We start from the raw sequence: 55,799 nt of genomic DNA on the forward strand, positions 1-55,799 counted from the left end.
TCGCGGGTTGGGGGTGTTGTGCTGTTTGTGTTTTGGGTGACCCCGCCCCCCCCCCCCCCCCCCCCCCCCGCCCCCCCCCCCCCGCCCGCCCGGGGGGGGGGGGGGCACCCCCCCCCCGCCCCCCCACACGTACGGGAGGACTACAGGGCCACGCCCAGGAGGGCGTCCACGGCACGGGAGACGACGCCGGGGGCGCCCTCGTCCGTGCCGCCCGTCTCGTGCTGGAGCGCCGCCCAGCGGTCGACGGCGGCGAGCGCGGCCGGTGCGTCCAGGTCGTTCGCGAGGGCCTCGCGGATCTCCTCGACCAGCGCCTCGGCGGACGGCCCGTCGGGACGCGACACCGCCGCCCGCCAGTTCTCCAGACGGGCGACCGCGTCCGCGAGGACGGTGTCCGTCCACTCCCAGTCGGCGCGGTAGTGGTGCGCGAGGAGGGCGAGGCGGATGGCGGCCGGGTCGACGCCGTCGCGCCGGAGCTTCGACACGAAGACGAGGTTGCCCTTGGACTTCGACATCTTCTCGCCGTCGAGGGCGACCATGCCGGCGTGCACGTACGCCTTGGCCATCGGGAACTCGCCGGTGAGCACCTGGGCGTGCGAGGCGCCCATCTCGTGGTGCGGGAAGGCGAGGTCGGAGCCGCCGCCCTGGACGTCGAAGCCCATCCCGAGGTGGTCGAGGGCGATGGCGACGCACTCGATGTGCCAGCCGGGCCGGCCGTGGCCGAGCGAGCCGCCGTCCCAGCTGGGCTCCCCCTCCCGCGCCGCCATCCAGAGCATCGGGTCGAGCGGGTTCTTCTTGCCCGGACGGTCCGGGTCGCCGCCCCGCTCGGCGGAGAGCAGGCGCATGGCGGCGGCGTCCAGGTTGGACACCTTGCCGAAGTGGGGGTCGGACTCGACGGAGAAGTAGACGTCCCCTTCGAGTTCGTACGCCGCGCCCGCGTCCCGCAGCCGCTCGACGAGCGGCACGATGCCGGGTATCGCCTCGACGGCGCCTATGTAGTGCCGCGGCGGCAGCATCCGCAGGGCGGTCATGTCCTCACGGAAGAGGGCGGTCTCCTTCTCGGCGAGTCCTACCCAGTCGACGCCGTCGCGCTCCGCCCGCTCCAGGAGCGGGTCGTCGACGTCGGTCACGTTCTGGACGTAGTGAACCTGCCGCTTGGTGTCGAGCCACACGCGCTGAACGAGGTCGAACGCGTTGTAGGTCGCCGCGTGACCCATGTGGGTCGCGTCGTACGGCGTGATGCCGCAGACGTAGATACGGGCGACGGGACCGGGGTCGAGTGTGACGAGGCCGCCGGTCGCGGTGTCGTGGATCTGGAGGTCGCGGCCCTCACCAGGCAGGGCGGGGACCTCAGAAGCGGGCCAGGCATGCATGTCATGAGCCTAACCGGACGGAACTTCCGTATACGAACCGGCCAGCCCTGATGGCGCGGAAGGCCCTCTTGCGCAACGCCCGACGGTGTGCGTCATCCGGTCCTACGGGGGTGAGGCCGCCGTACGACGGCACAACCCACGGCGCGCACCGGCGAGGACGGCTGTCCGCCCCCCTCACATGCGCCGTGAGCGCGAGCGCTAGCCGCCGGGCCCGCGCCCCGCCCCACGGGCCTGTGCGCCGCCAGGACCGGCTACGCGCGAGGCGGTGAGTGTCACACGTCACGCGCCACGGACCGGACGCCACCCGTCAGCCAGAGCCGATGGCGGGCGCGACCACGGACGCCCACCACCGAACCCGGCGCCCCACCTCCCGCACATCCACCGCACCCCACCCACGGCTGCCGCCCCCCAGCGACACGAACACCGCGGGGCTCGGCCCCGCAGACCTACGAGCCGGGGGATGGCGGCACCACCGGACAAGGCACCGCCACGGGCGGCTGCGCGCCCGGGCGTGACCCCGTCCGGTTGCAGCGCCGCACGGATGTGGCTCCGCCGCCCGGGAGTGGCTCCACCGCCCGGATGTGGCTCCGCCGCCCGGGAGTGGGCCCACCCGGGAGTAGCCCCCCACGGGAGCGAGCCCATCCGGGAGTGGCCCCGTCCGGGTGCGAGCCCATCCGGGAGTGGCCCCGGCCGGGTGCGGGTCGTCCCGGGATGGGCCCGTCTGCTGCTGGGGCGGCGGAATCCGTCCCGGGGGAGTCGGGTTTCGTGAGTCCCGTGGGCGTACTCAGTGTGCGGTGGGCGAGCCCGGCCCCCGGATGGTCGAGGGGGTTTACACCGGTGGCCAGGGGATCGCCGGCCACTCCCCGCTCGGCTCCGGGTGTTTTCCCGAGGCGAGCATCGCCTCGACACGCGCGCGTGTGGCGTCGATTTCGGTGGTGGTGATGAGTTCGGCCAACCGGGTGGCGAGCGACGCGCCCGGCGCCAGGCCGTCCCGCAGGGAGGTGAGGACCTCGACCGCCTCCGGCGTCAGCGACTCCCCCGCCCAGCCCCACAGCAGCGTGCGCAGCTTGTTCTCGGCGTTGAAGGTGACCCCGTGGTCGATGCCGTACAACCGCCCCTCTCCGGCGGGCAGCAGATGCCCTCCCTTGCGGTCGGCGTTGTTGATCACGGCGTCGAGCACGGCGAGCCGCCGCAGCCGCACGTCGTCGGCGTGCACGAGCAGCGCCGTCTCTCCCTCGCCGACCTCGGCGAAGCCGATCGCCTTCCAGCCCGCCGCGGGCTCCTCGGCCTCCACCAGGGCCAGCAGTCCGTCCCCGTCGGCCTCCGGCAGGGCCTCGACCCACAGCTGGCACATGCCCTCGCCGTAGGGCCCGTCGCGCAGCACGGTGGTGGGGACCAGCCCCCAGCCCGTGGCCTCGGAGACCTCGTACGCGGCCACCTCACGCTGGGCGAGGGTCCCGTCGGGAAAGTCCCACAGGGGCCGCTCCCCCGCGATCGGTTTGTAGACGCAGAACGCGTCCCTGCCCTCGTACGAAACGGAGCAGTACAGCACCGCGTTCGAGGCCTCACGGATCCGTCCGCGCACCTTCAGCTCGCCCAGGGCGAGCAGCTCGGCCGTGTTCACGCTCCGCGGCGGTATCCGTTCTGGCGCGGACATACGTGTCCTTCCGGGTCGAGCGGGAGGCTGCACAGCGGGCAGGGCGGCCGGCCCGCGTTGACGACATCGAGGGCGCGCTTGGCGAAGGCCCTGGCCTGCGCGCCGGTGAGCCGGACGCGGAGCATCGGCGGGCCGTTCTCCTCGTCCTGGAGCAACCTTTCCTCGGCCTCGGCGAGGTCCTCGTCGGTGTCGGCCTCGAGCTCCACGAGCGCCTGCGCCTCGACGATCATGCGCTGTTCGTCGCCGTCCCAGGCCAGCGCCATCGTGCCGACCCGGAACTCCTCCTCCACCGGGGTGTCGAGAGGGGCGGTGTCGGACACCTCGGCGGGGGCCATGGCCGGGACGGGTGCGCTGCCGCCGGTGCGCCGTACGACCTCGTCGAGGAGCTCGTCCATACGTTCGGCGAGCGCGGCGACCTGGGTCTTCTCCAGGGCGACGCTGGTCACCCTGGGGCCTGAGGAGGCCTGCAGGAAGAAGGTACGGCGCCCGGGCAACCCGACCGTACCGGCCACGAAACGGTCCGGGGGGTCGTAGAGGAACACCTGACGGGACACGTCCTGTCTCCATTGGAATCGGCATGTGGACCGGCTGACTGCCTCGGCCCTCATCGGCTGCTGACAACTTGCTGACAAGTACTGCGCTGCTTGGACCGCTTCACCCTACTGCGGCCGACGATCACGGTGCGCCCGCACCGCCACCGACCGGGGCGTCCCCGCTGGGAGGCTCCTCGCGCGGCGCCAGGGAGGCGAGGTCGCCGGTGTCCCCGAGGCGCACGAGGAAGGGACGCAGTCGTGTGTAACGGATCGCGGTGATGGAACACGGTTCTACAGAGATCCGCTGGAAGAGGTCGAGATGAAGTCCGAGTGCGTCCGCGACAAGGGATTTGATGATGTCGCCGTGCGAGCACATGACGTAGACGGCCTCGCCTCCGTGGTCACGCTCCACGCGCGCGTTCCACTCGCGCACCGCTTCGGCCGCCCGCGTCTGCATGGCCCGCATCGATTCTCCGCCGGGGAACGCGGCCGCGGACGGATGCGCCTGTACGACCTCCATCAGCGGCTCATCCTTCAGCTCGGCGAGCTTGCGGCCGGACCAGTCGCCGTAGTGAGCCTCCCCGATCCGCTCGTCGGTGTGCGCACGCAGCCCGGGGCGGGCGTCGAGCAGCGGCTGCACGGTCTCCTGGCAGCGCTGCAGGGGGCTGGTGACGACTTCGGAGATCGGCAGCGCGGCGAGCCGCTCGGGCAGCGCCGCGGCCTGCTGGGCGCCGCGCTCGTCGAGGGCGACGCCGGGCGTCCAGCCGGCGAGCAGCCCAGCGGTGTTGGCGGTCGAACGTCCGTGCCGTACGAGAATCAAGGTGGGCATGCGGCCCAGCGTAAACGGGTGGCTCAGGGACCCGGAGGGGCCTGTGGACAACGGCGGCCGGAGTGCGGTGGCGGCCGGACGACGGGAGAATACGCTCCGTGATCGTCGACTGCGCCATTTACCATCACGGGCGCCGGACGGAGGGCCCCGAGGACCTTTCCGACGCCCTGGATCTGGCACGCGCCGAGGGCGACGCGTTCATCTGGATCGGGCTGTACGAGCCGACGGAGCAGGAGTTCGACCTCGTCACCGAGGAGTTCGGGCTGCACCCGCTGGCGGTCGAGGACGCCCTCAAGGCGCATCAGCGGCCCAAGCTGGAGATGTACGACGATTCACTGTTCGTGGTCCTGAAGCCGGTCGCGTACGAGGCGGAGAGCGATGTCGTCACCACCGGTGAGGTGATGGTGTTCAGCGGGGACGCCTTCGTGGTGACCGTCCGGCACGGCGAGTGCTCGCCTCTCGCGCAGGTGCGCCGCCGGCTGGAGGAGGACCCCGGGATACTGCGGCAGGGGCCGACGGCGGTGCTCTACTCGATCGCCGACGCCACGGTCGACCACTACCTGGAAGTGGCGACCGAGCTCCAGACGGACCTGGAGGAGCTGGAGTCGGAGGTCTTCTCGCCGAACGGCGGCGGTTCACGGAACACCGCGTCCAGGATCTACACGTTCAAGCGGCAGATCCTGGAGTTCCGGCGGGCCACGGTCCCACTGACCGTTCCGCTGACCCGCCTCTCGGGCTCGGGCACCGCCGGCACCCCGGTGCCGTTCGTGAACGAGAAGGCGCAGCCCTTCTTCCGCGACGTCAACGACCATCTGGCCCGTGTGAACGAGTCGGTGGAGGGCCTGGACCGGCTGGTCTCGGACATCCTCGCGGCGCATCTCGCGCAGATGAGCGTGCGCCAGAACGACGACATGCGGAAGATCTCGGCGTGGGCGGCCATGGCCGCGGTCCCCACGATGATCGCCGGCATCTACGGCATGAACTTCGACCACATGCCCGAGTTGCACTGGCTCTGGTCGTACCCGGTGGTGATCCTGACGATGGTGGCGCTGGAATTCCTGCTGTACCACCTCTTCAAGCGGCGAGGCTGGCTGTGAACGGCGTGCGACCGGGTGGGCGACGTACGGAGGTGACCGCGGGTCACGCCACCTCCGGTGCGGGGGGTGCGGGGCCGCCCAGGGCGTCGCGGTGTTCCGGCATCTTCAGGGAGACCATGCGACGCCAGCCCGCGGCGCGCTCGTAGGCGTAGACGGTGTGGATGGCCGCGGCGAGCGTCGCCGCCCTGGCCCTCGACCAGCCGAGAATGCCTCCCATGTGGGCCATCACGGCGAGACTGACGTCCCGGTAGACGCGGATCTCGGCGAGCGCGCACGCGCGCAGCGTCCGCCGGATGGCGCGGCCGTGTCCGGCGGACGCGAAGCGGAGCAGCTCCTCGTGGCAGTAGGCGAGGTGCCGGTCCTCGTCCTCGGAGATCATCCGGACCGCGCGACCGATGTCGGGATGGTCGGCGAAGTGCCTGAGCAGCAACTCCATCTGCTCGGAGGCACGCTGCTCGGTGACCCTGCTGTGGGCGAGGTAGGTGACGATGTCCCCTACGGTGAGTGGCTGCCGGCTCCTCAGCTTGTCGTGGGCGAGGCCGATCCCGTGCCGTTCCAGGAGCATCGTGTAGTCGGTGTCGGCCGGGACCTCGACCGGCGTGAGGCCGCGCCTGTTCATCAGGGCGTTGAAGATCCGCCCGTGCTTGTCCTCGTCGGCGCCGTGCCGGGTGATCTTCGGGGCGAGTTCGCGGGCGCTCGGCGGAACGAGGGCGGCGATGCGCGCGTTCTCCCAGCCACCCTGCGACTCCCCGCTGGCGGCGATGGAGCAGAAGAGCCGGAACGACTCGTCGTTGTCGAGGATCTCCTGGAACAGACTCTTGGCCGAAAGCATCGATGACACCCTTTCTGCAGGGTCCGCAGAAAACGAGTCAAATGGGATGCCGGGGGCCCGGCAACCGATGTGTCGGACAAATGCGCCGAACGAAGGATGACGGGGCGGGCCCGAGCGCGTAACCCAGGGCACGCCCGCGCGTTGTTCCCCGTGACGGCCGTGGCGGGGAAGACCCCCCGAGCCCCCACCACGGCCGCGGAACTTCTTCCGTCCCTCCGGGGGACGGGTTGAGACGCGTTACGCCAGACCGGCCCGCTCCAGCGCGTCCGAACCGGCGCGGAGCGAGGCGATCCGGTCCTCCAGCGTGAAGCCGGCCGGCGACAGCGTGAGCGTGGTGACGCCCGCCGCCGCGTAGGCCTTCATCCGCTCGGCGATGCGGTCCACGGAGCCGAGCAGGGTGGTCTGGTCGATCAGCGCGTGCGGAACGGCGGCGGCCGCACCCTCCTTGTCGCCGGACAGGTACTTGTCCTGGATCTCGGCGGCCTCCTTCTCATACCCCATGCGCTGCGCGAGCTGGTTGTAGAAGTTCTGCTTGCGGCTGCCCATGCCGCCGACGTACAGCGCGGTGTAGGGGCGGAACATGTCGGCGAGCGCCGTCACGTCCTTGTCGGCGCCGACGGCGAGCGGCAGCGTCGGACAGACGTCGAAGCCCTCCATGGTCTTGCCGGCCTTCTCGCGACCCGCCCGCAGATGGCGCAGCGCGGTGTCCTCGAGGTGCTCGGCCGAGGGGAAGATCAACAGGGCGCCGTCGGCGATCTCGCCGGTCTGCTCCAGGTTCTTCGGGCCGATCGCGGCGATGTACAGCGGGATGTGCTCGCGCTGCGGGTGCACCGTCAGCTTGATCGGCTTGCCCGGACCGTCCGGCAGCGGCAGCGTCCAGTGCTCGCCCTCGTACGACAGCCGCTCGCGGGTCATCGCCTTGCGTACGATCTCGACGTACTCGCGGGTGCGGGCCAGCGGCTTGTCGAACTTGACGCCGTACCAGCCCTCGGAGACCTGCGGCCCGGAAACGCCGAGGCCGAGGCGGAAGCGCCCGCCGGAGAGCGAGTCGAGCGTCGCGGCGGTCATCGCGGTCATCGCGGGCTGACGGGCCGGGATCTGGAAGATCGCCGAGCCGACGTCGATGCGCTCGGTCTTGGCGGCGACCCAGGTGAGCACGGTGGCCGCGTCCGAGCCGTAGGCCTCGGCGGCCCAGCACACCGCGTATCCCAGTCGATCGGCCTCCTGGGCGACGGCGAGATTGTCCGCGTCCATTCCGCCGCCCCAGTAGCCGAGGTTGATCCCGAGCTGCATGGCCGATCCCCTTACCGATCAGTAACGTCCCTTGTGCCGCAGACCCTAGCGCGCTGGTGGGCGCGGCGGCGGGAACGGGTTCAGGTCTGATCATCCAGGTTGTCCACAGGGCCCCCACGAGGCCAGTTTTGGCCAGTAATCTCGGCGTCCATGGAGCAGAGGCATCTCGGCCGTACCGGCCTGCGTGTGTCCCGGATCGGACTCGGCACCCTCACATGGGGGCGGGATACCGACGAGCACGACGCCGCGGAACTGTTGAAGGTGTTCTGGGAAGCGGGCGGGAACCTCGTCGACACCGCGGACGTGTACGGGGACGGGGAGTCGGAGTACCTGCTCGGACAGCTCATAGAAGGACTCGTGCCGCGTCGCGACCTGGTCATCTCCACGAAGGCGGGCAGTGTGCCCGACCCGGACCGGCGGTTCGACGGCTCGCGCGGGCATCTCCTGTCGGCGCTCGACGCCTCGCTTCAGCGTCTCGGCACGGACTACGTGGATCTGTGGCACGTCCACGCCTTCGACCCGGACACCCCGCTGGATGAGACCCTCCAGGCGCTCGACCTCGCGGTCAGCAGCGGTCGCGCGCGGTACGCGGGGGTGTCCAACTTCTGCGGCTGGCAGCTCGCCAAGGCGGCGACCTGGCAGCTGGCGGCACCCGGGACACGGACGCGGATCGCGAGTACGCAGATGGAGTACTCCCTGCTCCAGCGCGGTGTGGAGCGGGAGGTACTGCCCGCGGCGCTCGACCTGGGCGTGGGCCTGCTGCCGTCCTCCCCGCTCGGGCGGGGTGTACTCACCGGAAAGTACCGGGGCGGCACACCGTCCGACTCCCGGGGCGGCTCGGAGCACCTCGCGCCGTTCGTCGCGCCGTACCTGGACGACACCGCGAGCGGCATCGTGGACGCGGTGACGACGGCGGCGGACGGCCTCGCGGTCACGCCGTTGCAGGTCGCCCTCGCCTGGGTCCGCGACCGGCCCGGTGTCGCCGCCCCGATCGTCGGCGCGCGCAACGCGCAGCAGCTCACGGCCGCGTTGTCAGTGGAGACCCTTAGTCTTCCTGACGAGATCTGCCGGGCGCTCGACGATGTGTCGGCACCGGTGCACCACTATCCCGATCACGACTGGAGCACGCTGTGAGCACGGAGCCCGAGACCACGGAGGAAGGGGAGCCGGGGACGCCGGGCGCGGGAGCGACCGCCGGCCCGCAGGACGTGGACACGGATACAGACGCGCAGACAGACGCGGATACGGACACGGCCGCGGACGCCGTCGAGGGCGGCGCGGAAACCGAAGGCGCGGCGGACGCCAAGAAGCTGTCCGAGGCAGAGGCCGAGTTGGCGGCGCAGCGGCTGGAGCGGGAGCGGATCGAGCGGCGGAAGGCCGAGAAGCAGGGGCCGATCGCGGCCGGGACCAAGCTCAGCGGTACGGCCGCCGATCTGCTCGCGGCGGTGCGGGCCGTGGAAAGCGGCGAGAAGCCCGTGGCCACCGCCTTCCGTGAGCCCGAGCCGACGCCGCGCAGGGCGGTCGCCCCGGAGCCCGTGCAGCGCCCGCATCCGGTGGCCGCCCCGGCCGAGACCTCGGCGACCCTCGCACCGGAAGCCGCCGCCGCCGTCCGCGCCGTACTGGGCGAAGGCGGCGCACCCGACACCCTCGCGCCGGGGGCCCTCGCAGCACTCGGCGAGGGCGCGGACGACCAGCTGCGCGAGGACCCCTGGCAGTTGCTGCGGGTCGCCGGGGTGCGGCCCGAGCAGGCCGACGGGTTCGCCCGCGCGCTGCTCGGCGCGGAGTGCCGCCCGGACGACGAGCGGCGCGGGCGGGCGGTCACCGTATGGCTCCTCGAGCAGGCGGCCCTCGCCGGGCACACCGCTCTCGACGCCCCGGCGCTCACCGCCGCGCTCGCCCAGCGCGCGGTGCCGGATCCGGACGCGGCCGTGCAGAGCGCCCTCGCGGAGGGCGACGCGCTGGTCTTCCAGGACGCCCTCGACACCGCGCCCCCGGCCCAGGAGGAGGGCGCCGAGGAGTCCGAGGAGCGGCCGGTCCGCGTCCTCATCGGCCTGGAGCGGTACGCGCTGGCCGAGGAGAGTCTCGCCGACGGACTGGCCCGGGTCATGAACTCCGTACCGAAGACGGACGGCTCCGCCGACGGGTGGGAGCAGGCCGCCGCCTCGGCCACCCGCTCCGCCGCGGAGCTGATCCGGGCGGTCGCGGGCCACGGCCTGGTCCTGCACACCGGCGGGCACGCGTCCCAGGCCGAGGTGGCGGCACTGCTGCACGCCGCGCGCGGTCTCGGCCTGCGCGGCTGGGCGGCCACCCACACGCCGAGCGGCCGTGACGACTGCACGGCCCGGGTGGCGGGGTACGACCTGCCGGACGGCCCCTCGGGCGACGCCGGGGAGGGGCCGGTCACCGGGGTCACCACCGTCGCGGGACTCCTCTCGGGCGCCGAAGGCCCGGGCCGGGACGCGGACGGCGCCTTCGACCTGGACCTCCTGGTCGTCCTGGACGCGCCGCAGCTGGACGTCGAGACCGCGGCGATGCTCGCCGAATCGCTGCCGGACGGCGCACGGCTGGTGCTGAGCGGGGACCCGGGAGTGCTGTGGTCGGCGGGTCCCGGGCGGGTGTTCGCCGATCTGCTCGCCGCCCGGGTGTGCCCGCAGGTGGCCTCGCGGACGCCGGACCCCGGCCCCGTCGGGGAGCTGGTCTCCGGGGTCGGCATCGGCGAGCTGAACCAGGTCGAGGCGCCCGGCAAGGAAGTCGTGATCGTCCCCGTGCGGGACGCCGGCGAGGCGGTGCACCGGACCGTGCAGCTGGTCGCGGACTCGGTGCCGCGCGCCATCGGCATCCCGGCCGAGCAGACGCAGGTGATCACCCCGGGGCACGGCGGTGCCGTCGGCACCCGCGCACTCAACAGCGCGCTCAAGGAGCGGCTGAACCCGGGCCCCGGTCGCTTCGGGGGCTTCGACCCCGGGGACCGCGTCGCCCACTCCCCCGCTCCGGGTCGTACGGCGGTGGGACACGTGGTGAAGGCCGACGCCGACGGGCTGCACCTGGAGTGCTCGGGGCTGCCCGTCGTCGTACCGAAGGAGCGGGTGGAGCAGTCCGTGCGGCACGGCTGGGCGCTCACCGCGCACCAGGCGGTCGGTCTGCGCTGGCCCGCCGCGGTCGTGGTGCTCCCCGGTGACGCCGCGGCGGCCCTGACCAGGCCTTGGGTCTACACGGCCTTCGGCCGGGCCGAGCGCCATCTGTCCGTGGTCCACGGGGTGGAGCAGGCCCTGCAGCGGGCGGTGGCCGAGGTCCCGCAGAAGGCGCGCACCACACGCCTGCCCGCCCTGCTCAAGGCACAGGTCCCGGCGGCGGGCTGAGCCGCCGCCCAGGGACACGGCTCCCGTACGCGGGAAGGTGGCGGCCACCGGGCTTCCGGTGACCGCCACCTTCCTGTGACGCGGTGCTCAGCGCTTCCGCTTCCTGTGACGGTGGACGGTGCTCAACGCTCCCGCGACGGCATGCTCAGGATCCCTGTGCCGCGGTGCTCAGCGATCGGCGTCCAGCGGCTCCAGATCCCCGTCCTCGTCCAGTTCGGAGTCCGGGGCGAGGTCGTCCTCCAGCTCGTCGTCGTCCGACTCGTCGTCGAAGACCGCGCTGACGTCGAAGCGGCAGACCACGCGCTGCGGGTCGATCGCCTCGAAGGGGGTCTCCAGCCACTCGCCGGGGTCGGCCGGTTCGTCGGCGGCCGTGACCCAGAGTGTGGAGTCGCCTTCCTCCAGGCCGAACTCCTTGTGCCGGGAGGCGATCTCGTCCGGCTCGAACTCGCCGAACAGGACTCCCAGCGCCCCGTGCACCGTGCCGGATGCCGCGTCGAAGCCCGCGGCCGCGGTGGCCCCGTTCTCCTCCACGGCCTCCACCCGCTGGGCCTGTGCCAGCAGTCGCTGCGGCTCCACCACCGCGTAGTCCCGGCGGATCAGCACGCTCAGCGCGTTCGGCTCCTCGGGGCCCGTGTACGGCGGCAGCGTGTCGTCGCCGCCAGGGATCTCGAAGGGAGTGACCTCGTCATAGCGGTCGTAGAGCAGCTCGTCGTACTCCTCGGCCGCGGCGGCCAGCTCGTTGAACGCCTCGTATACGGCCGGGTCGTCATCGCCCGACCTGCGCTCGACCGCGGCCAGGTGGCGGTCGAGCGCGGTCTTGACAGCCTCGGCGGCGGCGCGTACCTCGGCAGCGGTGGGCTGCACAGCATCAGACATAGTGCAGACGCTATCCGTACCGGGCCTCTGCCCGCACAATAGATGCGATGCCGGAATACGAATTTGTCGACGTGTACGTGCCGCGCGGGGTGTCCCGCAAGGAGACGACACGCCTGCTGACGGACCATGCGGAGTACGGACACTGGGAGTTGGACCGCCTCAGCCTGCACCCCGACGGCAGCCGCAAGGTGCGGCTGCGCCGGCGGATCATCCGCCAGGTGCGTGCCACGTGGTGAGCGAAAGCGGCTGAAACGGAGCGGGCCCCGCCAGTGCGGGCCCGCGCCGGTCGCTTCGCCACAGGAGATGCCTGTGGCGAAGCGATCACGGCTGCCCCGGCCCCCGTTCCGGGCCCGGACACTTCTCCCCGTCCTGCCGATTACGCGCCCGAGCGCGCCCGGCGGTAGAGCACGGCGCCCGCCAGCAGCGCGCCCGCGCCCGCCGGGATCACCGCGCCGATCGGCAGGTCACTGCCGGTGTGGGCGAGCTGCGCCGCGGCGCTGTGCGGCTGGGAGACGTGCTGCGTCCCCGGGTGGTTGGGGTACGAGCTGGGCGGCGTGCCCGGGGTTCCGGGGTGTCCGGGCGTACCCGGGTGTCCGGGGGTGCCAGGCTGACCCGGGTTCCCGGGCTGACCCGGCTGGCCGGGGTGTCCGGGCTGCCCTGGGTTCCCGGGCTGACCGGGGTGCCCCGGCTGTCCCGGATTCCCGGGCTGGCCCGGGTAACCAGGGTGACCGGGGTGGCCAGGCTGGCCGGGGTGGCCAGGGTGACCGCCGCCGGGCGGGTAGTGGGTGTGGCCGCCGTGTCCGTTCGCGCAGTCGTTGCCCATCGCCGGGTTGCCGACTCCGACGACGTTCACGCTGTTGCCGCACACGTTGACCGGCACGTCGATCGGCACCTGGACGTGGTTGCCGGAGCCGACGCCCGGCGAGCCACTCGCGTGCCCACCGGCGTGGGAGCCGCCCGAGTGCGAACCACCACCCCCGTAGCCGCCACCGCCATGGCCACCACCCCCGTAGCCGCCACCGCCGTAGCCGCCACCGTCATGGCCGCCACCGCCGTAGCCGCCTCCGTAACCGCTCCCGTGCCCCCCGGCGGACGACCCACCGCCGCCGTGGTTGACGCACTTGTTGCCCATCGCCGGGTTGAGCAACCCGACGACGTTCACGGTGTTTCCGCAGACGTTGACCGGCACGTGCACCGGTGCCTGCACCGTGTTGCCCGACAGCACGCCGGGCGAGTCCGAACTGGCGCCGCTCGCACCCGAGTCGGCGTGTGCGTAGCCTCCGGTCGCGGCGAGTACGCCGGTCGCGGCCGCCACGGTCATCAGGCCCTTGCGGGTGACCTGTCGCATAGCTGAATTCCCTGCCTTAGTCCTTGGCTTGGACCCTTCGGAACGCGCACGCATCCGTCCTGTGCGTGCGCCGAAAGCCGGGCGGCCCCGGAGCGCATGGCGCGCACTCCGGGGCCGACGGGCTCAGACCCTCGTGGGGTGAGGCACAACGTCAGTTGTTGATGCAGGTGTTGCCGAAGGCGGGGTTCAGCAGCCCGATCACGGAGACCGTGTTGCCGCAAACGTTCACCGGGACGTGAACAGGCACCTGGATGACGTTGCCGGAGATGACACCCGGGGAGTGCACAGCGGCACCCTGGGCACCCGAGTCGGCGACGGCCAGGCCCGCACCCGCGAGAACCAGACCACCAGTGGCAGCCGCAGCAGCGACGACCTTCTTGATCATTATTCCTCCTTGTTGGCAATGCGATCCCAAGCAGCGGATCACATCACCTGTAACGAGGAAGGAGTACTAGAGCTACGAGCTTATGGTCGCATTCACCCGTCCCGGGTGATCTCCGTACGTACGGGCGAATGCGGGCGTCAACGTGTCATGACGCATCGATGAAACGGTCGAGTACACGGACGCCGAACTTCAGGGCATCCACCGGCACCCGCTCGTCGACCCCGTGGAACATGCCCGCGAAGTCCAGCTCCGGCGGCAGCTTGAGCGGGGCGAAGCCGAAGCAGCGGATGCCGAGGTCGGCGAAGGACTTGGCGTCGGTGCCGGCCGAGAGCATGTAGGGCACGGCCCGCGCGATCGGGTCCTCGGCGGACAGCGCGGTCTGCATGGCGTCGACCAGCGCACCGTCGAAGGTGGTCTCCAGCGCCTTGTCCGCGTGCACGTCCTCACGCTTGACCCGCGGTCCGAGAATCCGGTCCAGGTCGGCGAGGAACTCCTCCTCGTACCCCGGCAGGTAACGCCCGTCGACGTGTGCGCTCGCCTGCCCCGGAATCACGTTGACCTTGTATCCGGCACCGAGCTGGGTCGGGTTGGCGGTGTTCTGCAGGGAGGCGCCGATGAGCTTGGCGATACCGCCGAGCTTGGCGAGCGTCTCGTCCATGTTCTCCGGGTCGAGCTCGGTGCCGAGCGCGTCGCCGAGCTCGTCGAGGAAGTGCCGCAGCGTCTTCGTCACCCGGACCGGGAACGTGTGCCGCCCGAGCCGTCCGACGGCCTCGGACAGCTCGGTGATCGCGTTGTCCTTGTGGATCATCGAACCGTGTCCGGCGGTGCCGTCCACGGTGAGCTTCATCCAGTGCATGCCCTTCTGGGCGGTCTCGACGAGGTACAGCCGCAGCTTCTCGTTGACCGTGAAGGAGAACCCGCCGACCTCGCCGATCGCCTCGGTCACGCCCTCGAAGAGGTCGGGGTGCTTGTCGACGAGGTGCCGCGCGCCCCACGTACCGCCGGCCTCCTCGTCGGCGAGGAACGCGAGGACGATGTCACGCGGCGGCTTGCGCCCGCTGCGCAGCCGGTCCCGGACGACCGCCAGCGTCATGGCGTCCATGTCCTTCATGTCGACCGCGCCGCGGCCCCACACCATCCCGTCCGCGATCTCGCCGGAGAAGGGGTGATGGGTCCAGTCCGCCGCGTTGGCCGGTACGACGTCGGTGTGGCCGTGGATGAGCAGCGCGGGGCGCGAGCGGTCCTCGCCCTCGATACGGGCCACGGTCGACGCGCGTCCCTTGTGCGACTCGAAGATCTGCGGCTCGAGCCCGACCTCGGCGAGCTTCTCGGCCACGTACTCCGCGGCCTTGCGCTCACCGGGTCCGGAGTGGTCCCCGTAGTTGCTGGTGTCGATCTGGATCAGCTCGCGACAGAGGTCCACGACCTCGTCCTCGCCAGAGACGCTCCTGGCCGTGTTCGACTCGCTCACGCTGCTTCCTCCCACTGTCACTGCTGGTGGTCCCCCCTCATCCTCTCCCCCACCCCCTCCTCGCCCCAAGGCCGGACCCGGCCCGTCTAACGCCGTTCACCCGGCGACGGGGTGTGACCGGAGGCCCTCGAAAGCCTGGTAATGTTTCCTCTGTCGCCGCGAGGGAAACCCCGCGCGACAAACACCTTGTCCGGGTGGCGGAATGGCAGACGCGCTAGCTTGAGGTGCTAGTGCCCTTTATCGGGCGTGGGGGTTCAAGTCCCCCCTCGGACACACAGAGGAGTGAGGGTCGCGACCATCGGGTCGCGGCCCTCACTCGTTGTACGCATCGCAGGCCCCTCGCATGCGGACCGCAGGCCTCAACTCGTCGTGTTCATCGCGTTACGGACAGATGTGGGGCAGATCTCGTCAGGATGACATACCCCCATGTCAGAGCACCGTCACCACACCGGAATCAGTGGTTCCGGTGCCCTCGTACGGCCTCCCCGCATGGCTGATGACCAGGTACGCGACTAGCGTCGTACTAAAATTCAAGGCTTGTTTGGAGCTGGACCGGAATATCCCCAGGCATACCTGCGGGCCCACCGGCTCCCCGGACGCTCCGGGAACAACACGTGAGGACCCGATGGCAGCCCTCGAGCAAGGCCCCGCACTCGCGCTGTTCGACGAGGAGGTGCGCGCGGAGTTCGGCGACCCGGCGCGCTTCTCCGCCTCCGTCGCCGCCTCGCCGCGCACGCTGGTCGACATCCTCGACGCCACCGTCCGGGCCCACCCCGACGAGCCCGCCCTCGACGACGGCCACCGGGCCCTCACCTACCGCGCCCTGGCCGTCGAGGTCGAGGCCCTCCGGCGGCGGCTGAGCGACGCCGGGGTGGGCCTCGGCGACCGGGTCGGCGTCCGCGTCCCCTCCGGCACCAACGAGCTGTACGTCGCCATCCTCGCCGTACTGGCCGCGGGCGCGGCCTATGTGCCGGTGGACGCCGAGGACCCCGACGAGCGGGCCGAGCTGGTCTTCGGCGAGGCGGAGGTGCGGGCCGTCATCGGGGCCGGGCACCGGCTGACCGTCAACGGCACCTCCGAGGTGCCCGCCGCGCGGCCCGGTGTCGGGCACGACGCGTGGATCATCTTCACCTCCGGGTCCACCGGCAAGCCCAAGGGCGTGGCTGTCAGTCACCGCAGCGCCGCCGCGTTCGTCGACGCGGAGGCGGAACTGTTCCTCACCGAGGACCCGATCGGGCCCGGTGACCGGGTCATGGCGGGCCTGTCCGTCGCCTTCGACGCCTCCTGCGAGGAGATGTGGCTGGCCTGGCGCTACGGCGCCTGCCTGGTGCCCGTGCCGCGCTCCCAGGTGCGCAGCGGCGCCGACCTGGGGCCCTGGCTGGTCGAGCAGGAGATCAGCGTCGTCTCGACCGTGCCGACGCTCGCCGCCCTCTGGGAGCCGGAGGCCCTGGCCGACGTACGGCTGCTGATCTTCGGCGGTGAGGCCTGCCCGCCCGAGCTGGTCCAGCGACTGGTGACCGAGGGTCGCGAGGTGTGGAACACCTACGGGCCCACCGAGGCGACCGTTGTCGCCTGCGCCTCGCTGATGACCGGCGAGGAGCCGATCCGGATCGGGCTGCCGCTGAACGGCTGGGAGCTGGCCGTGGTCGACGAGGCCGGCGAGCCCGTGGCCATGGGCGACAGCGGCCAGCTGGTGATCGGCGGGGTCGGGCTCGCCCGGTATCTCGACGCCGAGAAGGACGCGGAGAAGTACGCGCCGCTGCAGGCGCTCGGCTGGGAGCGGGCGTACCGCAGTGGTGACCTCGTCAAGGCCGAGCCGGAGGGGCTGATCTTCCTCGGGCGGGCCGACGAGCAGATCAAGCTCGGCGGGCGCCGCATCGAGCTCGGCGAGGTCGACACGGCGCTCCAGGCGCTCCCCGGTGTGGCGGGCGCCGCCGCCGCCGTCCGGACCGCCCGCAGCGGCAACCAGCTGCTGGTCGGCTATGTCGTCACGCAGGAGGGCTGGGACCAGGCCGCCGCCGTCGAGAAGCTGCGCGCCGAGCTGCCCGCGGCCCTCGTCCCGCTGCTCGCCCCGGTCGCGGACCTGCCGACCCGCACCTCGGGCAAGGTAGACCGGGGCGCCCTCCCCTGGCCCCTGGAGGGCCTGGAGACCGGCGGGGCGAAGGAACAGCTCTACGGCACCGAGGCCTGGCTCGCCGAGCAGTGGAGCGAGGTCCTCGGCATCCCGGTCGGCAGCGGGTCCGACGACTTCTTCGCGATCGGCGGTGGCAGCCTCGCCGCCGCCCAGCTCACCACCCGGCTGCGCACCCGCTACCCCAGCGCCGCCGTGCTCGACATCTACCAGCAGCCCGTCCTGCGCAAGCTGGCCCGGCACCTGGAGAAGTCCGCGCAGGACGACGGCGGCGACCGGGTGATCACCCCGGTGCCGCTGCGCGCCAAGGTGGCCCAGCTGTTCCTGCTGATACCCCTGTTCACGCTGATGGGTCTGCGCTGGACCGTGGCGCTGGCCGCGCTCGGGAACGTACTGCACTGGTTCGGTCCGTACCCCTGGGCGCCGAGCGCCCCGTGGTGGCTCGTCGGCGCCGGGGCGGTCGTGCTCCACAGCCCGCCGGGGCGGCTCGCGATCGCGGCGGGCGGGGCGCGGCTGCTGCTGCGCCGCGTGAAGCCCGGGCGCTACCCGCGCGGCGGAAGCGTGCATCTGCGGCTGTGGACCGCCGAGCGGCTGGCCGAGTTCAGTGGCGCGGCCTCGCTGACCGGGTCCTGGCTGGAGCGGTACGCGCGTGCCCTGGGCGCCAAGGTCGGCGCGGACGTCGATCTGCACTCGCTGCCGCCGGTGACCGGCATGCTCAAGCTGGGCCGGGGCGCCGCCGTCGAGTCCGAGGTGGACCTGTCGGGGTACTGGCTGGACGGTGACCGGCTGGAGATCGGGCACGTCAAGGTCGGCGCCGGTGCGGTGGTCGGGACGCGCAGCATCCTCTTCCCGGGCGCGCGCGTCGGCAAGCGGGCCGAGGTGGCGCCGGGTTCGGCGGTCGCCGGGCAGATTCCCACCGGGCAGCGCTGGGCCGGAGCGCCCGCCGGCAAGCTCGGCAAGGCGAAGCGTGCCTGGCCCAAGGAGCGTCCGCGCCGGGGTACGTACTGGCGGGCGATGTACGGCGCGACCGGTTTCGCGCTGACCGCACTGCCCGTTCTTTCCGCCGTGGCCGCGCTCCTGGTGGCTCATCTGTTCGTGAGCGCGGACGCCGGGCTCGGTGCGGCCCTGCGCGGCGCGGCGCTCGCGCTGGTCCCGGCCACGCTCGCCTTCGGGCTCGCGTACGCGTTGCTGCTCCTGGTCGGCGTGCGTCTGCTCAGCCTGGGCCTGCGTGAAGGCACCTACCCGACGCACAGCCGGATCGGCTGGCAGGCCTGGACCGTCACGCAGCTGATGGACCGCTCGCGCGACACGCTGTTCCCGCTGTACGCCGGGCTGATCACGCCGGTGTGGCTGCGGCTGCTCGGTATGAAGATCGGCCGGGGTGCCGAGGTCTCCACCGTCCTCGCGCTGCCGAGTCTCACCACCGTGGGCGAGGGCGCCTTCCTCGCCGACGACACCCTGACCGCGCCGTACGAACTGGGCGGCGGCTGGATGCGGATCGGGCGTGCCGAGATCGGCCGCCGGGCCTTCCTGGGCAACTCCGGGATGACCGCGCCGGGCCGCAGCGTGCCGGACGGCGGGCTGGTCGGGGTGCTGTCGGCGACCCCGAAGAAGGCGAAGAAGGGCAGCTCGTACCTGGGTCTGCCGCCGGTGAAGCTGCCGCGCTCGACGCAGGACGGCGATCAGAGCCGTACCTACGACCCGCCCGCGCGGCTGCTGTGGGCGCGGGCGCTCGTGGAGCTGTGCCGGATCGTGCCGGTGTTCTGCTCGGCGGCGCTGGCGGTGCTGACCGTCGCCGCGCTGAGCGCGCTGGGCGTCTGGGCGCCGCTGCTGGCCGGAGTCGTGTTCCTGGGCGTCGGTGTGCTGGCCTGCCTGACGTCCATCGTGGCGAAGTGGCTGCTGGTGGGCCGGCACCGGGCGGGCGAGCACCCGCTGTGGAGCGGTTTCGTGTGGCGCAACGAGCTGGCGGACACCTTCGTCGAGGTCGTCGCCGTGCCGTGGCTGGCCGGATCCGTGCCCGGTACGCCGCTGATGACGGCGTGGCTGCGCGGCCTCGGCGCCCACATCGGCAAGGGCGCATGGATCGAGAGTTACTGGCTACCCGAGACGGACCTGGTGACCCTGGAGGACGCGACCACGGTCAACCGGGGCTGTGTCCTGCAGACCCACCTCTTCCACGACCGGATCTTGCGGACGGATACTGTTGTCCTCCGTGAGGGCGCCACTCTGGGCCCGGGCGGAATCGTCCTTCCCGGCAGCACAGTCGGGGCGCGCAGCACGCTGGGACCCGCGTCGCTCGTCATGGCGGCGGAGTCCGTCCCCGACGACACCCGCTGGCTGGGCAACCCGATCGAGGCATGGCGTTCCTAGGCGCGGCCCGTACGGCGTCCGGGGACGGTGCACCGGCACGTCGTACGAGCACAGCGCAGGGAGCAGACGCAAGCGTGAGCGTTCAGCAGACAGTGGGTTCGGACCCGTACTTCCCGGCCAACGGTGATCCCCGTTACCGGGTGCACCGGTATGAGCTCGCGCTGGACTACCGCCCCGGCCCCAACCGGCTGTCCGGCACCGCGCGACTCAACGCCATAGCGGGCCGGGCTCCACTCGCCGAGTTCCAGCTGAACCTGGCCGACTTCCGGATCGGCCGGGTCCGGGTCGACGGCAAGGCACCGCACTACACGCACCGGGGCGGCCGGTTGCGCATCCGCCCGCCGAAGCCGATACGGGCCGGGGCCGCGTTCACCGTGGAGGTGCACTGGTCGGGCAACCCCAAGCCGGTCCCCAGCCCCTGGGGCGAGCTCGGCTGGGAGGAGCTGGAGGACGGGGCGTTGGTGGCGAGCCAGCCGATCGGCGCGCCCTCCTGGTACCCGTGCAACGACCGCCCCGCCGACAAGGCCTCGTACCAGATCTCGATCACGACGCCGTCGGCGTACTCGGTGGTGGCGGGCGGCCGGCTGCTCACCCGCACGACGAAGGCGTCGACGACGACCTGGGTGTACGAGCAGGCGGCGCCGACCTCCAGCTATCTGGTCGGGATGTCGATCGGGAAGTACCAGACGGTGCTGCTCGGCGACCCCGGGCTCGGCGGCGTACCACAGACGGGGCATCTGCCCGCGCATCTGCTCGCCGCGTTCTCCCGGGACTTCGCGCGACAGCCCGCGATGATGGAGCTGTTCGAGCAGATCTTCGGGCCGTATCCGTTCGGCGAGTACGCCGTCGTGGTGACCGAGGAGGAGCTCGATGTCCCCGTCGAGGCACAGGGGTTGTCGCTGTTCGGCGCCAACCACGTGGACGGGGCGCGGGGTTCGGAGCGGCTGGTCGCGCACGAGCTGGCGCACCAGTGGTTCGGCAACAGCGTGTCCATCGCGGACTGGCGGCACATCTGGCTGAACGAGGGCTTCGCGAAGTACGCCGAGTGGCTGTGGTCGGAGCGGTCGGGAGGCCGTACGGCCCAGCAGCTGGCCGCTCTCGCGCACCGCAAGCTGTCCGGGCAGCCGAAGGACCTGGTGCTGTCCGACCCGGGCCGCAAGCTGATGTTCGACGACCGGCTCTACGAGCGCGGCGGGCTCACCCTGCACGCGCTGCGCTGCGCGATGGGCGACGACGCCTTCTTCCGTATGGTGCGCGGCTGGGCCGCCCTGCACCGGGGCGGCGCGGTCACCACGGCCGCGTTCACCGCGCATGCCGCCCGGTACTCGGCCGAGCCGCTGGACGACCTGTTCGGGGCCTGGCTGCGTACGGCGAAGCTGCCGCCGCTGCCCACCCTGGCCGTACCGGTCGCGCCGATGCCGGCCCGCCCGACGTACCCGCCCACCAACGCCGACTCGGCGTAGGCCCCTGCGGGCCGGGAGAGAATGGCGGTCATGACCAGTCGTAGCTGCCCGTGCGGGCTGCCCGAGCCGTACGCGCGGTGCTGTGGGCGCTTCCACCGCGGTGAGGCGCTCGCGCCGACCGCGGAGCGTCTGATGCGGTCGCGGTACTGCGCCTTCGTCAAGGAGGACGAGGGGTATCTGCTGCGGACCTGGCATCCGCGGACACGGCCGGCGCGGGTCGACTTCGATCCGGGGATGCGGTGGACGGGTCTGGAGATCCTCGACACGGGGCAGGGGTCGGCCTTCCACTCCGTGGGGACCGTGACCTTCCGGGCCTCCTACCGGGGCGGTTCGCTGCACGAGCGGAGCCGGTTCGAGCGGGTCGACGGGGCCTGGGTGTACGTCGACGGCGACTTCCTGGAGTAGGACGCCTACGGCGCGAGGATGTCCAGTTCCTCGAGCGCGCCGACCGTGATCTGGCGGGTGAGTTCCTCGGCGCGGGACGCGTCGCCCCCGCGGACCGCCTCCGCGACCTGGACGTGCAGGGTGACGGCGGCCGGGTCGGGGTCCTCGAACATCACCTCGTGGTGGGTGCGGCCCGCGAGGACCTCGGCGACCACGTCACCGAGACGGGCGAACATCTCGTTCCCGGAGGCGTTGAGGATCACCCGGTGGAAGGCCATGTCGTGGACGAGATACTCCTCCAGCTTGTGGCCGCGTGAGTTGGCCACCATGCCGAGGGCGCACTCGGTGAGCTCCGCGCACTGCGCGGCGGTGGCGTGCCGGGCGGACAGGCCCGCGGCGATCGGCTCGACGGCGGAGCGCAGCACGGTGAGCGAACGCAGCTGGTGGGGGCGGTCGGCGCCGGCCAGCCGCCAGCGGATGACCTGAGGGTCGAACACGTTCCATTCCGCCTTGGGGCGGACCGTGACGCCGACGCGGCGACGGGACTCGACCAGGTACATGGACTCCAGCACCCTGACCGCCTCGCGCATCACGGAGCGTGACACCTCGAGGCGCTGCGCGAGTTCGTCGGTGCGCAGCACGCTCCCCGGCGGGTACTCGCCCGCCGTGATCGCCGGCCCGAGGGATTCCAGTACATGTCCGTGCAGCCCCCGGCCCCGTGTGGTCATGGGGTCAGCGTACGAGGCGGAGCCCTGGAACAAAAAGTCAGACTTATATGTCACACACTCTTGAATTCGTCGTACCTAATGAGTTTCAGTGTCGTCGACATCAGATGTCGACGAAGACAGTCACGTGACAGTGACGTAGACAGTGAGGCAGCGATGAGCACCCCCCATGTCGTCGTGGTCATGGGCGTCGCAGGCACCGGCAAGACCACCATCGGTCCCCTGCTTGCGGCCCGGCTCGGCGTTCCGTACGCCGAGGGCGACGACTTCCATCCGCAGGCCAACATCGCCAAGATGTCGGCCGGGACCCCACTGACGGACGACGACCGCTGGCCGTGGCTGGACGCCATCGGCCGTTGGGCGCACGACCGGCACGGGCTCGGCGGAGTGGTCAGCAGTTCGGCGCTCAAGCGCAGCTATCGCGACCGGCTGCGGGCCGAGGCGCCCGGGGTCGTCTTCGTCCATCTGACCGGTGACCGCTCGCTCATCGAGGACCGGATGTCGCACCGTCAGGGGCACTTCATGCCGACGGCGCTGCTGGACTCGCAGTTCGCCACCCTCCAGCCGCTGGAAGCGGATGAGGCGGGTGTCTCCGTGGACGTCTCCGGCGACCCCGGGGAGATCACCGAACGGGCCGTGGCCGCACTCCAGGGGCTCTCCGAGCCCTCGCTCTAACACCTTCCCCGCGTACGTTTCTCAAGCAAGGGACCATCGTGACCAGACTCAGCGTCGAGTTGCTGGCAGCGGACACCGTCGAGCCGATCACCTCGGCGGGCCATGCTCAGCTGGGCATCGCCGTGCTGGCGGGCATCGCCGTCATCGTCCTGCTCATCACCCAGTTCAAGCTGCACGCATTCCTGGCCCTGACCATCGGCTCGCTCGCCCTCGGCGCGTTCGCCGGGGCCCCGCTCGACAAGACCATCGCCAGCTTCACCACCGGCCTCGGCTCCACCGTCGCCGGTGTGGGTGTCCTGATCGCGCTCGGCGCGATCCTCGGCAAACTGCTCGCCGACTCCGGCGGCGCCGACCAGATCGTCGACACCATCCTCGCCAAGGCAGGCGGGCGCGCCATGCCGTGGGCGATGGTGCTGATCGCCTCGGTGATCGGTCTGCCGCTGTTCTTCGAGGTCGGCATCGTCCTGCTGATCCCGGTCGTGCTGATGGTCGCCAAGCGCGGCAACTACTCCCTGATGCGCATCGGCATCCCGGCGCTGGCCGGTCTGTCCGTGATGCACGGCCTGATCCCGCCGCACCCCGGTCCGCTGGTCGCCATCGACGCGGTCAAGGCCAACCTGGGCATCACGCTCGCGCTGGGCGTCCTGGTCGCCATCCCGACGGTGATCATCGCGGGCCCGGTGTTCTCGAAGGTCGCGGCCCGCTGGGTGGACGTGCCCGCCCCCGACCGGATGATCCCCGCCCGCGCCTCCGAGGACCTGGACAAGCGTCCCGGCTTCGGCGCCACCCTCGCCACCATGCTGCTGCCCGTCGTGCTCATGCTGTCCAAGGCGCTGGTCGACATCATCGTGGACGACCCCACCCACATGGTGCAGCGCGTCTTCGACATCGTCGGCTCCCCGCTGATCGCCCTGCTCGCGGCCGTGATCGTGGGCATGTTCACGCTGGGCCGCGCGGCCGGCTTCACCAAGGACCGCATCTCGACGACCGTCGAGAAGTCCCTCGCTCCCATCGCGGGCATCCTGCTGATCGTGGGCGCGGGCGGCGGCTTCAAGCAGACCCTGATCGACTCCGGGGTGGGCCAGATGATCCTGGACATCTCCAAGGACTGGTCGATCCCCGCGCTGCTGCTCGCCTGGCTGATCGCGGTGGCCATCCGCCTCGCGACCGGCTCCGCGACCGTCGCCACCATCTCGGCGGCCGGTCTGGTCGCGCCCCTCGCGGCCGACATGTCGACCGCCCACACCTCGCTCCTGGTCCTCGCGATCGGCGCCGGCTCGCTCTTCTTCAGCCATGTCAACGACGCCGGGTTCTGGCTGGTCAAGGAGTACTTCGGCCTGAGCGTCGGCCAGACCGTCAAGACCTGGTCCGTCATGGAGACGATCATCTCGGTGGTGGCGGGCGGGCTGGTCCTGCTGCTGTCGCTGGTCATCTAGGGGTACGAGGATGAGAGACGGGAGTACGGGGATGAGCCACCCTCTGTTCGACATCAGTGGTCGCCGGGCCCTGGTCACCGGCTCCAGCCGGGGCATCGGGTTCGCACTCGCCCGCGGGCTCCTGGAGGCGGGCTGCACGGTCGTCCTCAACGGGCGGGACGCCGACCGGCTCACCAAGGCCGCGTCGGGGCTGCCGGGCGACGTCCACACCGCGGTCTTCGACGTCACGGACGGCCCCTCGGTGGCCGCCGGAATAGCCGACGTCGAGGACCGGGTGGGCCCGCTCGACATCCTCGTCAACAACGCGGGCATGCAACTGCGGGCGCCGCTCCTGGAGTTCACGGACACCGACTGGCACCGGATCCTGAACACCAACCTGACCAGCGCGTTCCTGGTCGGCCGCGAAGCGGCGCGGCGGATGACGGAACGCGGCCACGGCAAGATCGTCAACATCTGCTCGTTGCAGAGCGAGGTCGTCCGTCCGGGCATCGCCCCGTACGCGGCCACCAAGGGCGCGCTGAAGATGCTCACCAAGGGCATGTGCGCGGACTGGGGGCAGTACGGGGTGCAGGTGAACGGGCTCGGCCCCGGTTACATCGAGACGGAGCTGACCCAGCCCCTCGTCGAGGACGAGGAGTTCAGCGCCTGGGTGCGGCGGCGCACCCCGGCCGGCCGGTGGGGCCGTACGGAGGACCTGGTCGGCGGGGTGCTCTTCCTCGCCTCGCCCGCGGCGGACTTCGTGAGCGGGCAGGTGCTGTACGTCGACGGCGGTATGACCAGTGTGCTGTGAAGCGGACCGCCCGGTGAACGCGGTGAGAGGGGCCTGACGATGCTCGGCTGTGTGATTCACGGGCAGGGTGACCTGCGGGTCGACGAACTGCCGGTCCCCTCCGCCGGGCCCGGCGAGGCACTCGTCGCCGTCCGGTACGGCGGGGTGTGCGGGTCGGACCTCCACTACTGGCGGCACGGCGGCGTCGGGGACTTCCGGCTGCGCGAGCCGATGGTGCTGGGCCACGAGGTCGTGGGGACGGTGCTGTCGTACGGCGACGGGGCCACCGGTCCCGCGCCGGGTACGGCCGTGGCGGTGCACCCGGCGACCCCGTGCGGGGTGTGCCCGGAGTGCGCCGACGGGCGGGCGAACGTCTGCCGGGACACCCGTTACCTGGGCAGCGCGGCGCGCACCCCGCATGTGCAGGGCGGGTTCGCGGCCCGAGTGGTGGTGCCCGCCCGGCAGTTGAGGGAGCTGCCCGCGGGGCTCCCGCTGCGGCGGGCGGCGCTCGCCGAGCCGCTGTCGGTGGCGCTGCACGCCGTGCGACGGGCCGGTGCGGTGAAGGACCGGCATGTCCTGGTGACGGGGGCCGGGCCCATCGGCTGTCTCGTGGTGGCCGCCGCGAAGGCCGCGGGCGCGGCCCGGGTGACCGTGACGGACCTGCTGCCGCAGGCGTTGTCGTACGCCGTCGCGGCGGGCGCGGACGCGGTGGTACGGGCCGACGATCCCGCCGATCCCGGGTGGCCGGCAGAGGTCGACGTGGCCGTCGAGGCGTCCGGGGTGGCCGCGGGCCTCGACACCTGCCTGCGCCTGGTGCGGCGCGGCGGGGTCGTCGTCCAGCTCGGCATGCTGCCGCCGGGCCAGAGTTCGTTCGCGGGGAACCTGGTGGTGAGCCGGGAGATCGAGCTGCGGGGCGCGTTCCGCTTCGACGAGGAGTTCGACGACGCGCTGGTCCTGCTCGCGGCCGAGCCGCGCTTCGACTCCCTGGTCAGCGCGGTGGTCCCGCTCGCTGCGGCGGAGTCGGCGTTCACTCTGGCCGCGGACCGCAGCCGCTCGTGCAAGGTGCTCCTGGACTTCGAGGCCGAGCGGGGCTAGGCGGTGTGCCGGGGGTCCGCAGCAGTCCCCCCGGCACACCTGACAGGTCCTAGGGCCGCCAGAGGGGATGCTCGCGCTCCGCCCACTCCCGGCTCACCGAGCCCGTGCGCAGGCCGCGGCGGGCCTCCGGGTCGCCGAGGGCCATGCCGATGTGGCCCGCGAGGACGACGCCGATCGTGAGCGCCAGCCAGTCGTGGACGAAGGTCGCCGAGGTGCGCCACATCAGGGGGGCGAGGTGGGTGAACCACATCAGCAGCCCCGTGGCGAGCATGACCAGGGTCGCGCCGGCGATCCAGGCGGCGTAGGTCTTCTGGCCCGCGTTGAACTTGGCCGCGGGTCGGGACGAAGGGCGCCGGTCCCGTCGTAGCGCCGCGCGCAGCCATGTACGGTCGTGCGGGCCCCAGCGGTTGAGGCGGCCGAGGTCCGCGCGGAAGGCGCGGGAGACCAGGCCCGCCAGGACCGGTACCGGCAGCATCAGGCCCGCCCACTCGTGGATCCTGACCACCAGCTCACGGCGGCCGACGAGCTCGGCGAACATCGGCAGGTACAGGCACGCCGCCGTCGCCACGCAGATCCCCATCAGCAGGGCGGTCACGCGGTGCACCCAGCGCTCGGCGTGGCTGAAGCGCCGTACGCGCGGCGCGGGCGCGGCGAGGGTCGGGGTGTCGTCAACTCGTGGGTGCATCGTCGCGTCCGTTCGAGCGGCCGACCCACGCGTCCACGTCGTAGCCACGGTCTTCCCAGTACCCGGGACGGACGTCCTCGGTGACGGTGATGCCGGAGAGCCACTTGGCGGACTTGTAGAAGTACATGGGGGCGACGTAGAGGCGGACCGGGCCGCCGTGGTTGTGGCCGAGGGGTTTGTCCTGCATGCGGTGGGCCACGAGGATGTCGGGGCGTCGGGCCTGCTGGAGCGTGAGGCTCTCGGTGTACGCCCCGTCGAAGCAGGTGAAGCGGATCGCTCGGCCCTTGGTCTGGACCCCGGCGGCGTCCAGGAGATGGGACAGCCGTACGCCTTCGAAGGGGGTGCCGGGCACCCGCCAGCCCGTGACGCACTGGACGTCGTGCACGATCCGGGTCTGCGGCAGGGCCCTGAGGTCGGCCAGGGTGTAGCTGCGGGGGTGGTCGACCAGGCCGTCGATGGTGAGGCGGTAGTTCGACGCGTCCTTGTGCGGGACGGAGGAGGTCACCGAGTAGTAGCGGAAACCGCCGCCGTTGGGGAGCAGGCCGGTCAGCCCCGTGGGGTCGTCGGCGAAGAGGGACTCCAGGCCGCGCTGCAGGGTGGGCGCGGCCAGCACGCCGAAGGCGCCGAGTCCGAGCGTGCCGAGCAGGAGCCGGCGGCCGATGGGCGCGCCGGAGGCTTCCGGGTCCTCCGCCGGGCGTTCCCGGGGCCGGTCCGGTCCCCGCCGTGGGGACTGTTCAGGGTTCACACACCCATACGAGCACCCGCGACCCCCTTGAGGCCAGCGGCAGCGGGTGCTCGTCAGACTTCCGTAACCACTTCTCACACACTTCTCAGCACAGGAGTCCCGGATCGGGGCTCCTGATCAGGCGGTGGACTCCGCCGCCTTGTCCAGCTGGAACGCCTCGTTGCCCAGGCCGATACGGGCGTGTGCCTCGGGTTTGCGCGAGCGCAGCACCAGTCCCTGCACCAGGCCGACGACCAGGGCAAACGCGATCAGGGCGGGCAGCAGCCAGCTGAGCGTGGAGTCCGGACCGGTCCCGACCAGGATGTCGAAGTCCTTGACCGTGTAGCCCGCGATCACGAGGAGGGCGACGGCCGCGATCGCCGAGGTGGCCAGGCGCCAGGCCTGGGCGCGGGCGGCGCCGCGGCGGGCGAAGAAGACGATCACGGAGAGCGAGGCCGCGGCCATCAGCAGGATGACGCCGAGCGCGCCGACGTTGCCGGCCCAGGTGAACAGGTGCAGCACGGGCGCGGTCGGGTCGCCGGTGGGCTTGTCGTCGGTCACGGCGAACGCGATCAGTACGATCGCGGAGACGCCGGTCTGCAGCAGCGAGCCGGTGCCGGGCGCGCCGCTGGAGCCGGTGGTCCGGCCGAAGGCGGAGGGCAGCAGTCCTTCCCGGCCCATGGCGAAGGCGTACCGCGCGACGACGTTGTGGAAGCTGAGCAGCGCCGCGAACATGCCGGTCACGAAGAGGACGTGCAGGACGTCGGTGAAGGTGCCCCCGAGCCGCGACTCGGTGAGGAAGAACAGCAGTCCGGCGCTCTGCTTCTGCGCCGCCCCGACGATCCCGGAGGGGCCCGCGGCGACGGTCAGCGCCCAGGAGCTGAGCGCGAAGAAGACGGCGACGAAGCCGATCGCCAGGAACATCACGCGCGGGACGAGGATGTGCGGGCGGCTGGTCTCCTCGGCGTACACCGGTGCCTGTTCGAAGCCGGTGAACGCCGCGATGCAGAAGCACAGCGCGGTGCCGACGCCCGCCCCGGTGAGCGTGTCCGGGTTGAAGGCGTGCAGGGAGAGGCCCTCCTTGGCGGGGTCGGCGACGGCGGCGATGTCGAAGATGACGACGAGCGCCACCTCGACGACCAGGAGGACGCCGAGTACACGCGCGTTGACGTCGATCTTCAGCCAGGACAGCGCGCCGACGGCGAGGACGGCGATCAGCGCCGGTATCCACCAGGCGACCTCGACGTCGGCGTAGGTGGCGAACAGCCCGGAGACCTCGAAGCCGAAGATGCCGTAGATGCCGAACTGCAGGGCGCTGTAGGCGACGAGCGCGACCGCGGCGGCGCCGGCGCCCGCGGTGCCGCCGAGACCGCGGGCGACGTAGGCGTAGAAGGCGCCCGCGTTGTGGACGTGGCGGCTCATCTCGGCGTACCCGACGCTGAAGAGCACCAGCACCACGCCGAGGATGACGAAGAGCAGCGGCTGCCCGACGATGCCCATCACCGCGAATGTGGTGGGCATGACACCCGCGACCACCATGAGGGGCGCGGTCGCCGCGAGGACGGAGAGCAGCAGGCCTCCCGTGCCGAGTCGGCCCGCGTGCAGGGCGCGCTCCTGGCCCTTGAAGGTGCTGATGGCGCCACCGGCCGTGGCGGGTCTATCCGTGTTCGAACTGCTCGAGGTGCTCGAACTGCCCGTCGTCATCGCGGGGCCGTCCTTTCGGGTTTCTCGACTTCTTGTGGGTGGGGTCACACCGTGCCGAGGGCGCTGTCGCGGGCGGCACGGAAGGCTTGGTACGGCTCGCGGTCCGGGTACGACCACGGCGCCGGGGTGGCGTGCGGGCCGATGCGGTGGAACAGGGCGGCGGCCTCGGCGCCCCGGCCCTCGCAGAACTTGGCGTGGGCGAGGAAGTTGAGGTCGAGATGGCGGCGGGGATGGTCCTCGCGCTCCCACTCGAGCCACCAGTCGAAGGCGGCCTTCATCACCTGTCGGGCCCGGCGTCCGACCCAGTGCCCGGAGGCGGCCGGGTCGGTGGACTCGCTGCCGGCGCCGGCCAGCACGCGATAGCGCTCGGCGTGCGCGACGACGGGCAGCATCGCGAGCGGAGAGTCGGCGGGCGCCTGTTCGGCCGCCCAGTTCGCGAAGTCGTAGACCTCGTGGAGGGGGTCCTGGCCGGCCTCGGCGCGGCGCTCGGCGAGCCGGGCGACCATGAGGTGGTGGGCGTGGTGGTGCTCGGGGTAACGGTGGCGCACCTCGTCGAAGAGCCGCACCACGTCGCCCTCGCTGCCGCGCGCACGCTCCAGTATCAGCAGGCCCAGCCAGGGGGTCGGGTCGGCGGGCGCGAGCGCGGCGGCGGTGTCGCAGGCCTCGCGGGCCCGCTCCGGGCGGTCCTTGCCGTGCAGGGCGCGCTGGACGGTGGCGCAGGCGAGGAGCACGGCGGCGTCGGCGGACTCGGGTTCCGCAAGCTGCCAGTCACGGGCCCAGGCGAGGGCGGCGGGCTCCTGGGCGAGGACGGTGACGCGGTGTCCGCGGCGGTCCCAGTCGTCGCCGGTGGCGGCGAGCAGTGCGCGGACCGCGGTCCATCGTCCCTGCGCCAACGAGGCGCGCGCGGCGACGAGTTCGGAGTCGTCGAGCGCGGCGTCGAAGGCGTGGACCGCGCGTTTGCGGCCACGGCCGAGGGGAGGAGGGGGTGGCGGGGGTGGCGACACCGCGGGGCTTCCTCACAGACGCGGCTAGTCAAGGGGAGATCACGCACAGCAAACCCTTGGCTGAGGGTTGACGTCAAGGCCCGATCAATCCGCTGCACGCTGCAACTACCCTTGAATGGCGGAGAGTTGATGTTCCCTCGCACGCACTCCGGGACGGGAACGGGCTGGTGGGACGGCTCTCTCCGGGGGCGAGCCCGACTCCCCGCGGGGGCCGGGCCGCGCCCGGGCCCCGGCTCCCCGCAATCCGGGGCACGGCTGAAACCCGACCACGGAACGGTCCCCCGCGCAGCCGGGCCCACCGGAGCGAAATGCGGGCACTCCTGCGAGGGTCAGCTCACCGCCTTGGCGGCCGCTCGTCCCGCTGTGCGGCCGGAGAAGAGGCAGCCCCCGAGGAAGGTGCCCTCCAAGGAGCGGTAGCCGTGGACCCCGCCACCGCCGAAACCGGCCGCCTCACCCGCCGCGTACACGCCGGAGAGCGGGTCGCCGCCCTCCGTCAGTACGCGCGAGGACAGGTCGGTCTCCAGGCCGCCCAGGCTCTTGCGGGTGAGGATGTGGAGGCGGACGGCGATGAGCGGACCCGCCTTGGGGTCCAGGATGCGGTGCGGGGTGGCCGTACGGATCAGCTTGTCCCCGAGGTAGTTGCGGGCGCCGCGGATCGACGTCACCTGGAGGTCCTTGGTGAACGGGTTCGCGATCTCCCGGTCGCGGGCGACGATCTCGCGGCGCAGCGCGGCCTCGTCGATCAGCGGCTCCTTGGTGAGGGCGTTCATGCCGCGCACCAGGGCGCCCAGATCCTTCTCGACGACGAAGTCCGCGCCGTTGTCCATGAACGCCTTGACGGGGCCCGGTACGTCGGCGCGTGCCCGGCCGATCACGTCCCTGATCGACTTGCCGGTCAGGTCCGGGTTCTGTTCCGAGCCGGAGAGCGCGAACTCCTTGCCGATGATCTTCTGGTCGAGCACGAACCACGTGTACTCGTATCCGGTCTTCATGATGTGTTCGAGCGTGCCGAGGGTGTCGAAGCCCGGGAAGAGCGGTACCGGAAGCCGGTTCCCGCGGGCGTCCAGCCAGAGGGAGGACGGGCCCGGCAGGATGCGGATGCCGTGGTTCTCCCAGATGGGGTTCCAGTTCTGGATGCCCTCGGTGTAGTGCCACATGCGGTCGCGGTTGATGAGGTGCGCGCCCGTCTCCTCGGCTATCGCGAGCATCTTGCCGTCGACGTGCGCGGGGACGCCCGCGACCATCTTCTCGGGCGGCGTACCGAGCCGCTCGGGCCAGTTCGCGCGGACCAGGTCGTGATTGCCGCCGATGCCGCCCGAGGTGACGATCACCGCCTGCGCCTTGAGCTCGAACGCCCCGGCGACCGTACGGCTGCTGGCCTGCCCGCGTGCGATGCCGGACGGCTCCAGGATCTCCCCGGTGACCGTGTCGACGGTCCCCGCGCTGCGGGACAGCCCGGTCACCCGGTGGCGGAACTTGAGCTGGACGAGCCCCCGGGCGACCCCGGCGCGTACCCGCCGCTCGAAGGGCTCGACCACTCCGGGCCCGGTCCCCCACGTGATGTGGAAGCGCGGCACGGAGTTCCCGGGGCCGCCTGCGTCGTAGCCGCCGCGCTCCGCCCAGCCGACCACCGGGAAGAAGCGGACCCCCTGCTGGTGCAGCCAGGACCGCTTCTCACCGGCCGCGAAGTCCACGTACGCCTCGGCCCAGCGGCGCGGCCAGTGGTCCTCGGCCCGGTCGAAGCCGGCCGTGCCCATCCAGTCCTGGAGGGCGAGCGCGTGACTGTCCTTGATCCGCATCCGGCGCTGCTCGGGCGAGTTCACGAAGAAGAGTCCGCCGAAGGACCAGTGGGCCTGGCCGCCGATCGACTGTTCCGGCTCCTGGTCGAGGAGAATCACCTTGCGGCCCGCGTCGACGAGCTCCGCGGTCGCGGCGAGCCCCGCGAGGCCCGCTCCGATCACGATCACATCTGCGTCGTAGGCCATGGGCCCGTCCTCTCGGCCTGCCGACGTTTCCGGTCGGCTTCTGTCGGCTTCGTCACGAGCCGGCGGCATCGTCGTGGGTTGATGAGACAGTGGTACGGAAGACATCAGGCACCGGTACGGGTCGAACGGGCAGGGACGCCGCTCGACCAGCCGTTGTTACTGATCGGTCAGATCCTTCGGCAAGAAGAGTGACCGAGTCAACTGCCCGGTTCCGGTTACTCCCGTGGGCAGGGCACGGTCGATGGCACTACAGTCGGCGGCAATACGCGCCCGTGACCCGTGCTCACCCGAACGTATCGAGGTACCCAGCGTGTCGGTTCTCGTTCTGATCCTCTCGGTGAGCGCGGCCTGCTGTCTGGGCTTCGGTTTCGTGCTCCAGCAGAACGCCGCCTCGCACGCCCCGCTGAGCGACTTCCTCTCCTGGCGCCTGCTGCTCGACCTCATCCGGGTGCCCCGCTGGCTGGGCGGCATCGGACTCATGGTGTGCGGCATGATCCTCGGCGCGGTCGCCCTCGGCAAGGGCGAGATCTCCCAGGTGGAACCCCTCCTCGCGACCAACCTGCTCTTCGCGCTCGCGCTCACCCGCCACCAGACCAAACACCCCCTGGGCCGCCAGGGCTGGGCGGGCCTCGTCCTGCTCGCGGGCGGGGTCACGGCGTTCATCGTGGCGGGCAAGCCCAAGGGCGGCGACTCGGTGACCGATCCGCTGCGGCACTGGCTGATCATCGGGATCATGATCGGGCTCGCGCTGCTGCTCACCACCTACGCCAAGCGTTCCCGGATGACCAGGGCACCCGTCCTGCTCGCGCTGGCCGCGGGGCTGCTGTACGGCGTGCAGGACGCGCTCACCCGGGTCAGCGGGGAGCGGTTCGGAGCCGGCAGCTGGAGTGAGCTGCTGACCGGCTGGCAGCCGTACGGGGTGCTCGCGCTCGGGGTGACGGGCCTCGTGCTGGTGCAGAGCGCCTTCGAGACGGCGGAGCTGCGGATGTCGCTGCCCGCGCTCACCGCCGCCCAGCCGCTCGCCGGAATCGTGTGCGGCGTGGGCTTCCTCGGGGACAAGCTGCACACGGACGTGGGGGCACTCACCTGGGAAGCGGCGGGGCTCGCGGCGATCGTGGCGGGAATCGTCCTGCTGGGCATGCACCCCGCAATGCCGACGGGCACCCCCAAGACCGAGTCGGTACGGGACCTCCAGCCGCATTGAGGGCGTACGTCGGCGCCGGGCCGCACGGACGGCACGCACCGCGCCGGGTGCCGACGGCTGCTTGGATGGGGCCATGAGCGCCACTGACGAGATCCTCGACATCGTGGACGAGAACGACGTGGTCATCGGGCAGTCCCCGCGCGGCGAGGCGTACGCGCGCGGTCTACGCCACCGCTGCGTGTTCATCCAGGCCCGGGACGCCCGGGGCCGCCTCTTCGTGCACCGCCGCACGCCCACCAAGCTCGTCTTCCCCTCCCTGTACGACATGTTCGTCGGCGGGGTCGTGGGCGCGGGCGAGTCCTACGACTGCGCGGCCCTGCGCGAGGCCGAGGAGGAACTCGGGGTCTCCGGACTCCCTCAGCCCGTCCCCCTCTTCAAGTTCCTCTACGCCGACGGCTCCGACCGGACCTGGTGGTCGGCCGTCTACGAGGTCCGCTGCGAGCTCCCGGTGAACCCCCAGACGGAGGAGGTCGCCTGGCACGACTTCCTCACCGAGGAGGAGGTCGAGCGGCACCTGACGGACTGGACGTGGGTGCCGGACGGCCTGGCGGCGTACGAGCGCCTGAAGGACTACCGGGCGACGGGCACCGACTGAGCCCCCGCCGGGCCCCGGTAGGGTCGATGGCGTGATCGAATTCGTGCGGAACGTCCGGCTGTGGTTCGCACCCGAGGAGGTCCGGCAGGAGGGCGTCACGCCCGACTACCGGTTCTCGCTGGCGAACGAGCGGACCTTCCTGGCCTGGCTGCGCACCGCGCTGGCGCTGATCGGCGGCGGCTTCGCCGTGGATCAGTTCCTGCCGGACCTGCGCTGGGCCTGGCGGGTCGGCCTCGCGCTGGCCCTGCTGGCGGCGGGCGTGCTCTGCTCGCTGCGCGCCGTCAATCACTGGGTGCGCTGCGAGCGCGCGATGCGCCGCGGGGAGGACCTTCCCGTGTCGCGCTTCCCGGCGCTGCTGAGCATCGCCGTCGCGATCGTGGCCGTCGCGATGGTCGTCGTCGTCCTCGTCGGCTGGGAAGGGTGACCGTGCCCGGCCCCCAGCACCGTCCCGAGCGGGACCCGGGGCTGCAGCCGGAGCGTACGCGGCTCGCGTGGCGGCGTACGACCCTGTCGAGCACCGTCGCCGCGGTCCTCGCGGCGAAGGCGGCGCTGCACGGCGGCCCGTCGGCGATCGATGTGACGGCCTGCGCCCTGTGCTGCGCGCTGTGGCTGGGCTTCCTGGCGCTCGCGCACCGGCGCATCCGGGTGCTCGCGACACCCGGCACCGGCGGTCCGCCCGCGCTCGCACCGCGGCACGCGACGGCGGCGACCCTGTGCACGGTCGCCCTGGCCGTGTGCGCGGTAGCACTGGTGTTCTGATCAGTATCAAATGGGGCGTAACGGTGCAAATGGCGATGAATGCGGTTCTTTCTGGCGCTAGCCTGAGCCGTCATTTCACGCCACTCACGAAGGTGAGCACCATGACCACCCTTCACGTGGAGCATCCGACCCACGCGCACACGCACGGCCCGGACTGCGGGCACACCGCCGTGCCGCACGGGGACCACGTCGACTACGCGCACGACGGACATCTGCACCGGGAGCACTCCGGTCACTGGGACGAGTGCGAGCCGAGCGGTCACACGGCGCACGGCGAGCACGGCCACCGGCACGGCGAGGGCTGCGGGCACCCGGCGGTCGCGCACGGCGACCACGTCGACTACCTGCACGACGGTCACCGCCACGCCGAGCACGACGGCCACTGGGACGACCACTAGGGCCTGTCCGGGACAGCCACTGGACGCAAGCGCGCCCCGGCGTCTCCCCCGGCTCCCGGAGGGAGACGCCGATCACGTTTCGTCCGGGCGCTGGACGACATACCGACTGGTCGGCATCATGGTCACGTCCCGATTTCCCGGCGTGCAGGAGAAGTGATGAGTCCCGACCACCCGCCAGGTCTCGACCTCGACCGACTGCGCGGCCTGCTCGACGGCGAGCGGCCCGGTCTGGTGCACGGCCCGCTGACCGGCCGGCTGATCGAGGGCGGACGGTCGAACCTCACGTACGCGGTCACGGACGGCACCACGAGCTGGGTCGTCCGACGGCCCCCGCTCGGGCACGTACTGGCCACCGCGCACGACATGAAGCGCGAGCACCGCGTCATCAGCGCGCTGCACCCGACCGCCGTCCCCGTACCGCGTCCGGTGCTGCTGTGCGAGGACGAGGAGGTGCTGGGAGCGCCCTTCTACGTCATGGAGTTCGTGGTCGGCACCCCGTACCGCACCGCCGAGCAGCTCGCCCCGCTCGGCCCGGAGCGCACCCGGGACGCGGTGCTCGGGCTCGTCGACACGCTCGTCGAACTGCACGCCGTCGACCCCGCCGCCGTGGGCCTCGCGGACTTCGGGCGCCCCGAGGGCTTCCTCGACCGGCAACTGCGCCGCTGGGGCAAGCAGCTGGACGCCTCCAGGAACCGTGAGCTCGCCGGGATCGACGAACTGCACGCCGCCCTCGGCCGTGAGCTGCCGCACTCCCCCGCGCCCTCCGTCGTGCACGGCGACTACCGGCTCGACAACGTGTTGATCGGTGAGGACGACCGGATCAAGGCGATTCTGGACTGGGAGATGTCCACGCTCGGCGATCCGCTCACCGACCTGGGCCTGCTGGTGATGTACAGCGCGCCACTGGACCTGCCCGACTCCCCCATCAGCACGACCGCCTCGGCCGCCGGGCACCCGGACCCGGCCGAGATCATCGAACGGTACGCCGCGCGCTCGGGGCGCGACGTGTCCGACGTCGCCTGGTACACGGCGTTCGCCTGGTTCAAGCTCGCCGTGATCCTGGAGGGCATCCACTACCGCTACACGCTCGGCCAGACGGTCGGCGCCGGCTTCGACCGCATCGGTGAACTGGTCCCGTTCTTCATCGAGCACGGTCTGACCACTCTTCAGGAAGGCTGATCCGAGATGGACTTCGCATTCGACGCGCGTACCGAGGAACTGCGCGGGAAGCTGCTCGCCTTCATGGACGAGTACGTCTACCCGGCGGAGGCGGTGGCGGAGGAGCAGCGCGCCCGGCTGGCCTCTCCGTGGGACACGCCCGCCGTGGTCGGGGAGTTGAAGGCGGAGGCCCGCAGGCAGGGCCTGTGGAACCTCTTCCTGCCCGACGCGGAGTACGGCGCCGGGCTGACCAACCTCCAGTACGCGCCGCTCGCCGAGATCACCGGCCGCAGCCCGCACTTGGCACCCACCGCGCTGAACTGCGCCGCGCCGGACACCGGCAACATGGAGGTGCTCACGCAGTTCGGCGACGAGCAGCAGAAGAAGCAGTGGCTGGAGCCGCTGCTCGCCGGTGAGATCCGCTCGGCGTTCGCGATGACCGAGCCGGAGGTGGCCTCCTCCGACGCCACCAACATCACCACGCTCATCGAACGCGACGGTGACGAGTACGTCATCACCGGCCGCAAGTGGTACATCTCCGGGGCGATGAACCCCGACTGCAAGATCTTCATCGTGATGGGCAAGACGGAGCCGGACGGGCCGGACATCCGCCGCCAGCAGTCCATGGTCCTGGTCCCGCGCGACACCCCGGGGCTCGAAGTCCGGCGCGCCATGCAGGTGTACGGCTACGAGGACCACTCCCACGGCGGGCACGCGGAGGTCGTCTTCGACCATGTCCGCGTCCCGGTGAGCAACCTCGTCGGCGAGGAGGGCGGCGGTTTCGCCATCGCCCAGGCGCGGCTCGGCCCGGGCCGCATCCACCACTGCATGCGGCTGATCGGCATGGCCGAGCGGGCGATCGAGCTGATGTGCCGCCGGGCCGTGTCCCGTACGGCCTTCGGCAAGCCGCTCGCCCAGCAGGGCGTGGTCCAGAACTGGATCGCGGACGCGCGCGTCGCCGTCGAACAGCTGCGTCTGCTGGTCCTGAAGACCGCCTGGATGATGGACACCGTCGGCAACAGGGGCGCCCACACCGAGATCCAGGCCATCAAGATCGCCACCCCGCGCACGGTCGTGGACATCCTCGACAAGGCGGTCCAGCTGCACGGCGCGGGCGGTGTCAGCCAGGACTTCCCGCTGGCCGAGCTGTGGGCGAGCGCGCGGACGCTGAAGCTCGCGGACGGCCCGGACGAGGTGCACCAGCGATCGCTGGCGCGACGGGAGATCAAGAAGTACGTGTGACCGACCGGTCCGGTGGGGCGGTGACGGGCTCTTTCGCCCCCACCGCCCCTACCCGTTCCCGTCCGCCGGGGGCTGCGCCCCCAGATCCCCGCAGAAGATCGCGCAGTTCCCCGCGCCCCCGAAAGGGACTACGGCCGCAGCGCGCGCAGCAGCAGGTCGGCCAGGTGATCGGCGACCTCCTGGGGGGCGAGGGGGCCGTCGGGGCGGTACCAGGTCGACAGGTGGTGCACCGAGCCGAAGTGGTAGTCGACGACCAGGTCGGCCGGGGTGGCGGTGGAGAAGACGCCCTTCTTCTGGCCCTCCTCCACGAGCGCGCGGAAGCGTTCGTGGTAGCGGCGGCGCTCGGCGCGCACCTGCTTGTCCTTCTCGGGGCTGAGGTGGTGCATGGAGCGGAAGAAGATCGCCGCGTCGTCGAGGTTGTCGATCGTGGTGACGACGACGTCGGCGGCGGCACCCCGCAACCGCTCCTCGACCGGCGCGTCGGCATCGGCGAACGCGTCCAGCCGCTCCTGCTGAAGCCGCAGCACACGCGCGTACACCTCGTGCAGGAGGTCGTCCTTGGAGCCGAAGTAGTGGTACAGCGCGCCCTTGGTGACGCCCGCCGCCTCCACGATCTCCTGCACCGATGTGCGGTCGTAGCCCTGCTCGGCGAAGAGCCTGGTGGCGGCGGCCAAGAGCCGCTGCGGGACGGGCGTACCGTCTCCGTCCGTCGTCCTGGGCACTGCCGCCACCTGCCTTTCGGGCGTTGTCCGGTGAAACGCGTCGTCTACTGATCGTCTACTGAGAGTCCTGGGGACGGGAACGCAGTTCCCGACGGAGGATCTTGCCACTCGCCGTCTTCGGCAGCTCGGGCAGGATCTCCACATGCCGCGGATATTTGTAGGCGGCCAGTCTCTCCTTGCAGTACGCGGCGAGCGCGTCGGGGTCCTCGTCCGCGCCGGGCCGCAGGCTGATGTAGGCCTTCACGGTCTCGCCGCGGTAGCCGTCGGGGATGCCGACGACGGCCGCCTCCCGGACCGAGGGGTGCGTGTAGAGCACGTCCTCGACCTCGCGGGGCCACACCTTGAAGCCGGACGCGTTGATCATGTCCTTCTTGCGGTCGACCACGTAGAGCCAGCCTTCGGGGTCCATGAATCCGATGTCGCCGGTGCGCAGCTCGCCGTCCGGGAAGGTCTCGGCGGTGGCTTCGGGGCGGCGCCAGTAGCCGGGCACGACCTGGGGGCCTCGTACGAGGATCTCGCCCTGTTCGCCGAAGGGCACCTCCTGGCCCTGGTCGTCGACGATGCGTACGACCGTGTCGGGGCCCGGCACACCGACGGCCAGCGTGCCCGAGACCGGGTCGACGGGAGCCTCCCGGCCCGGCGGTACGGAGGCGCAGGGCGCGGTGCACTCGGTGAGTCCGTAGCCGTTGCGGATGTAGGGCCCGAAGCCGGCCCGGAACTTCTCCACCAGAGCCGGCGGCAGTGGCGCGCCGCCCGAGGAGATGTTCACGAAGGAGGCGAAGTGGTCCGGCGTGACCGCCGGATGCGCCGCGAGTGCCATGAAGGCGGTCGACGGGCCGACCGTGTACAGCGGCCTGTGCTCGGCGAACGCGTCGAGGACGACCCCCGCCTCGAAGCGGTAGGCGAGGACGAGCGTGCCCACGCTGTCGAGGCAGGCGGCGAGCTGGCAGACCATCCCCGTGATGTGGAACAGGGGCGCCATCGCGAAGTAGGCGGGCGCCTCCGGCAGCCCGAGGCCCGTCCGCTGCCGCTCGGCGTTGTACATGATGTTGCCGTGCGTGTTGGTGGCCCCCTTGGGGGTGCCGCTCGTCCCCGAGGTGTAGCTGATCAGCGCGATGTCGGAGGGTTCCGCGTCACGCCCCGCGGGGGCCTTGTGGCCCGCCCGGGCGACCGCCACCAGATCGTCGGCGTCCGCGGCCTGCGGCAGCCGCTCGAAGGTCAGCACCCGCGCGTCGCCCCGGGTCTGGAAATCCAACTCGCATGCCGTGAGGACGACGCTCACGGCCGAGTCGGCGGCCGTCTCGCGCAGATACGACTCCCACGCGCGGTCGGAGCACACCAGGGCGCGTACGTCCGCGTCGTGCAGGACGTGGCGCACCTCGCCGGACTTGTACATCGGGTTGACCGGCACGACGGTCGCGCCCGCCTTCCAGGCGCCGAGCAGCGCGAGCACGAAGTGCGGGGAGTTCTGGAGCAGGATCGCGACGCGGTCGCCGCGCTCCAGACCGCGGGCGGCGAGGTGCCCGGCGACGGAGTCGCTCAGCTCGTCCACCTCGCGGTAGCTCAGCCGCCCGTCGAAGTAGGCGAGCGCGGCGCGGTCCGGAGCGTCCGCCACGGCGCCGCGCAGGGCGTGCACCAGGGAGTCGGCCGGGCTCACCGGGCCGCTCTGGGCGTCATTGAGGAGGGCCACCCAGGGCCGGTCGGCGTAGGTGGTCACCGGGTCGCCTCCCACTTCTGCTGGATGTGGTTCATGTTCGTCAGCCAGTGGTCCGGTTCGGCGGCCCGCAGCTGGTAGTACCCGGCGACCTCGGGGTGCGGCAGGATCAGGAAGCGATCCTCCTCGATCCCCGCGAACAGCGCGTCGGCGACGGCCTCGGGCTCGATGGCGGTGGGCTGCAGGACCAGGTCGCCCGCGCTGCCGGTGGCGTCGAGCATGTCGGTGCGCACGCCCTGCGGACAGATCGCGTGCACCTTCACGCCGCGGTGGCGGTACGTCAGCGACAGCCACTCGGCGAAGGCGTACGCGCCGTGCTTGGTGACGCTGTAGGGCGCGGCGCCGATCATGGTGAGCAGTCCGGCGGCGGAGACGGTGGAGACGAACCGGCCGCTGCCGCGCTCCAGCCAGGCCGGGAGCAGCTCCTGGGCCGCCCGGACGTGGGCCATCACGTTGACGTCCCAGGCGAGCGCCCAGACCTTCTCGTCGGCCGACTCACTGCCGGCCGAGGGAAGGCCCGCGTTGGCGCAGTAGACGTCGATGGTGCCCCCGAGGGCGTCCCGGGCCTCGGCCACGATCGCGGACGCGTCGCCGGGAACCGCGATCGCCCCGATCTCCTCGGCCACGGCCTTCGCCTTGGCGGCGTCCAGGTCGTTGACGACGACCCGGGCCCCCTCGGCGGCGAAACGACGGGCCAGCGCGGCTCCGATACCGCCCCCGGCCCCGGTGACGACCACTCCCGCATCCTGCACGGCTTCCACCATCGGTCTCCTTCGACACGACGCGACGCAACACGGCTCAGCTGCGACCCCAGACTAACCAGTCGGTATGTAGTGAGGGAAGGGGCGCCCTCATGGGGGCGCGGGGCCGTGCCGTCTATGCGGCTCCGCCGCGTGGGCGCGACCAGCCGCATACGGCCCGCCGCTTACGAACTCTCCGCGGGAGCGCCTAACGTGCCGGTGCCAGCCTTCCGCGATCACGGAGGTCCCCCCATGCGCCCTTCCCGCCGAGCCCTCCTCACAGCCACCGCCACGGCCACCGCCGCCTTCGCGGCGACCCCCACCACCCCCACCACCCCCACCAGGACGACATCCCATACGGACCCCCTCCGTACCGGCTTCGAGCAGCTCCAGGCGTCCGGCTACGCCGCCCTCCACGGCCGGCGTGTCGGCATCGTCACGAACCCCACCGGTGTCACCAGAGACGTTCGCCACATCGTCGACGTGATGCACGCCGACCCCCGCGTCGAGCTGACCGCCGTCTTCGGCCCGGAACACGGCTTCCGCGGCACCGCGCAGGCCGGCGGCTCCGAGGGCCGCTACGACGACCCGGCGACCGGACTCCCGGTCTACGACACGTACCTCAAGAGCGGCAAGCCTCTCGCCGACGTCTTCACCGCCTCCGGCGTGGACACCGTCGTCTTCGACATCCAGGACGTGGGCGCGCGTTTCTACACGTACATCTGGACGCTGTACGACTGCATGGAGGCGGCCCGGCTCGCGGGCAAGCGCTTTGTGGTGCTGGACCGGCCGAACCCGGTGACCGGACGGACCGCCCAGGGCCCGGTGCTGCACAAGGAGTTCGCGACGTTCGTCGGGCGGCAGCCCATCGCGCAGGCGCACGGGATGACGGTGGCGGAGCTCGCGCGGCTGTTCAACGGGGAGTTCCTGGCGGCGCCGGTGGAGCTGACCACCGTACTGATGTCGGGCTGGAAGCGGTCGGACTTCTATGACGCCTCCGGCCTGCCCTGGGTGCCTCCGAGCCCGAACATGCCGACGGCCGACACCGCCCTGGTGTACTCCGGAACGTGCCTCTTCGAGGGGACGAACCTGTCGGAGGGGCGCGGCACGACCCGTCCGTTCGAGCTGCTGGGCGCGGAGGGCATCGACGGCCGATGGGCTCTGGAGGCGAACCGGCTCAAGGTCCCGGGCGTGCGCTTCAGGGAGGCGTACTTCGCTCCGACCTTCTCCAAGTTCCAGGGAAAGACGATCGGCGGCGTGCAGATCCATGTGCACGACCGGGCCGCGTACGACCCCGTCCGCACCGGAATCGCCCTCCTGGTGACCGCCAAGAAGGTCTGGAGCGGCTTCGCCTGGCGCTCGGACAACTGGATCGACAAGCTGACCGGCTCCGCCAGGGTGCGCACGATGATCGACGCGGGGGCGACGACCGACGAGGTCGTGGCCGCCTGGCAGGACGAGCTGAAGGCCTTCCAAAAGATCCGGAAGGAATATCTTCTCTACGGATGAGCGGAAAGAACTTCTTTTCCGCGGTTGAGTCGTGACGTATGGCCAATCCTCGCCCCCGGTAGGACGATGCGCCCACATCGCACCGCCTTCGGGGGACGAGGGGGCTTGCCATGGCGGATCCGGCAGTCAGTGTTTCTCCCTACTGGGAGCTGACCTTCGACGCGGACGGGGACGTGGACGGCCGGGAAAGGGACCGGCTGCTCGCGGAGGTGCCCCGGCGCGCAGTGCGTGACCTGATCGTCTTCGCGCACGGCTGGAACAACGACCGCTCCGGCGCGACGCGCCTCTACAGCCAGTTCTTCGCGCCCGTGCCGGGTCTCGCGCCGCACGCGCGTGTGGGCTACGTCGGTGTGGTGTGGCCCTCGATGCGGTTCTCGGACGAGCCGATCCCCGACTTTCCCCGGTCGGTAGCCGCCGACGTCCCCGCCGACGTGCCCGCCGCCGCCCGCACCGCGCTCGACAAGGACACCCGGCACGCGCTCCTGGAGGTGTTCCCCGGCCGGGCGACGGTCGTCGAGCAGATCGCGCGCCTGCTGGACCAACAGCCGGACGAGGGAGCCTCATTGGAGGAGTTCGGGCGTCTGGTGCGGCTGCTGGTGGAGGTACCACCCCAGGGACCGCAGGCCGCCTTCGCCGCGGACACGCTGGCGGAGGGCGGCCCGCAGGGCGACCCGGCGATGCTCTTCGGGCACACGGCCACCGTGTGCGGCGAGTTCGCCGAGGCGCTGGCCGGGATGACGGCCCCCGGCGAGACCTTCTCCCTGCCGCGGCCCTGGGACGGGGCGCGTGAACTGCTGCGCCAGGCGACCTACTACGCCATGAAGCGGCGCGCCGGCACGGTGGGTGAGCGTGGGCTCGGGAGCGCGCTCGGGCGGCTCGCGACCGCCGCGCCCGGGGTGCGGGTGCATCTGGTCGGACACAGCTTCGGCGGACGGCTGGTCTCCTTCGCGCTGCGCGGACTGCCCGAGGGCGTGCGCACGGTGAAGTCCGTGACGCTGCTCCAAGGGGCGTTCTCGCACTATGCGTTCGCCGCGTCGCTGCCCGGCGACCCGGGGGCGAGCGGCGCGCTGCACGGTCAGCAGAGCCGCGTCGACGGCCCTGTGGTGTGCTGCTACTCCCACTTCGACATGGCGCTCGGCACGATCTATCCGCTGGCCTCCAGGATGGCGGACGACGACCGTTCGGTGCTGGGCGTCGACCCCGGGCACCTCCTGGGCGCCCGCTGGGGCGCGATGGGACACGACGGGGTGCAGGCGGTGGAGGGCACGAAGACGTTCACGCTCGCCGACGCGCTGCGCGCGCAGCTGCCGGTGTCGGGGTGCGTGAACGTCGACGCGTGCGCGGTGGTGAACCGCGGCGGGCCCCCGAGCGGGGCCCACAGCGACATCTGCCACCGGGAGCTGGCCCAGCTGGTGCTGGCGGCGGGCCGTGTGCGATGACCCGCCGCCGGGAGTCCGCGACGCGCTCCGGGGTCACCGGTGCGACGTGTACTCCACCACCTGCTGGTAGGTCGGCCGGTTCTGCCAGGTGATCTTGCCGTGCTTGATACCGCCGAGCGTCCGCTGGACGATCGAGTCGGCACACCACTGGTCGCCCGCCGAGCACTGGTCGTCGCCCGGGTAGACCTGGGCGGCGGTCAGGCCGGCCGCCGTCTTGAGTGTGCTGATCAGGGCGTCCCGGCAGGCGCTGAGGGTACCGCCGCCGCAGTACTTCTGCGACAGTCCGCCCTGCACCGACTCACCGAGGACCGCCCGGATGTCCTTGTCGACATAGCTCCACCAGCCGTACTGGAAGGAGCTTCCGGCGTGCGCGCCGGTCGGGCCGTGCGCGGCCGACGGGGACTCGTCGATGGGCAGGTTGTTGGAGAAGGCCGTGTACAGGTCGGTGCCGAGACCGGGTTCGAACTCGGCCTTCACCAGCAGCGGCCACCAGGAGTCCAGGATGCGGATCGCGTCGGCGTTGGCGTAGGCCTTCGAACCGGCCGAGGTCTCCTTGCGCTTGGCGCCGGCCGTCACCCAGTCGGACAGCTTGGTCACCGCCGCCGCGGCCGTGGTGTCCGTGACCGTCGAACTGTTGATGACCTTCAGCAGCTTCGGCAGCACGTCCTCGGCCCGCAGATCGGCCAGCGCGGCGTCGGCCATCGCCTTGGTGAGCGAGGACCTGGTCACCCCGCCCGCGGCGACCAGCTTCTTCACCCGGTCCTCCAGGAGGTTCCCGCGGTGCACGGAACCGTCACCCCAGGGGGCCGTGGTGTAGTCCTTGGCCTGCTTGTTGTTCCAGGAGATGTAGTAGTCCTGGTCGATGGAGTTGGGGTGCGCGGACGGCGGGGTGTACGAGGCGGTGTTCGTGGTCGGGTCCCAGTTCCGCCACTCGTACGCGGCCTGCGCCCAGACCGGGAACTCGGCGTCGACGCCGTCCGCCCGCACCGGGTTGTCACCGCTGTTGTAGTACGCGGTGTGCGAGGAGTCGGCGTAGAACCAGTTGAAGGTGTAGTTGATGTGCTGCACCGCGCCCTGGAACGTCTGCGGGCTCTTCACGTAGTCCGGATCGTTGAGCATCTGGAAGCCGATGATCGAGTCGGCCTCGTGCATGTAGGAGGAGCGCAGGGTCGTGTACGCGACCTTCTTGCCACCGACCGTCGCGCGGTACTCCACGGGACCGTACTTGGTCCTGTAGACCTGCATGCGGTACGAGCCCGCCGCGGTGCCGTCGGCCGTGGTGGGCTTCCAGGAGTTGGTCCGCTCGACCTTGTCCATGGCGGTGCAGGTGCCGTGGTACAGGTAGTGGTAGTCGTCCTGGCACAGCTCGACGGCGTACGTGTCGATGATGTCCTGGCCGGAGGTCGTCGCGCTCCAGGAGTAGTCCTGGCCGCGCCCGAGTTCGACGTACATGCTCAGGCCCGCGAAGGAGGCGCCGCGCGCGCTGAGGCCCGGCCCCTGGATCTCCTGGAGCATGAGGAGCTGTGGCGCGAAGTAGCCGGTCTGCGGCCCGAAGACGGCGATGGGGTGGCCGCTGGCGGTGTACTTGCCGCTCACCACGAGGGCGTTGGACATTCCGCGCTTCGCGGAGGTGAGGGTGGTGGCGGCCGCCGTCGCCGAGGCGCCGGTGGCGGTGGCGGTGGCCGCGCTGCCGGTGCGGTCGTAGACCAGGGGCTCCTGGGTCACCGAGCCGGCGTCGGGCAGGGCCTCGCCCTGCGCGGTGTCGGGCTTCGAGGCGTACGGGAAGCTCTCGCCGTTGTGGACGGTGAGCACCGCCTCGGGGTCGTTGCGCTCGCGGAAGGACTCCCAGACCTTGGTGCCCTCGGTCACGCCGTACTTGGACTGGGCGGCCAGCAGCGAGAGGGCGTTGTTGACCTCGCCGCCGCCTCCGGAGCCGAAGAGCGAGCCGATGACGGAGGCCAGCGCGACCAGGTCGGTGATCTTGAAGTGGTCGATGGTGCCGGCGTTGGTGATGGAGTCCTTGTGGCCGGTCAGGACGTACTCACCGGGGAAGTAGCGGCCGCTGTCGGAGGCGTCGATATAGGCGTTGATGCCGTCGATGTAGGCGTTGGCATCGGCGAGGGCCTGCTGGCCGCGGGCGCCGTTGTTCGCGATGGCGTTGTCGATCTGAGTCTGCAGATCGGCCTCGGTGTAGGGCGCGTTGCGCCAGAACTCCTGCTCCAGACCCTGGTTGGAGGAGGCCCCGCCGGCGAAGGAGGTCAGCTGGCCGCGGCCGACGTGCCGGAAGACGTCCATCAGCCACAGCCGGTCCTGGGCGGCGGCGTACCCGGCGCCGTACTCGGTGCCGTAGCGGGTGGTGCCGGTGATGTGCGGCACACCGGTCTTCTTGTCGCGGACGATCGTCACGTCGGTGCGTCCGCCGGGCGCGGTGGTGGAGGCGACCTGGTCGGAGGCGACCCCGAAGGACGCGTCGTTGAAGAAGTCGTTGATCTTGGCGTCGGTGAGCGTGGCGGCACCCGAGGCCAGGTTGCTGTACGGGCCGAGCTGGTCCTCGGCATGGTCGGGCTGGACGCCGAAGGCCTGGTTGAGCAGGATCTGGGCGAGGGTGGCGTTGCCGTTCTGACCGGGCGGAAGGATGTCGGAACACTGGCCGCCGCAGTAGTCGTTGGCGGCGAGCGCGGTCGTGGTGTCGGCGGCCGCCGCCTGGGTCAGCGGGGACAGCAGGGCGGCTATGAGAGCACAGATGGATGCCGCCCCCAGGAACTTGGGGAATCTGCGGGGAGTTCTCTGTCTGTCGAGTGCGGTGCGTGGGGTGCGCCGTGGCATGGCTGCTCCTACCGACGGGGGTGGGCCGGACGTTACCGCCGGTATCCCCGAGTTGGAAGATGAACATGCGTCAACTTTTCAACGATCACTGAGCAGTTCGGACGTCACGAGCCGTTTAGAGATCGACGGGCCATGCGGATCCGGCGGCACCCCGCTCATCCCGGCCCACTGGCTTTTCAACAGGTCGCTGACAGCGAGGGGAGGTAGGCCGGAGGGAGTTCGGCCGGTGACTTATGGCGCTCATCGGAAATTGGATGGAGCCGAATCGCGTGTCGATACGTCTACTCGGCGACGTCCCTGGGACGGCAACGCCGAAGTGACCGAAGTACAGGTGCAGGTGTGACGGAGGTGCAGGGCGATGGCGGGTTTTCGGAGTCTGGCGAGACAGGTGCGAGATCCGAGGAATGATCTGGCACTGCGACGCTATTCACTGCGCAAGTGCCTGGAGAGGTTCGCCCCTTACGGGCATCGGGCAACCTGGGACCATCTCTGCTCCCGGGCCGGGTTCGGCCCCGAGGACCGGTCTCCCGATCCAGCGCGGCTCGTGGCCGCACTGGACGAGTTGGAAGAGGCCCGCTCCGTCTGGCTCGCCTACGAGGTCGAGTTCGCCGAGCGCCGCAAGAAGGAGAAGCACGACGGGCTGCGCCGGCCGGGCAGCGTGGACGACTGGCATCGGCTGACCTGGGGCGGATTCGGCGTCGCGTGGTGCGACGATCCGCGGATCCACCCCCATGAATCACTGGCCGAGGTGCTTCGCCGGCTGATCGCCGCGCTGGAGCGCGAGCCGGGCACGGTCTGCCCGGTCTGCACCGGTGAGCGCCTCACCTGGAAGTACGACCTGGCCCACGAACCGTCGTCGGGTCCCGTCTGCACGGATTGCGGAATCGTCGTACCGCGGCCCGTCCTCACGCCCGAGGCACTGGTGGAGGCCAGGCGCGGGCGGTTGCTCGTCTCCGCGTGAGCGCTCCGCTGGGTTGAACGGGGGGCAGGGGTCGGCGGTCGGCGGTCGGCGGTCGGCGGTCGGGGTGATGCTCGGGGTCGGCCGGGTCACGGGGACTGCGGTGAGTCGTCGGCTGCGGGATTGTCCGTGGCTGGGCGCGCAGTTCCCCGCGCCCCTTCGGGGCGCCGACCTCGGCGGGGGCGCAACCGAAGACACCTGGTGGGCCGACGCTAGCAGGCGCAAATCCGCTCGCTCCACCGCTTTCTCCTCGGGACAGTTGGGCTCGATGAATCCCCGATGAGGTACCCGTGCTGCCCGCGGATCCCGAGGAGTCCCGATGTCGACGCTGCGCGTCACCGCCGAAGTGCTGACCGTCCACGAGCATCCGAACGCCGACGCGCTCGAACTGGCCCAGGTGGGCCTGTACCGAGCCGTCGTCGCCAAGGGCGCGTACCGCACCGGCGAGAGTGCCGTCTACATCCCCGAGCAGTCCGTGCTCCCCACCACGCTCATCGAGGAGCTGGGCCTGACCGGACGCCTCGCGGGCCCCGGCTCGGACCGCGTCAGGGCCGTGCGCCTGCGCGGTGAGCTGTCGCAGGGCATCGTCTGCCGCCCGAAGGCGCTGGCCGACGTCGACCTGGCACGGGCCGCCGCGGACGGCACCGACTTCGCCGAGGCGCTCGGCATCGTCAAGTGGGTGCCGCCGATCCCGCCCACCATGAACGGCGACGTCGAGTCCGCGCCCGATCTGCTGCCCTGGGTCGACATCGAGAACATCCAGCGGTACCCGGACATCTTCGCGCCGGGCGAGAACGTCGTCCTGACGGAGAAGCTGCACGGCTCGGCCTGCCTGCTGACCCACCTCGCCGACCAGGACCGCGTGTACGTCTCCTCCAAGGGCTTCGGCGCCAAGTCCCTCGCCCTCAAGGAGGATTCCCGCAATCTGTACTGGCGTGCCGTCCACGCCCACGGCGTCGCGGCGGCCGCGGCCCGGCTCGCCGAACGGCTCGGCGCCCGCCGGGTCGGCATCTTCGGCGAGGTGTACGGGGCGGGCGTGCAGGACCTGTCGTACGGCGCCGACGGCCGCCGCGAGTCCCTCGGCTACGCCGTGTTCGACGTGTCCGCGGAGATCGCCGGCGAGGTCCGCTGGCTGGACGCTGCCGTGCTCCTCGACGGCGAACTGCCGCTGGTGCCACGGCTGTACGAGGGCCCGTACGACATCGACCGCGTCCTGGAGGTCGCCTCGGGCCGGGAGACCGTGTCCGGGCGCGCCCTGCATCTGCGGGAGGGCGTCGTGATACGCCCTGCCGTCGAGCGCTACAGCCCGGTGACCGGCGACCGGGCCATCGCGAAGGCGGTCAGCCCGGCGTATCTGACGCGCAAGGGCGGCACGGAGTACGAGTGACGGTGTGCGCGGTCGCGGAGCGGGCCGGGGAGTGCCCTCAGCAGCACTCTTCGGCCGCGCCCTGCGACTCCTGCGCCCCCTGTGACCGCTGCGGCTCCGGCCGCGCGGTGACGCGCTCCACCATGAGCCGGGAGCCCGCCTGACGCTCACCGAAGACGTCGTCCGGGTTGGACAGCACACAGTTCTCCAGGGACAGACAACCGCACCCGATGCAGTCGGTCAGGTGATCCCGGAGTCGGCTCAACTGCTTGATCCGCTCGTCGAGTTCAGAACGCCAGGCCTCCGACAACCGGGCCCAGTCCTCGCGCGTCGGGGTGCGCTCCTCGGGGAGTTCGGCGAGCGCCTCGCGGATGGTGGCGAGGGGGATGCCGACGCGCTGGGCGGCCCGGACGAAGGCGACACGACGCAGGGCGTCACGGTGGTAGCGGCGCTGATTGCCGGTGGTGCGACGGCTGCTGATCAGGCCCTTGGACTCGTAGAAGTGCAGGGCGGAGACGGCGGCGCCACTGCGGGCCGACAGCTGGCCGACGGTCAGCTCGTGGATCTTCTCAGGGATCTGGGGCACCCCTCCAACCCTACCTACTTCGTCATCCGCCCTACCGCCTTCGTCACACGTCCGGTCCGTTGACATGCGCCCCGCACCCGACCATGCTAAGCAGTTGCTTAGACATGGAGACGTGGGAGGTCGGGAAGATGGCAGAGCCGAGGACGTTCGCGACGGTCGACGAACTGCGGGCCGCGGTGGGCGAACAGCTGGGGTACAGCGACTGGGTCGAGATCGAGCAGAAGCGGATCGACCTCTTCGCGGAGGCGACCGGCGACCACCAGTGGATCCACGTCGACCCCGAGAAGGCCGCGAGCGGCCCCTTCGGCACGACGATCGCGCACGGCTACCTCACCCTGTCGCTGCTCCCGCTCTTCGGCCCGCAGCTGATCAAGGTCGAAGGCGTGAAGATGGGCGTCAACTACGGGACGAACAAGGTCCGTTTCCCCGCCCCCGTACCGGTCGGCTCACGACTGCGCGCCACGGCGAAGATCACCGGCGTCGAGGACGTACCCGGCGGTGTCCAGGTGTCCGTGGCCTTCACCGTGGAGCGCGAGGGCGGCGACAAGCCGGTGTGCGTCGCCGAGTCGGTGTCGCGCTACTACGTCTGAGCACCCCGCACACACCCCGGGGCCGCTACTCCTTGGCCCCGACCATGCGCAGCACGAGGTCGGCGTAGAGCGCGCCGACCTCGTCGGGCGTACGGGGTCCGTCGACGTTGAACCAGCGGGCCACGTCGATACAGAGGGAGAGCACGGCGAGCGTGGTGCCCGGCACGTCCGGCACGTCGAAGTCGCCCGCCGCCACGCCGTCCGCGATGATGCCGCGCACGGCCGCGTCGGTCTGCCGTCGCAGCGCGACGATCTCCGCCCGCGCCTCGGGCCCGAGAGCTTCCAGTTCGTACTGCACGACCCGCGCGGTGGTGTGCTGCCCGGCGTGCCACCGTACGAAGGACCGCACGGCGTCGGTGAGCCGCTCGGCGGCGCTGCCGCCGCCCTGCGCCGCGCCGCGCACGATGTCGAGCGCCTTGTCGTGCCCGATCCGGCTGATGCGGTGAAGCAGCTCTTCCTTGGTCTTGTAGTGGATGTAGAGCGCCGCGGGACTCATGCCCGCGCGGCCCGCGATGTCCCGGGTCGTCGTCGCGTGGTATCCGCGCTCGGCGAAGGCCTCCACGGCGGCGACGAGCAGCCGCCGGGCCGCGTCCGGGGTGACCTCGGCCCACGGCTGCATCTCGCCGCCGGCCGTCTCCTCCGCCGTACTCATCGCTGGTTCGCCCCTCTCGCTGACAGGAGGTACACCATACCGCCGAAGCTGAGCGGGCGCTTAGCGTGCCCGCTCAGCGCCCGCGTCCTGACGGTCCCGGATCACCTTGGCCAGCGTGAAGGACGACGTCACCAGGTAGAGGACGGCGATGGCGAGAAAGGCTCGCACCCAGGCGTCGGCGTGCAGCTTGTAGATACCGACGGCGGTCGCCACCATGGCGACGGAGAAGGAGGCCACGGCCTGCCCGTAGAAGGCCGCCGTGTTCTGATGCTTGACGGGTGTCTCACTCATGGGGACAAGGGTCGGCGGACGCGACCGACGCCGCATCCGCCCCCGTACTCAAGTCCGCGTGCCGGCGTACTCAGAAGGCGGAAACTCCTGTCAGCGCCCGCCCGATGACCAGCTTCTGTATCTGGCTGGTGCCTTCGTAGAGGGTCATCACGCGGGCGTCGCGCAGCAGCTTGCCCGCCGGGTACTCGTCGATGTAGCCGTAGCCGCCGAAGACCTGGAGCGCGTTGTTCGCGGCGCGCACGGCGGCCTCGGAGGCGAAGAGCTTGGCCTTCGACGACTCCGTGGCGAAGGGCAGTCCGCGGTCGACGAGATCGGCGACCCGCCAGGTCAGCAGCCGTGCCGCGTCCACGTCGACGGCGATGTCGCTGATCAGTTCCTGGACGAGCTGGTGGTGCGCGATGGTCTTCCCGAACTGCTCCCGCTCGGTCGCGTACCGCACGGCGACGTCCAGGGCCGCCTGGGCGATGCCGACACACCCGGCGGCGACCGACATCCGCCCCTTGGCCAGGGCGGACATGGCCACGGAGAACCCCTTGCCCTCGGGCGCCAGCATGGCGCTCGCGGGTACGCGTACGTCGTCCAGGACAAGTTCGGCGGTGGCCTGGCCGCGCAGGCCGAGCTTGCCGTGGAGGGTGCGGCGGGTCAGGCCGGGGGTGTCGGTCGGCACGAGGAAGGCGGAGACGCCCTTGTGGCCGGGTGCGTCGGTGGAGCGGGCGAAGAGCAGGACGACATCGGCCCAGGTCCCGTTGGTAATGAACATCTTGGTGCCGTTGATGACGTAGTCGTCGCCGTCGCGTACGGCCTTCGTCGTCAGGTTGCCCGCGTCCGAGCCGGTGCCGGGCTCGGTGAGGCCGAAGCACCCCACGTAGGCGCCGGAGGTCAGCCCCGGCAGCCACTGCCGCTTCTGCTCCTCGCTCCCCCATGACGCAATCGTCTTGGCCACGAGACCGAGCGAGACGGAGACGATGCCGCGTACGGAGGAGTCACCGCGGCCCAGTTCCTCCGTCACGAGGCAGTACGCGAGGTGGTCGCCGCCGCTGCCGCCGTACTCCTCGTCGACGGTGAGCCCGAGGAAGCCGACCTCGCCGAGCTTCTTCACGAGCGAGCGGTCGACCTCCTCCGCCCGGTCCCACTCGACGACATGGGGGGCGATCTCGCGGTCCACGAAGTCCTTGGCGAGTTGCCGGACGGCGGTCTGCTCCTCGCTGAGCTCCAGGTTCATGACGGTCACCCCACTTGAAAGCCGTACATTCGAAAAGCTAAATTAGCACTGCTAGTTTAAGCCCGCAGCCCTACTATGTGCGCCATGGCCCGACCGCGCAAGCCCCTCCTGAGCACCGACCGGATCGTCGACACGGCACGGGCCCTGGTGGACGCGGAGGGTCTGGCCGCCGTCTCCACACGGCGGCTCGCCGCCGAACTGGGTGTGAGCGGGCCCTCCCTCTACAACCACTTCCGCACCAAGGACCAGATCCTGGAAGCGGTCGCGGACTCCGTGAGCGCGCAGGTCGACCTGTCGATGTTCGAGGACGGGCGGGACTGGCGTACCGCCCTGCACGACTGGGCCGTGTCCTACCGGGCGGCGCTGCGCGACCACCCGAACATCGTCCCGGTCCTCGCCCGCGGTCCCGGGCGCCGACCCGCCGGGCTGCGCCTCGCGGACGCCGTCTTCGGCGCGATGGTCGACGCCGGCTGGCCACCGGCCCAGGCCACGTCGATCGGCGCTCTGATGCGCTACTTCATCATGGGCTCCGCCCTCGGGTCCTTCGCCGGGGGCTTCGTCGACGACGAGAGCGCGTACGATCCCGCCGACTATCCCCACCTCGGCCAGGCCCACCTGCTCGCCGACCAGCAGGAGAAGGTGGACGAGCGGGCCTTCGAGGTGGGACTCGGAGCGTTGCTGGACGGGCTGACGGAGCAGTTCGGGAGGGCGACGGGCGAGGACTGACGGCGCCGGGGCGACAGGCCCCCGGGCGGGTTCGCCGGCTGCGGGTGCGTGGGGGCTGGTCGCGCAGTTCCCCGCGCCCCTCAAAGCCTCCAGCGCGTCCGGCGTGCGAGGACGAGGCCCGTGGGGCCGAAGCGATGGGGCGCCGGGGCGCAGACCGCGCCCCAGGGGCGCGGGGAACCACGCGACCAGCCCTCACCGGCCGGCAGCCGACCGAATCGGCGGAGGATGCGGGGATGCGGGGCGAAGCCCCCGCTTCAGGGACGCGGGGAACCGCGCGCCGAGCCCCCACCCACCCGCAGCCCGAGATCCCCCTCGGCCCGGCGACCGTTCGGCTGGGGCCGAAATGTCGAGGGCGGATGATGAAAGGCATGACGAGGTCGACGCATCCGGTCGCACCGGGACTCGCCGCACTGGCGGCGATGTTCGCGGACGAGACCCGCGCCACCTTCCTGCTCACCCTGCTCGACGGCCGCGCCTGGACCGCGGGGGAACTGGCCAGGCACGCCCACGTCGCCCCCTCGACGGCCAGCGAACACCTGGGCAAGCTCGTCGCCGGCGGCCTGCTCACCGAGGAACGACAGGGCCGACACCGCTACGTACGGCTCGCGGACCCCCACGTCGCCCAACTCGTCGAGGACCTCGCCTCCCAGATCGCACCCGACACCACCCGACGCCCCCGCACCCTGCGGGAAGCCGGCACGGGCTGCGCGATGGCCCGCGCCCGCACGTGCTATGACCACCTCGCGGGCCGCCTCGGCATCACCCTCACCGACGCCCTCACCCACCGCGGCCTGCTCCGCCAGGACACCGGGTTCGCGCTCACGGACGCGGGCCTGCGATGGTTCGACGAGGCAGGCATCGACCTGAACCGCACCGGCCGCCGCCCCCTCACCCGCGGCTGCCTCGACTGGACCGAACGCCGCCCCCACCTCGCGGGTACCGCCGGCGCGGCCCTGTGCCGGCACGCCCTGGACGCCCGCTGGTGCGTACGTATCGGCTCGGAGCGCGCGGTCAGGGTCACGCCCGACGGCGAGCGGGCCTTCGCGGAACTCCTGGGCATCGAGGCGACGGCACTGCGCTGACCGGCCATGTCCCACCGCGGTGTCCGAAAGCCGCGAGCACCCTGCCCCGTACCCCACCTAGCCTCGGGACCATGATGAACGCCACCTCCCCCGCTTCCGCCCGCCGCGCGGACCTGCTCGCGGCGGGCGCCGCGACCGTCACCATCGTGCTGTGGGCCTCCGCCTTCGTGTCGATCCGCAGCGCCGGCGCGGCGTACGCGCCGGGCGCGCTGGCACTCGGGCGGCTGCTGGCGGGATCCGTCGCGCTGGGCGCCCTGTGTCTCGTACGCGGCGAGGGGTGGCCGCCGCGCGCCGCCTGGCGCGGGATCGCGATATCCGGCCTGCTCTGGTTCGGCTTCTACATGGTGGTGCTCAACTGGGGTGAGCAGCAGGTGGACGCCGGCACGGCGGCGCTGGTCGTGAACATCGGCCCGATCCTCATCGCGCTCCTCGGCTCCCGGCTCCTCGGCGACGCGATGCCGCCGCGGCTGCTCGCGGGCATGGCGGTGTCGTTCGCGGGGGCGGTCGCGGTGGGGCTGTCGATGTCCGGCGGGGGCGGGTCCTCGGTGCTGGGAGTGGTCCTGTGTCTGCTCGCCGCCGTCGGCTACGCGTCGGGGGTCGTCGCGCAGAAGCCGGCGCTCGGGCGGGCGAGCGCCCTCCAGGTGACCACGTTCGGATGTCTGGTCGGGACGGTGGCGTGCCTGCCGTTCGCGGGGCAACTCGTCCACGACGTGGCGAACGCGCCCGCCACCGCCACCCTCAACGTGCTCTACCTGGGCGTCTTCCCGACCGCGCTGGCGTTCACGACCTGGGCGTACGCGCTGGCCCGGACCACCGCGAGCCGGATGGGCGCGACGACCTACGCGGTGCCCGCGCTCGTCGTCGCGATGTCCTGGCTGTTCCTCGACGAGGTACCGGCGCTGCTCACGCTCGCGGGCGGCGCACTGTGCCTGGCAGGCGTCGCGGTGTCCCGCTCCCGCCCCCGGTCCACAGCTTTCCGGGACCCGGAGAACCCCGCGACCAGCCCCCACACGCCCGCCGACAGCCAAGCCACCCGAGGCTAGAACACCACCAGCGCTCGTCCGCCCTTCCCCGCCACCATGTTCTCGAACGCCCCCGCGATCCCGTCCAGCCCGATCCGCTCGGTCACCAGCATCCCCAGATCCAGACGCCCCGCGCGCACATGCTCCGCCAGCACCGGCAGGTCCCGCGCAGGGTCGGAGTTGCCGTACACGCAGCCGGAGAGCGTACGGCCCCAGTGGAAGATCTCCAACGCGTTGAAGGTGACCTGCTGGTCCTTGCCACCGATGCCGACGACCGTCGTACGCCCGCCGCGGCGGGTGGAGTCCCAGGCCGCGCGAATGGTCACGGCACGGCCCACACACTCGACGGCGGCGTCGACACCCTGCTTGCCGGTGAGGGAGCGGATCTCGCGGGCGGTGGTGTCGGAGGCGACGACGTAGTGCGTGGCACCGGCCTCGCGTGCCAGTGACTCCTTCTCGGGAGAGATGTCCACCGCGATGACCTGCGACGCGCCCGCGATCCGCGCCGCCTGGAGCGCCGCGAGCCCGACCCCGCCCACCCCGAACACGGCGACGGACTCACCGGCACGCACCCGCGCCGAGTGGTGGACGGCGCCGTACCCGGTGAGGACGGCGCAGCCGAGGAGGGCGGCGTCGGTGAGGGGGACGCCGTCCGGGACGGGCAGGACGCAGCCGGCGGCCACGACGGTCTCCTCGGCGAACGCGGCGACGTTCAGGCCGGGATGGAGGTCGCTCCCGTCGGAGGCGCGCCGCGCGTACACGTCGCCCGCGCCGGTCAGTGCGTTGGCGCACAGCCAC

51 protein-coding genes and 1 tRNA gene (1 of these 52 running past the window's edge) are annotated in these 55,799 nt (G+C 71.5%); 27 read left to right on the plus strand and 25 right to left on the minus strand.

Going from position 1 to position 55,799, the window contains the following annotated elements; genetic code table 11:
- Positions 1-140 precede the first annotated feature (140 nt).
- The 4 genes from mshC to ACIRA5_RS44705 form a co-directional block, all read right to left on the minus strand.
- Complete coding sequence (mshC, locus tag ACIRA5_RS44690; protein ID WP_403701707.1) at positions 141-1,370, minus strand: cysteine--1-D-myo-inosityl 2-amino-2-deoxy-alpha-D-glucopyranoside ligase; 1,230 nt, start codon at positions 1,368-1,370, stop codon at positions 141-143.
- Between the two features lie 829 nt (positions 1,371-2,199).
- The gene (locus ACIRA5_RS44695; RefSeq protein WP_403701709.1) at positions 2,200-3,027 is read right to left on the minus strand and encodes an SCO1664 family protein; all 828 of its coding nucleotides are present in this window, start codon (positions 3,025-3,027) and stop codon (positions 2,200-2,202) included.
- A complete protein-coding gene (locus tag ACIRA5_RS44700; RefSeq protein WP_393016216.1) occupies positions 2,991-3,581 on the minus strand; it encodes a DUF3090 domain-containing protein in 591 nt (196 codons plus the stop codon). Before ACIRA5_RS44700 ends, ACIRA5_RS44695 begins: the two co-directional genes overlap by 37 nt.
- A 121-nt stretch (positions 3,582-3,702) precedes the next feature.
- Entirely contained in the window at positions 3,703-4,389 is a 687-nt protein-coding gene (locus tag ACIRA5_RS44705; RefSeq protein ID WP_403701712.1) for a histidine phosphatase family protein, read from the minus strand.
- A gap of 98 nt (positions 4,390-4,487) precedes the next feature.
- Here ACIRA5_RS44705 and corA point away from each other — a divergent pair, with 98 nt between their 5' ends.
- Positions 4,488-5,486, plus strand: coding sequence for a magnesium/cobalt transporter CorA (gene corA, locus ACIRA5_RS44710; protein ID WP_403701715.1), 999 nt, complete (start codon positions 4,488-4,490; stop codon positions 5,484-5,486).
- 43 nt (positions 5,487-5,529) lie between these two features.
- Here corA and ACIRA5_RS44715 read toward each other — a convergent pair whose 3' ends face one another.
- Together ACIRA5_RS44715 and ACIRA5_RS44720 are read right to left on the minus strand one after the other, a co-directional pair.
- On the minus strand, positions 5,530-6,318 hold the full coding sequence (locus ACIRA5_RS44715) for a ferritin-like domain-containing protein (protein WP_403701718.1): 789 nt from the start codon (positions 6,316-6,318) through the stop codon (positions 5,530-5,532).
- 237 nt (positions 6,319-6,555) lie between these two features.
- On the minus strand, positions 6,556-7,611 hold the full coding sequence (locus ACIRA5_RS44720) for an LLM class F420-dependent oxidoreductase (protein WP_099923531.1): 1,056 nt from the start codon (positions 7,609-7,611) through the stop codon (positions 6,556-6,558).
- Positions 7,612-7,761: 150 nt separating this feature from the next.
- Between ACIRA5_RS44720 and ACIRA5_RS44725 the strand changes: the two genes are divergently transcribed.
- Positions 7,762-8,745, plus strand: a complete 984-nt coding sequence (locus ACIRA5_RS44725; protein ID WP_095855547.1) for an aldo/keto reductase — start codon at positions 7,762-7,764, stop codon at positions 8,743-8,745.
- A complete protein-coding gene (locus ACIRA5_RS44730) occupies positions 8,742-10,970 on the plus strand; it encodes a helix-hairpin-helix domain-containing protein (RefSeq protein ID WP_403701721.1) in 2,229 nt (742 codons plus the stop codon). Before ACIRA5_RS44725 ends, ACIRA5_RS44730 begins: the two co-directional genes overlap by 4 nt.
- A 168-nt stretch (positions 10,971-11,138) precedes the next feature.
- On the opposite strand, the gene ACIRA5_RS44735 is transcribed toward ACIRA5_RS44730, so the two are convergent.
- A complete protein-coding gene (locus tag ACIRA5_RS44735; RefSeq protein WP_403701724.1) occupies positions 11,139-11,846 on the minus strand; it encodes a hypothetical protein in 708 nt (235 codons plus the stop codon).
- A gap of 47 nt (positions 11,847-11,893) precedes the next feature.
- Here ACIRA5_RS44735 and ACIRA5_RS44740 point away from each other — a divergent pair, with 47 nt between their 5' ends.
- Positions 11,894-12,082 (plus strand): DUF5703 family protein, encoded by a 189-nt coding sequence (locus ACIRA5_RS44740; protein WP_054231126.1) that lies wholly within the window; start codon positions 11,894-11,896, stop codon positions 12,080-12,082.
- 140 nt (positions 12,083-12,222) lie between these two features.
- Here ACIRA5_RS44740 and ACIRA5_RS44745 read toward each other — a convergent pair whose 3' ends face one another.
- The 3 genes from ACIRA5_RS44745 to ACIRA5_RS44755 all read right to left on the minus strand — a co-directional run bounded on the left by ACIRA5_RS44745 (position 12,223) and on the right by ACIRA5_RS44755 (position 15,050).
- Positions 12,223-13,194 carry a chaplin family protein gene (locus ACIRA5_RS44745; RefSeq protein ID WP_403701727.1) on the minus strand — a complete coding sequence of 324 codons (972 nt, stop codon included), beginning with the start codon at positions 13,192-13,194 and terminating at the stop codon, positions 12,223-12,225.
- 151 nt (positions 13,195-13,345) lie between these two features.
- On the minus strand, positions 13,346-13,579 hold the full coding sequence (gene chpH, locus ACIRA5_RS44750; RefSeq protein ID WP_099940520.1) for a chaplin ChpH: 234 nt from the start codon (positions 13,577-13,579) through the stop codon (positions 13,346-13,348).
- 145 nt (positions 13,580-13,724) lie between these two features.
- Positions 13,725-15,050: a M20/M25/M40 family metallo-hydrolase gene (locus tag ACIRA5_RS44755; protein WP_403701730.1), complete on the minus strand. Its 1,326-nt coding sequence runs from the start codon at positions 15,048-15,050 to the stop codon at positions 13,725-13,727.
- 188 nt (positions 15,051-15,238) lie between these two features.
- Between ACIRA5_RS44755 and ACIRA5_RS44760 the strand changes: the two genes are divergently transcribed.
- The 4 genes from ACIRA5_RS44760 to ACIRA5_RS44775 all read left to right on the plus strand — a co-directional run bounded on the left by ACIRA5_RS44760 (position 15,239) and on the right by ACIRA5_RS44775 (position 21,419).
- A tRNA-Leu gene (locus ACIRA5_RS44760) sits at positions 15,239-15,323 on the plus strand.
- 352 nt (positions 15,324-15,675) lie between these two features.
- Positions 15,676-19,551 (plus strand): Pls/PosA family non-ribosomal peptide synthetase, encoded by a 3,876-nt coding sequence (locus tag ACIRA5_RS44765; RefSeq protein ID WP_403701733.1) that lies wholly within the window; start codon positions 15,676-15,678, stop codon positions 19,549-19,551.
- A 74-nt stretch (positions 19,552-19,625) separates the two neighbouring features.
- Positions 19,626-21,014 (plus strand): M1 family metallopeptidase, encoded by a 1,389-nt coding sequence (locus ACIRA5_RS44770; RefSeq protein ID WP_352050906.1) that lies wholly within the window; start codon positions 19,626-19,628, stop codon positions 21,012-21,014.
- A 30-nt stretch (positions 21,015-21,044) separates the two neighbouring features.
- Positions 21,045-21,419, plus strand: coding sequence for a YchJ family protein (locus ACIRA5_RS44775; RefSeq protein ID WP_168490212.1), 375 nt, complete (start codon positions 21,045-21,047; stop codon positions 21,417-21,419).
- 5 nt (positions 21,420-21,424) lie between these two features.
- Here ACIRA5_RS44775 and ACIRA5_RS44780 read toward each other — a convergent pair whose 3' ends face one another.
- Complete coding sequence (locus tag ACIRA5_RS44780; protein WP_403701737.1) at positions 21,425-22,126, minus strand: FadR/GntR family transcriptional regulator; 702 nt, start codon at positions 22,124-22,126, stop codon at positions 21,425-21,427.
- A 153-nt stretch (positions 22,127-22,279) separates the two neighbouring features.
- Between ACIRA5_RS44780 and ACIRA5_RS44785 the strand changes: the two genes are divergently transcribed.
- The 4 genes from ACIRA5_RS44785 to ACIRA5_RS44800 are packed head-to-tail and all read left to right on the plus strand — an operon-like array spanning position 22,280 to position 26,098.
- Complete coding sequence (locus ACIRA5_RS44785; protein ID WP_403701739.1) at positions 22,280-22,798, plus strand: gluconokinase; 519 nt, start codon at positions 22,280-22,282, stop codon at positions 22,796-22,798.
- Positions 22,799-22,836: 38 nt separating this feature from the next.
- Positions 22,837-24,234, plus strand: a complete 1,398-nt coding sequence (locus ACIRA5_RS44790) for a gluconate:H+ symporter (RefSeq protein WP_403701741.1) — start codon at positions 22,837-22,839, stop codon at positions 24,232-24,234.
- Positions 24,235-24,265: 31 nt separating this feature from the next.
- Positions 24,266-25,024 carry an SDR family oxidoreductase gene (locus ACIRA5_RS44795; protein WP_403701744.1) on the plus strand — a complete coding sequence of 253 codons (759 nt, stop codon included), beginning with the start codon at positions 24,266-24,268 and terminating at the stop codon, positions 25,022-25,024.
- A gap of 39 nt (positions 25,025-25,063) precedes the next feature.
- Positions 25,064-26,098, plus strand: a complete 1,035-nt coding sequence (locus tag ACIRA5_RS44800; RefSeq protein ID WP_403701747.1) for an L-idonate 5-dehydrogenase — start codon at positions 25,064-25,066, stop codon at positions 26,096-26,098.
- 49 nt (positions 26,099-26,147) lie between these two features.
- Here ACIRA5_RS44800 and ACIRA5_RS44805 read toward each other — a convergent pair whose 3' ends face one another.
- The 5 genes from ACIRA5_RS44805 to ACIRA5_RS44825 form a co-directional block, all read right to left on the minus strand.
- On the minus strand, positions 26,148-26,783 hold the full coding sequence (locus ACIRA5_RS44805) for a cytochrome b/b6 domain-containing protein (RefSeq protein ID WP_095855535.1): 636 nt from the start codon (positions 26,781-26,783) through the stop codon (positions 26,148-26,150).
- Positions 26,767-27,528: a molybdopterin-dependent oxidoreductase gene (locus ACIRA5_RS44810; protein WP_403701751.1), complete on the minus strand. Its 762-nt coding sequence runs from the start codon at positions 27,526-27,528 to the stop codon at positions 26,767-26,769. The genes ACIRA5_RS44805 and ACIRA5_RS44810 overlap by 17 nt, the downstream gene beginning before the upstream one ends.
- A 117-nt stretch (positions 27,529-27,645) precedes the next feature.
- Positions 27,646-29,211 (minus strand): APC family permease, encoded by a 1,566-nt coding sequence (locus tag ACIRA5_RS44815; RefSeq protein ID WP_403701754.1) that lies wholly within the window; start codon positions 29,209-29,211, stop codon positions 27,646-27,648.
- Between the two features lie 44 nt (positions 29,212-29,255).
- Positions 29,256-30,215 carry a hypothetical protein gene (locus tag ACIRA5_RS44820; protein ID WP_403701757.1) on the minus strand — a complete coding sequence of 320 codons (960 nt, stop codon included), beginning with the start codon at positions 30,213-30,215 and terminating at the stop codon, positions 29,256-29,258.
- Between the two features lie 329 nt (positions 30,216-30,544).
- A complete protein-coding gene (locus ACIRA5_RS44825) occupies positions 30,545-32,200 on the minus strand; it encodes an FAD-binding dehydrogenase (RefSeq protein WP_403701760.1) in 1,656 nt (551 codons plus the stop codon).
- A 310-nt stretch (positions 32,201-32,510) separates the two neighbouring features.
- Here ACIRA5_RS44825 and ACIRA5_RS44830 point away from each other — a divergent pair, with 310 nt between their 5' ends.
- The 7 genes from ACIRA5_RS44830 (at position 32,511) to ACIRA5_RS44860 (ending at position 37,556) form a co-directional block, all read left to right on the plus strand.
- On the plus strand, positions 32,511-33,404 hold the full coding sequence (locus ACIRA5_RS44830; RefSeq protein ID WP_403701762.1) for a DMT family transporter: 894 nt from the start codon (positions 32,511-32,513) through the stop codon (positions 33,402-33,404).
- A gap of 73 nt (positions 33,405-33,477) precedes the next feature.
- Entirely contained in the window at positions 33,478-33,999 is a 522-nt protein-coding gene (locus ACIRA5_RS44835; protein WP_403701764.1) for an NUDIX hydrolase, read from the plus strand.
- Between the two features lie 31 nt (positions 34,000-34,030).
- Positions 34,031-34,423: a YidH family protein gene (locus ACIRA5_RS44840; RefSeq protein WP_403701767.1), complete on the plus strand. Its 393-nt coding sequence runs from the start codon at positions 34,031-34,033 to the stop codon at positions 34,421-34,423.
- A complete protein-coding gene (locus ACIRA5_RS44845) occupies positions 34,420-34,758 on the plus strand; it encodes a DUF202 domain-containing protein (RefSeq protein ID WP_403701769.1) in 339 nt (112 codons plus the stop codon). Before ACIRA5_RS44840 ends, ACIRA5_RS44845 begins: the two co-directional genes overlap by 4 nt.
- 101 nt (positions 34,759-34,859) lie before the next feature.
- The gene (locus ACIRA5_RS44850; RefSeq protein WP_403701772.1) at positions 34,860-35,156 is read left to right on the plus strand and encodes a hypothetical protein; all 297 of its coding nucleotides are present in this window, start codon (positions 34,860-34,862) and stop codon (positions 35,154-35,156) included.
- A 156-nt stretch (positions 35,157-35,312) separates the two neighbouring features.
- Complete coding sequence (locus ACIRA5_RS44855; protein ID WP_352050919.1) at positions 35,313-36,335, plus strand: phosphotransferase family protein; 1,023 nt, start codon at positions 35,313-35,315, stop codon at positions 36,333-36,335.
- A gap of 6 nt (positions 36,336-36,341) precedes the next feature.
- The gene (locus ACIRA5_RS44860) at positions 36,342-37,556 is read left to right on the plus strand and encodes an acyl-CoA dehydrogenase family protein (RefSeq protein ID WP_403701775.1); all 1,215 of its coding nucleotides are present in this window, start codon (positions 36,342-36,344) and stop codon (positions 37,554-37,556) included.
- A 128-nt stretch (positions 37,557-37,684) separates the two neighbouring features.
- On the opposite strand, the gene ACIRA5_RS44865 is transcribed toward ACIRA5_RS44860, so the two are convergent.
- Genes ACIRA5_RS44865 through ACIRA5_RS44875 form a run of 3 tightly spaced genes read right to left on the minus strand, consistent with a single transcriptional unit; the run spans position 37,685 to position 40,756 of the window.
- Complete coding sequence (locus ACIRA5_RS44865) at positions 37,685-38,278, minus strand: TetR/AcrR family transcriptional regulator (RefSeq protein WP_067366380.1); 594 nt, start codon at positions 38,276-38,278, stop codon at positions 37,685-37,687.
- A 55-nt stretch (positions 38,279-38,333) separates the two neighbouring features.
- The gene (locus tag ACIRA5_RS44870) at positions 38,334-39,995 is read right to left on the minus strand and encodes a class I adenylate-forming enzyme family protein (protein ID WP_403701778.1); all 1,662 of its coding nucleotides are present in this window, start codon (positions 39,993-39,995) and stop codon (positions 38,334-38,336) included.
- Entirely contained in the window at positions 39,992-40,756 is a 765-nt protein-coding gene (locus tag ACIRA5_RS44875) for an SDR family oxidoreductase (RefSeq protein WP_403701780.1), read from the minus strand. The genes ACIRA5_RS44870 and ACIRA5_RS44875 overlap by 4 nt, the downstream gene beginning before the upstream one ends.
- Positions 40,757-40,984: 228 nt before the next feature.
- Between ACIRA5_RS44875 and ACIRA5_RS44880 the strand changes: the two genes are divergently transcribed.
- Positions 40,985-42,241, plus strand: coding sequence for an exo-beta-N-acetylmuramidase NamZ domain-containing protein (locus tag ACIRA5_RS44880; protein WP_403701783.1), 1,257 nt, complete (start codon positions 40,985-40,987; stop codon positions 42,239-42,241).
- A 110-nt stretch (positions 42,242-42,351) separates the two neighbouring features.
- Entirely contained in the window at positions 42,352-43,680 is a 1,329-nt protein-coding gene (locus ACIRA5_RS44885; protein ID WP_403701785.1) for a serine-threonine protein kinase, read from the plus strand.
- Positions 43,681-43,713: 33 nt separating this feature from the next.
- Here ACIRA5_RS44885 and ACIRA5_RS44890 read toward each other — a convergent pair whose 3' ends face one another.
- Entirely contained in the window at positions 43,714-46,506 is a 2,793-nt protein-coding gene (locus tag ACIRA5_RS44890) for a penicillin acylase family protein (protein ID WP_403701788.1), read from the minus strand.
- A gap of 358 nt (positions 46,507-46,864) precedes the next feature.
- Here ACIRA5_RS44890 and ACIRA5_RS44895 point away from each other — a divergent pair, with 358 nt between their 5' ends.
- Both ACIRA5_RS44895 and ACIRA5_RS44900 read left to right on the plus strand, forming a co-directional pair.
- On the plus strand, positions 46,865-47,467 hold the full coding sequence (locus ACIRA5_RS44895; RefSeq protein ID WP_403701790.1) for a hypothetical protein: 603 nt from the start codon (positions 46,865-46,867) through the stop codon (positions 47,465-47,467).
- A 316-nt stretch (positions 47,468-47,783) separates the two neighbouring features.
- Positions 47,784-48,851, plus strand: a complete 1,068-nt coding sequence (locus tag ACIRA5_RS44900; RefSeq protein WP_403701793.1) for an RNA ligase (ATP) — start codon at positions 47,784-47,786, stop codon at positions 48,849-48,851.
- A gap of 37 nt (positions 48,852-48,888) precedes the next feature.
- On the opposite strand, the gene soxR is transcribed toward ACIRA5_RS44900, so the two are convergent.
- A complete protein-coding gene (soxR, locus tag ACIRA5_RS44905; protein ID WP_403701796.1) occupies positions 48,889-49,416 on the minus strand; it encodes a redox-sensitive transcriptional activator SoxR in 528 nt (175 codons plus the stop codon).
- 128 nt (positions 49,417-49,544) lie between these two features.
- On the opposite strand from soxR, the gene ACIRA5_RS44910 reads away from it, so the two are divergent.
- On the plus strand, positions 49,545-50,006 hold the full coding sequence (locus ACIRA5_RS44910) for a MaoC family dehydratase (protein ID WP_352050929.1): 462 nt from the start codon (positions 49,545-49,547) through the stop codon (positions 50,004-50,006).
- 25 nt (positions 50,007-50,031) lie between these two features.
- Here ACIRA5_RS44910 and ACIRA5_RS44915 read toward each other — a convergent pair whose 3' ends face one another.
- The 3 genes from ACIRA5_RS44915 to ACIRA5_RS44925 form a co-directional block, all read right to left on the minus strand.
- Positions 50,032-50,658 (minus strand): TetR/AcrR family transcriptional regulator, encoded by a 627-nt coding sequence (locus tag ACIRA5_RS44915; protein ID WP_403701799.1) that lies wholly within the window; start codon positions 50,656-50,658, stop codon positions 50,032-50,034.
- A gap of 60 nt (positions 50,659-50,718) precedes the next feature.
- Complete coding sequence (locus ACIRA5_RS44920) at positions 50,719-50,949, minus strand: YiaA/YiaB family inner membrane protein (protein ID WP_067365118.1); 231 nt, start codon at positions 50,947-50,949, stop codon at positions 50,719-50,721.
- A gap of 70 nt (positions 50,950-51,019) precedes the next feature.
- Positions 51,020-52,171, minus strand: a complete 1,152-nt coding sequence (locus ACIRA5_RS44925; protein WP_403701802.1) for an acyl-CoA dehydrogenase family protein — start codon at positions 52,169-52,171, stop codon at positions 51,020-51,022.
- Positions 52,172-52,255: 84 nt separating this feature from the next.
- Between ACIRA5_RS44925 and ACIRA5_RS44930 the strand changes: the two genes are divergently transcribed.
- From ACIRA5_RS44930 to ACIRA5_RS44940, 3 genes are all read left to right on the plus strand, one after another.
- On the plus strand, positions 52,256-52,897 hold the full coding sequence (locus ACIRA5_RS44930) for a TetR/AcrR family transcriptional regulator (protein ID WP_403701804.1): 642 nt from the start codon (positions 52,256-52,258) through the stop codon (positions 52,895-52,897).
- 368 nt (positions 52,898-53,265) lie between these two features.
- Positions 53,266-53,979, plus strand: coding sequence for an ArsR/SmtB family transcription factor (locus ACIRA5_RS44935; RefSeq protein WP_403701807.1), 714 nt, complete (start codon positions 53,266-53,268; stop codon positions 53,977-53,979).
- Between the two features lie 74 nt (positions 53,980-54,053).
- Positions 54,054-55,022: a DMT family transporter gene (locus tag ACIRA5_RS44940; protein WP_403702037.1), complete on the plus strand. Its 969-nt coding sequence runs from the start codon at positions 54,054-54,056 to the stop codon at positions 55,020-55,022.
- On the opposite strand, the gene ACIRA5_RS44945 is transcribed toward ACIRA5_RS44940, so the two are convergent.
- Positions 55,019-55,799, minus strand: the 3' portion of a protein-coding gene (locus tag ACIRA5_RS44945; RefSeq protein ID WP_403701810.1) for a Zn-dependent alcohol dehydrogenase. The gene runs 302 nt beyond the window's last position; only the last 781 of its 1,083 coding nucleotides appear in the window; its start codon lies beyond the right edge, outside the window — the gene reads right to left on this strand; its stop codon occupies positions 55,019-55,021. The two genes, ACIRA5_RS44940 and ACIRA5_RS44945, sit on opposite strands and share 4 nt — an antisense overlap.

The sequence above is a fragment of the Streptomyces sp. NPDC096311 genome, assembly GCF_044763085.1.
Taxonomy (GTDB): domain Bacteria; phylum Actinomycetota; class Actinomycetes; order Streptomycetales; family Streptomycetaceae; genus Streptomyces.

Bases quoted from the DNA above. Each gene is read 5' to 3' on its own strand.
- mshC (WP_403701707.1), bottom strand. From the start codon at position 1,370: ATGCATGCCTGGCCCGCTTCTGAGGTCCCCGCCCTGCCTGGTGAGGGC.
- ACIRA5_RS44695 (WP_403701709.1), bottom strand. From the start codon at position 3,027: ATGTCCGCGCCAGAACGGATACCGCCGCGGAGCGTGAACACGGCCGAG.
- ACIRA5_RS44705 (WP_403701712.1), bottom strand. From the start codon at position 4,389: ATGCCCACCTTGATTCTCGTACGGCACGGACGTTCGACCGCCAACACC.
- ACIRA5_RS44715 (WP_403701718.1), bottom strand. From the start codon at position 6,318: ATGCTTTCGGCCAAGAGTCTGTTCCAGGAGATCCTCGACAACGACGAG.
- ACIRA5_RS44720 (WP_099923531.1), bottom strand. From the start codon at position 7,611: ATGCAGCTCGGGATCAACCTCGGCTACTGGGGCGGCGGAATGGACGCG.
- ACIRA5_RS44725 (WP_095855547.1), top strand. From the start codon at position 7,762: ATGGAGCAGAGGCATCTCGGCCGTACCGGCCTGCGTGTGTCCCGGATC.
- ACIRA5_RS44735 (WP_403701724.1), bottom strand. From the start codon at position 11,846: ATGTCTGATGCTGTGCAGCCCACCGCTGCCGAGGTACGCGCCGCCGCC.
- ACIRA5_RS44740 (WP_054231126.1), top strand. From the start codon at position 11,894: ATGCCGGAATACGAATTTGTCGACGTGTACGTGCCGCGCGGGGTGTCC.
- ACIRA5_RS44745 (WP_403701727.1), bottom strand. From the start codon at position 13,194: ATGCGACAGGTCACCCGCAAGGGCCTGATGACCGTGGCGGCCGCGACC.
- chpH (WP_099940520.1), bottom strand. From the start codon at position 13,579: ATGATCAAGAAGGTCGTCGCTGCTGCGGCTGCCACTGGTGGTCTGGTT.
- ACIRA5_RS44765 (WP_403701733.1), top strand. From the start codon at position 15,676: ATGGCAGCCCTCGAGCAAGGCCCCGCACTCGCGCTGTTCGACGAGGAG.
- ACIRA5_RS44775 (WP_168490212.1), top strand. From the start codon at position 21,045: ATGACCAGTCGTAGCTGCCCGTGCGGGCTGCCCGAGCCGTACGCGCGG.
- ACIRA5_RS44780 (WP_403701737.1), bottom strand. From the start codon at position 22,126: ATGACCACACGGGGCCGGGGGCTGCACGGACATGTACTGGAATCCCTC.
- ACIRA5_RS44785 (WP_403701739.1), top strand. From the start codon at position 22,280: ATGAGCACCCCCCATGTCGTCGTGGTCATGGGCGTCGCAGGCACCGGC.
- ACIRA5_RS44795 (WP_403701744.1), top strand. From the start codon at position 24,266: ATGAGCCACCCTCTGTTCGACATCAGTGGTCGCCGGGCCCTGGTCACC.
- ACIRA5_RS44800 (WP_403701747.1), top strand. From the start codon at position 25,064: ATGCTCGGCTGTGTGATTCACGGGCAGGGTGACCTGCGGGTCGACGAA.
- ACIRA5_RS44805 (WP_095855535.1), bottom strand. From the start codon at position 26,783: ATGCACCCACGAGTTGACGACACCCCGACCCTCGCCGCGCCCGCGCCG.
- ACIRA5_RS44815 (WP_403701754.1), bottom strand. From the start codon at position 29,211: ATGACGACGGGCAGTTCGAGCACCTCGAGCAGTTCGAACACGGATAGA.
- ACIRA5_RS44825 (WP_403701760.1), bottom strand. From the start codon at position 32,200: ATGGCCTACGACGCAGATGTGATCGTGATCGGAGCGGGCCTCGCGGGG.
- ACIRA5_RS44835 (WP_403701764.1), top strand. From the start codon at position 33,478: ATGAGCGCCACTGACGAGATCCTCGACATCGTGGACGAGAACGACGTG.
- ACIRA5_RS44850 (WP_403701772.1), top strand. From the start codon at position 34,860: ATGACCACCCTTCACGTGGAGCATCCGACCCACGCGCACACGCACGGC.
- ACIRA5_RS44855 (WP_352050919.1), top strand. From the start codon at position 35,313: ATGAGTCCCGACCACCCGCCAGGTCTCGACCTCGACCGACTGCGCGGC.
- ACIRA5_RS44860 (WP_403701775.1), top strand. From the start codon at position 36,342: ATGGACTTCGCATTCGACGCGCGTACCGAGGAACTGCGCGGGAAGCTG.
- ACIRA5_RS44875 (WP_403701780.1), bottom strand. From the start codon at position 40,756: ATGGTGGAAGCCGTGCAGGATGCGGGAGTGGTCGTCACCGGGGCCGGG.
- ACIRA5_RS44880 (WP_403701783.1), top strand. From the start codon at position 40,985: ATGCGCCCTTCCCGCCGAGCCCTCCTCACAGCCACCGCCACGGCCACC.
- ACIRA5_RS44885 (WP_403701785.1), top strand. From the start codon at position 42,352: ATGGCGGATCCGGCAGTCAGTGTTTCTCCCTACTGGGAGCTGACCTTC.
- ACIRA5_RS44890 (WP_403701788.1), bottom strand. From the start codon at position 46,506: ATGCCACGGCGCACCCCACGCACCGCACTCGACAGACAGAGAACTCCC.
- ACIRA5_RS44895 (WP_403701790.1), top strand. From the start codon at position 46,865: ATGGCGGGTTTTCGGAGTCTGGCGAGACAGGTGCGAGATCCGAGGAAT.
- ACIRA5_RS44900 (WP_403701793.1), top strand. From the start codon at position 47,784: ATGTCGACGCTGCGCGTCACCGCCGAAGTGCTGACCGTCCACGAGCAT.
- ACIRA5_RS44910 (WP_352050929.1), top strand. From the start codon at position 49,545: ATGGCAGAGCCGAGGACGTTCGCGACGGTCGACGAACTGCGGGCCGCG.
- ACIRA5_RS44915 (WP_403701799.1), bottom strand. From the start codon at position 50,658: ATGAGTACGGCGGAGGAGACGGCCGGCGGCGAGATGCAGCCGTGGGCC.
- ACIRA5_RS44920 (WP_067365118.1), bottom strand. From the start codon at position 50,949: ATGAGTGAGACACCCGTCAAGCATCAGAACACGGCGGCCTTCTACGGG.
- ACIRA5_RS44925 (WP_403701802.1), bottom strand. From the start codon at position 52,171: ATGAACCTGGAGCTCAGCGAGGAGCAGACCGCCGTCCGGCAACTCGCC.
- ACIRA5_RS44930 (WP_403701804.1), top strand. From the start codon at position 52,256: ATGGCCCGACCGCGCAAGCCCCTCCTGAGCACCGACCGGATCGTCGAC.
- ACIRA5_RS44935 (WP_403701807.1), top strand. From the start codon at position 53,266: ATGACGAGGTCGACGCATCCGGTCGCACCGGGACTCGCCGCACTGGCG.
- ACIRA5_RS44940 (WP_403702037.1), top strand. From the start codon at position 54,054: ATGAACGCCACCTCCCCCGCTTCCGCCCGCCGCGCGGACCTGCTCGCG.